Source organism: Pseudoruegeria aquimaris (assembly GCF_900172235.1).
In the GTDB taxonomy this organism is placed as follows: Bacteria; Pseudomonadota; Alphaproteobacteria; order Rhodobacterales; family Rhodobacteraceae; genus Pseudoruegeria; species Pseudoruegeria aquimaris.
In genome coordinates this window covers 1-56,496 of record NZ_FWFQ01000005.1, presented here as the reverse complement: position 1 = coordinate 56,496, position 56,496 = coordinate 1, and the positions used below count along the sequence as shown (strand labels likewise).

Genomic DNA, 56,496 nt, shown 5'->3' with positions numbered 1-56,496 from the left:
CGCCCCGGCCGCCCGGATTTCGCGCAGGAACTGCTCGAAGGCGCTGCGGCTGGCGAGGATCGAATCCCGATCCCGCGCATAGCCGAAAGGGGATGCTGCGGAGGCCCATGAAAAATGCACGAGCGGCTCGGAGAAGCCGTAGTCGGCCTTCATCTGGGCAGCGCGATACAGGCCTTCGGCGAAATTGGTGTTGAACCCATGCACGAAGACGATCACGCGGCCGTTGGCCGAGGGGGTGTTCCTGATTTCCTGCGCCAGCCGGGTCCGGAAATCGCTGGCGCTGCCGTAGTTCACGAAGCTGGACGCAAGGAAATCCTCTTCCGCATCCGGCCTGCGCCCCGGCCATGTGACGCTGCCGGGCCGCCTGTCCGGGGGGACGGAAATATCCAGCCGCGCGAAGGAGAGTTCCCGGCTGCGGCGGTTGCCGTAGGTTCCGTCCGCTTCCCGCGCACGGGTCGTGGCCACGAACACCCGCTCCTGCGTGCCGATCTCGGCGGCTTCGGGCGCAACGTAGATCGCGCCGCGCGGAATGCAGGCCACCAGCACCAGCAGGCAGGCCATCAAGGCGGAAAGGTTCAGGAAAACACGCACGAAAAAGGCTCCGGAAGGATCGACCCTCCGAAGCCTTACAGAAGCCGGGCGCGGGATGCTACAGCATGTAACGGCTGACATCCGTGGCGCTGGCCAGTTCGCCGAGGTTCTTCTCGACGAAGGCCTTGTCCACCACGACGGTGGTGCCGCCCATGTCCGGCGCGGTGAAGGACAATTCTTCGAAGACGCGCTCAAGGATGGTGTAGAGCCTGCGCGCGCCGATGTTTTCGACCGAACGGTTCACCTCAGCGGCGATCGCCGCGAGGGCCGCGATGCCGTCGTCGGTGAACTCCACGACGACCTCTTCCGTCTGCATCAGCGCCTTGTACTGGCGCGTGAGGGCGTTGTCGGTTTCCGTCAGGATGCGGACGAAATCCTCTTCGGTCAGGGCGCGCAATTCCACCCGGATGGGCAGCCGCCCCTGCAGTTCGGGCAGCAGATCGCTGGGCTTGGCGATGTGGAAGGCGCCCGAGGCGATGAAGAGGATGTGATCGGTCTTCACCGGCCCGTGCTTCGTGGAGACGGTGGTGCCCTCGATCAGCGGCAGCAGATCGCGCTGCACCCCTTCCCGGCTCACGTCGGCGCCACGGGCGTCCGAGCGGGCACAGACCTTGTCGATCTCGTCAATGAAAACGATGCCGTTCTGCTCCACGGCGTCCAGAGCGGCGCGAGTCACGGTTTCGTCGTCCAGAAGCTTGTCGGCCTCTTCGCCGATCAGAACCTCGTAGCTCTGCGCAACCGTCATCTTGCGGCGCACCGTGCGGCCACCGAAGGCTTTGCCGAAGAGATCGCCGAGGTTCATCATGCCCATCTGCCCGGCGCCGGGCTGGCCCGGCACGTCGAACATCTGCATCGGGTTCGAGGTGTCGGCGATTTCAAGCTCGATCTCGGTGTCGTCCAATTCCCCGGCCTTGAGCTTGCGCCGGAACATCTCCTTCGTGGCTTCGCGCGCGTCCGTGCCGGCGATGGCGGCGATCACGCGCTCCTCGGCCGCCGCGTGCGCCTTGGCCTTCACCTCTTCGCGCATCATCTCGCGCGTCATCACGATGGCGCTGTCCACCAGGTCGCGCACGATCTGCTCCACGTCGCGGCCCACGTAGCCCACTTCAGTGAACTTCGTGGCCTCGACCTTCAGGAACGGGGCCTTGGCGAGCTTCGCGAGACGGCGGCTGATCTCCGTCTTGCCGACGCCGGTGGGCCCGATCATCAGGATGTTCTTCGGGTAGACCTCATCTCGCAGGTCGTCGTCCAGCTGCTTGCGCCGCCAGCGGTTGCGCAGAGCAACGGCAACCGCGCGCTTGGCGTCCTTCTGGCCGATGATGAACCGGTCCAGTTCGCTCACGATTTCGCGGGGGGTAAGATCGGTCATGCTTGGATCTTCTCCACTGTCAGGTTGCCGTTGGTGTAGACGCAGATGTCGGCGGCGATGGCCATCGCCCTGCGCGCGATTTCTTCCGCGCCAAGATCGGTTTCCATCAGCCCCCGCGCCGCGGCCAGGGCGAAGTTGCCACCGGAGCCGATGGCGGCCACGTCATGCTCGGGCTCCAGCACGTCGCCCGCGCCGGTGATCACCAACAGATCCCTGCCGTCACTCACGATCAGCATGGCCTCAAGCTTCTGAAGGTATTTGTCGGTGCGCCAGTCCTTCGCCAACTCCACCGAGGCCCGGGCGAGCTGCCCTGGCGTGGCCTCCAGCTTGGCCTCCAGCCGCTCCAGCAGCGTGAAGGCATCGGCCGTGGACCCGGCGAACCCCGCGACCACGTCGTATCCGCCCGGCGAAAGCCTGCGCACCTTGCGCGCCGTGCCCTTGATCACCGTCTGCCCGAGGCTCACCTGCCCGTCCCCGGCGATCACCACCTCGCCGCCCCTGCGGACGCCGATGATCGTGGTGCCGTGCCAGCCGGAAAATTGATCGTCTGCCATGGATTTCTCCTTTTCGTCCTGCCCTATATGGCGAGGCGAGGCACGAGCGGCAACCCGGTGCGCGGGCGATGGCCGCTTGAGGCGGCGTTTGCGGCAGGATAGCGTGGCCTCCATGGCAGTGGCAAAGCGTCTTCGCGTCTACCTCGAACCCGGCATGCGCGCGGCGGCAAAGGCCGGCACGCACAACTTCCTGCGTCTCGTGCAGGAGGCGGTGGAAGACCGGGGATTCCAGGTTGAGTTCCGCCCCGCCACGGAGCGCGAGCGCCTGAAGTCCGCGGCCCGCAAGGGCTATGCGCTCTTCCACATGGAGCCGCCCTTCCACGGCCGCGCCCTCACCTTCCGCCGGGTTTATCACTACCCGTTCTGGCAGATCGAACGCTCGGAGAAACGCTGGGAATGGACCGTTGCGCAGACGCCGTTCAATCCCGCCGAAATCGACCCTGTTCAGGCCAAATCTTTCGCAGATCGCTGGCGCAAGACGCTGTTCGCAACCCAGGCGGCCCCCCTTTCGGGCGGCTTCGTCTACGTGCCGCTGCAAGGGCGGCTGCTTGATCACCGCAGTTTCCAGAGCTTCCGGCCGATCGACATGATCGAGATGGTGCTTCAGCAGGATCCGGCCCGCCCGGTTGTCGCCGCTCTCCACCCGCGCGAGATCTACACCTCGGAGGAGATCGCGGCGCTGGAGCGGCTGGCGGCCGCTCACCCCCGTCTCACCATCACCACGGGCGAAATGGACAGGCTGCTGCCGGCCTGCGACTACATCGTCACGGAGAATTCCTCCGTCGCCTTTCTTGGCTACTACCTGCACAAGCCCGCGATCCTATGCGCCCGGATCGATTTCCACCACATCGCGCTGGATGCGGCGCGCGATCCCCGGGGCGCCTTCGCCCGCGTGCTCTCGCATTCACCGGATTACGACCGCTACCTGTTCTGGTTCCTGCAGGACATGTCGATCAACGCGGGCCGCCCCGAGGCAAGAGAGAAGATCCTAGCCACCCTGCGCGCCCGCGGCTGGGACATCTGACCCCACCGATTGGCCGGAAACACCCCGCCGGAGGCATGAAAAAAGGCGCCCCGAAGGGCGCCTTTCGATCACGTCGGGCAGGAAAGCCTCAGATCGCTTCTTCGATCCAGCTTTGCAGAGCCGCTTTCGGCGCAGCGCCCACCTTGTTGGACACCACCTGGCCGTCCTTGAACATGAACAGGGCCGGAATGCCGCGCACGCCCATCTGGGCCGGCGAGTTCGGGTTTTCGTCCACGTTCACTTTCACGATCTTGACCTTGCCGTCATACTCGGCCGACAGCTCTTCGAGCGCCGGGCCGATCTGTTTGCAAGGGCCGCACCACTCCGCCCAGAAATCCACCACGACGGGGATGCTGGAATTGCGGACTTCGGCGTCGAACGTCTCGTCGGTGACTGCTACGGTCGCCATGGGCGTACCTCCTGGAAAAATCTGGCGTTGGCTAGGGAACGTAGGAAGGTGGCCCGAGGAGGTCAAGATGTAGCGGTGCGCCCGAGGGCCGCCATCACGGCCTCGTGTGAGAGGGGCATCAGCTGCGCCGTCTTCGTCCAGAGGATCGCCGCGCTGATTTCGCGGCTTGGGAAGATCTCCTGCAGGGCGGCCACGTAGGCCCCCATCTGACGCAGCAGCCCCTCCGGAACTTCGGATTCTTCCTTTGGCACCAGTTGGTTCGTCTTGAAGTCCACCACGGTCACGCGCTCGGGCGTCACGATCAGCCGGTCCGCCGTGCCGCTGATCCTCTGCCCGCCAAGGGCGGCGACGGGGGCCACGAGGTCCACCTCGGCCAATGTTTCAGCCTCGAAGAGATGTGCCAGATGTGGTGCGGAAATCACGGCTGCGGCTTCCGAAAGCATGTCGGCCATGCCCTCGGTGGGCAGCTCCGCCGCGGCGAACAGCCGCCCGGCGATCTCGGGCCAGGCGGATTCGGGGTATCCCGGCAGATGCTCCAACAGCAGGTGAATCGCCGTGCCGCGCATCAGGGCGGCGTCCTCGTCCCAGTCCTGGAGACTGCCGGCAAGCGCCTTGGCCCCGCCGAGATCGGAAGGCGACAGCGTTGCGGCTTTCGCTTCCGGGCGCGGGGTTGCCGTCTGGCGCGCCCATGCGGGCAGCTCCGGCAGCGCCGGTGCCGGCTCCCCTGCCCCGCCATCGGATGTTGCCGGCCAAGCACCGGTTTCAAGCCGCAGCCCCGGCCCCGGCGGAAACATGGTGTCCACCGCGCCGGCCCGGGCCATTCCGGCGGCGATCAGATCGTACCAGCTGTCCGCGTTGGCCCCCAGTTCGCCGGCGGCGCAGACGATCAGCCATTTCTCGGCCCGCGTCAGCGCCACGTAGAGAAGCCGCATCCGCTCGGCGCGCTGCACCGCCTTCTCCGCTTCCATCGCGGCTTCGACGGGCGCGGGCTGGGCAATGCCGCCCACCTTCCACATCGGCACGCCGGAGTCCGACAGGTAGATGTCGTCCCGGAGCCGCACATCGCGTTTCGCGGTGTCGGGCAGGATCACGATAGGCGCTTCAAGCCCCTTCGAGCCGTGCACCGTCATTACCCGGATCTTGTTACCGCCGCTGTCGAGCTGGCGCTTGATCTCGACCTCCTCGCCCTGCAGCCACGCGAGGAAGCCGGTGAGGCTGGGCACCTCGGTGTTTTCATAGGCAAGTGCCTGATCCAGCAGCGCGTCGATCCCGTCTTCCGCCTCCTCGCCGAGGCGCGAGAGCAGCTTGTAGCGCCCGCCGTGGCGCGTCAGGCAACGTTCGATCAGCTCGTAGGGTCGCAGGAAATCCGCCTCGCGCCGCAGGTCGTCCAGAACCGCCATCGTTTCGGGGTGTCGATCCCGCGCTTCGCGCAGGGCCTGCCAGAGCGTGCGTGCGCCCCGGCCCTGTGCGAGCGTGTAGAGATCCTGCTCGCTCCAGCCGAAAAGCGGCGATCGCAGGGCCGCTGCGAGCGAAAGGTTGTCTTCCGGCAGCGCGATGAAGGACAAGAGCGCCACCAGATCCCGAACGGCCAGCTCTCCGCCGATTTTCAGGCGATCGGCCCCGGCGATCTCCAGCCCCTCGGCCTTGCAGGCGCGGATGATCTCGTGGAACAGCTGAGAGCGCCGCTGCACGAGGATCAGGAAATCGCCGGGCCGGACCGGGCGGCTTTCCCGCGCGCTCTCGGGGAGCGGCTCCTTGCCGTCGATCATCCGCCGGATTTCCGCGGCGATCATGCGCGCGAGCCGGACGGAGTGGTGATCTTCGCTGGGCTTGTCCACCGGATCGAACCAGTTGCCCGGTTCGGGCTTCCCGGTCTTCTCGACCAGAGGCCAGAGATCCGCCCGCCCCGGAAGATCGCGCTTGAAGGCGACATGGCGGGAGATGTCACCCAGACCCTCGGCCGCGTCGCCGTCGAAAACCCTGTCCACGAGCTGCAGCACCGCGGGGCTGGAGCGGAAGGAATGCAGAAGCTGCAGGGATTGCAGCCCGCGCCCCGTGGGCGCCATCCGGCTGGCGAAATGATCGCGCATCCTGTCGAAAGCGCCCGGATCGGCACCCTGGAAGGAATAGATGGATTGCTTCTTGTCGCCCACGACGAAGATCGTGCGCTCCACGTCCTCTCGCGCGCCGGTGCCGGCCGTGAACTCCTGCGCGAGGCTTTCGATCACCTTCCATTGCGCGGGCGAGGTATCCTGCGCCTCGTCCACGAGGATGTGATCGATGCCGCCATCAAGCCGGAACAGGACCCATTGCGCCACGAGCGGATCGGTCAGAAGTTGGCGCGCCTTCTGGATGAGATCGTCGAAGTCGAGCCACCCCCGCGCCTGTTTCCGGGCGTGGTATTCGGGCAGGAAGACGGCGGCGAACTGGTGGAGCGCAAAGGTTTTCCGGGCGGTATAGAGACTGAATTGCGCATGTCGCGCGGCCTCGACGCGCTCCATGAAGGCGTCGAGTTCGGGCAGAACGGGCGCAAGCACTTCCCGCGCGGCCTTGTGGTTGGATTGCGGCAGGCTGCCGATCTTGGCGCGATCCTTTCGATCCCCGCTCTTGTAGAGGAATTCGGCGCAGAGCGCGTCGAGATCGGCCTGTCCTGGCGTGGCCAGATCGATCTTTGCGAGGCGATCGGCCAGTTTCTGGTAGGTCGCGGACTGCCCTTTCAGAAGCGGCAGAAGGCGCGTGAAGAGATCGGCCTCGCTGCCATCGAAGGCCATGGCGACAGCTGCGTTTTCATCGAATCCGGCCGGCAGGCCGAAGCTTTCGAGAATCCCGTCCAGCGCCGGCACCGTGCCGAACCCTTCGGCAAGCTGGCAGATTTCCTGGGTAAGTGCCGCGAGGTCTTCGCCTGTGTGGTGGGCTGCAAGCGCATCCACGACGGCGGCCATCGGGCCGTCGGCCATTTCCTCCACGATCTGCTCACGCAGATGTTGGGCGGTGCGGTCGTCCATCTCGGTGAACTGCGGCGAGACCCCGGCTTCCAGCGGGAAGCGGCGCAAAAGGGATGCGCAGAAGGAGTGGATCGTCTGGATCTTCAGGCCGCCCGGCGTTTCGATGGCGCGCGCGAAGAGCCGGCGCGCGCGCTTCAGATGCTCCGCATCGATCGCCCCCTCCTCGCCCAGCTCGCGCAATTCCGTGCGCAGATCGTCGTCGGGCTTCATCGCCCATCCACCGAGCCGGCGGAACAGGCGGTTCTGCATCTCGCTCGCGGCGGCCTTGGTGTAGGTCAGGCAGAGAATGCGCTGGGGCTCCACCCCGGTCAGAAGCAGGCGCGCGACGCGATCGGTGAGCACGCGCGTCTTGCCCGAGCCGGCGTTGGCAGAAAGCCAGGTGGAGGCGAAGGGGTCGGCGGCCTGGACCTGGCGTTCGGTGGCCTCGTCGCGCGGTGTCATGCCAGATCCTCCGGTTTGGCGGCATCTGAATCCTCCCACTCGCCGTAGCGGGAGAGGTGGTCGTAATCCCCCGCGTAGTCGAGAAGCTCCGGGGCAAGCCGCGCGGTAAATCCGCGTGTTTGGCTGGAATAGGCCCGGATCAGCGCTTCGAGATCCGCCCAGACCTTGCCGCTCGCGACGTCTTCCAGTGGGGCCGGCACCTCTTTCGGGCTGGCGCCCAGCCCGATGTAGGCGGCTTGCTCCACCTCGGCGGCCGGCACGTCGGGGAAGGCGCCTTGTTCGATCATCGCGGCTTCCAGCAGAAGCTGTTTGTCGAAGGCGGCCTGGGCTTTCTTCGAGGGAGGATTGCCCGTCTTGTAGTCATAGAGCCGCAGGGCGCCGGATTGCGCCGTGTCCACCCTGTCGAGCCGCGCCGTCAGTCTGACGCCCGTCTTTCCGATCGCCGCTTCGCCCGTGACCTCGGCCTTGAGGAAGGCAGAATCGGCCCGGCGGCTCCGCTCCTGCGCAACGAACCAATCCGCCACACGGGCGATCTTTGCCAGCCAGAGCCGGCGCGCCGTGGGCCAGGGGACGCTCTCCGCCAGAACCGTACGGGCCGTATCCACCAGCCGCGCTTCGGCGCCCTCCGAAAGATCGTCGGCTTTGACGAAGGCTTCCAGAATCGCGTGCAGCACCGTGCCGCGCAACGGGGCGTCCGGCGAGGGGCGCAGCGGGTCCACCGGGGAGAGATTGAGCACCTTCTTCGCATAGATCGCGTAGGGGTCGCGGATCAGCGTCTTGATCTGGGTGACGGAATACCGATCGGGCCGTGCCGCCACGGGCGGGCGGGGAGAGGGCCTGTGCGCCGGAGGAGCCTTGCCCGGCTGTTCCAGCGCTTCGACCATCCTGAGCCACGCGGCGCCTCGGGCCTCCATCTCGGCAAGCGCCACGTCTCCGCCTTTCTCGCGCAGGCCGGAAAGCAGGTTCACGAGGCGGTTGAGCCAGCGCGACGGCACGGTTTCGGCTTCGGCGTCGCGTGCCGCGCGCGTGAGCCAGATCTCCTTCGCCCCTGCGGCCATCTGGAAATCATGCGCCGACAGGCCGATCCGCCGCTCGGGCAGCAAAAGGCCGGAATCGTGACGCATCTTGCGGTTCAGCCAGGGATCCGGCGCCGGCGTGGGCGGCCAGATCCCGTCGTTCAGCCCGGCGAGGATGACAAATTCGGCGGCCTGCACCCGCGCTTCCTGCGTGCCGAGAATCATGAGGTTGGGAAAATCCTCGTCCGGCGCCCGCACGTCGCTGCCCGCGAGCAGGGCGCGGAACAGCTCGGCATATTCGTGGGGCGGCATCGCGCCGCCATATGCAGCGTCCTGCACGAGGGAGTCCACCACCGCGCGGGCCTTGCGCCCAGCGGCCTCGCGCCACAGCTCGCTTTCCGCCGCTTCGGGCCCGGTAGCCAGCGCCTCGGCACAGGCGATGTGCCGCGCGACCCATTCCGAAAGCGGCCGCGTCACGGGCGTCTCTTCGAAGGGCAGGGCCGAGGCGAGCCACTGTGCCCATGCCAGCGCGCCGGGATCCTTTTCTTCGCGTGTTCGGCCCCAGTTCAGGAGGGCTTCGGCATCCGGGAACGCGGGTCCCCGCCGCCGCAGGGAAAGCTCAAGCTCCCTTGTGCGCAGCAGATGCGCCCCGCGGTTGCTGGCGGAATGGGCGATCGGGTGCTTGAGCAGCGTCAGCAGCGCTTCGATGGTGAGCCGCTGGCCGTAGAGGCGCGACACAAGCCGCAGGAACCGGCCCGGGGCGGAGAGATGCAACGGAAAGCCGGCGCTGTCGTCCACCTTGATCCGCCATCGGTCCAGCGCCGCCGTCACGCGGCGGGTGAGCATCCGGTCGGGGGTGATCAGCGCGAGGCTCTGCCCGGTCTCGGCGGCCACGCGCATGCGCAGGGCGATCGCCAGCGCCTCCGCGCGGGCAGATGGCGCGTTCACGTAGGTGATTTCTGCCGTTGCCGCGCCGATGCCCTCAAGATGCCGGCCTTCGCTCATCCATTGATCCGTCACCGGCGCGGGCCGTAGGGCGAGCGACAGGAGCGCGTTGCGGGGCGGGCAGGGTGCGCGGTCCGGCGTCCAGGGGTGGATCGTGCCCGGCGCCACCCCGAGTGTCCGCATCAGTTTGCCATAGCGGAACTGGGGGTGATCCTCGCCGGTCAGAGGATCCGCGAGGCTCTCCCACACCGGGGCCGGCAGATCGAAATCGAAGCCCGGCAGGATGACGGCACCGCGGGGCAGGCGGGCGACTGCGGCCATGAGCAGGTGGGTCGCCCCGCGCGAGCCGGTGGAGCCGGCGATCAGGATGGGATCTTGCGGCGGCTCCTGCGCCCATTGCGCGATCAGGCGCTCCACCACCATACGCTGGCGGGCCTCGGCATCCGGCGCGCCTTCCTCGGCGACGAAAGCCTGCACGATCTTGATGAATTCCAACGCGCGGGCCCAGTGCCCGGATTGGTCCGAGACATCAAGCGCGGCGATATCTTCCGGCGTCACGCCCTCGCCGTGCATTTCATCCAGGAGCGCGGCGAGGCTGTCGGCGAGATCATAGGCGCTCGTCTTCGGGGCGAGATCGGGTTCGGCGTCGATCAGGCGCGTGATGAGCTGGGCCAGTTCCAGCCGCCGCCGCAGCGGCGAGATCGCGGGCGGGAGCGGAGCGTCCGTCAGGCCACGCCCCAGATCCTGGATCAGGCGGATGCGCGGCAGCAGAAGCGCGCCACCTTCGGCGAAGAGCGCCCGCAGCCGCCTTTGCATCCGCGCCGTGTTCACGAAGATCTGCACGCGGGCCAGCGCCTCCGGCCCATCCGCCGCGAAACGGGCCAGCACGCCGTCCCGCAGCGCTTTCGGAAAGTCCACGCCGGGCGGGACACCGTAGAGGGCAGGGTCAGACATCGGCCGCCTCCGCCAGCATCGCTTCCGCTAGGGGGATGCTTTCTGGCCGCCCCACGTCGCACCAGCCGCCTGCATGCATCACCCCGTGCAGGCGCCCCTGCCGCAGCATCGCATCCCACAGGAGATTGAGGCTGAAGGCGGGCTCGGGGATCGAGTCGAGCAGATCCGTCTTCAGGATCTGCACCCCGCTGTAGATCGCGCCGGGCCCACGCTTGAGCGAGCCATCAGGTGCCATCAGGAAATCTCCGCCGCCGGCGTGGCCGCGTGCCCGTTCGGGCGCGATCAGCAGCAACAGGGCATCCATGCGCGCTGGGTCCCAGGCTTCGGCGAGCTGGATCAGGGGGTTGGTGCCCGTCCAGGCCGCGTCGGTGTTCATGGTGAATACGGGGTTGGACGCAAGCAGCGGCAGGGCTTTGCGGAGGCCGCCGCCGGTTTCGAGGATCTCCGGCGTTTCTTCGGAAAACAGTACGTCGCGGCCTTGCAGATGCCGGCGCAGTTGGTCGCCCCGGTAGTGCAGATTGGCGACGGTGCGCAGTGGCCCGAAATCATCGCGCAGGGCCAGAGCGTGATCGATCAACGGGCGGCCGGCGACCTCCACGAGCGGCTTGGGCCGATCGGCGGTGAGCGCGCCCATCCGGGTGCCGAAGCCGGCGGCAAAGAGCATAAGGGCGCTTGGATTCAAGGCGCTGGGCATTGCTGGCGCAGCCTTTCCATCACGTCGGCTTCGGGGGCAGGGATCGCGGCCAGCACGGCCGTGCGCAGATCCGCCAAGGCCGGATGGTCGAGATCGCGCTGCAGATGGCCCCAGACCCGTGGCATCAGATCGAGGTAGCCCGGCTTGCCACGTGCCCGTGCAAGCCGCGCGAAGACCCCGAGAATCCGCAGGTTTCGCTGCGCGCCCTGAACCGCGAGCGCGGCTTCGAAGGCCTCCGGATCCAGTGCGTTTTCGTGGACATACCAGGAAATGCAGGCAAGGCGCGTGCTCTCGCTGATGTCGCGGCGTGCATCCTCCAGCAGCGAGACGAGATCGTAGGCACGGTGGCCCGACAGCGCATCCTGGAAATCGAGAAGCCCGAGCGCGCGCACGCCGCTGCGCTCGGGCAGCACCATGAGGTTCTCGGCATGGTAGTCGCGCAGGATCATCACGTCGGTGTCGGGTGCAAGGGTTTGCAAGGCCGATCGCAGCAGGGCCTCGATCGCGGGAAGCGCGCCCGGATCGCCCTTGCCGGTGGCAGCGGCGTAATCGGTGAAGGCCAGATCGACGAGCGGCGCCATCTGGGCTGGGCCGTATGGGTGCAGCCCCTCCATCGGCGGCACGGCGTGCAGGTAGTGAACAATTTTCGTCGCGCTGAGGTATATGGCTTGTTCCGCTTCCGGCGCGTTGTCCACGAATGCGGCCATGGAGGCGTCGCCGAAATCCTCCAGCAGCATCAGCCCGTCGGACATTGCCTCCGCGAGTATGTCGGGTGCGGAGAGGCCGACGGCGCGCAGATGGGCGCCCACCTGGGCAAAACGCGCCATTTCCGATGCTGATCCCGGCGGGCAGACCATGAGAATCGCTGTGTCTCCGCTGTCCGGGCGCGTCAGGCGCAGGTAGCGGCGTGCCGAGGCATCGCCGCGCAGCAGCTCGTGCAGCGCGCCGCCCCATCCGGCGCCGTCGAGGAAATGGCGCGCAGTTTCGGTGAGCGTTTCAGCCATTCAGCGCCTCCAGAACGCCGGACCAGCGTTTGCGCGCGCCCCGGATCTCAAGATGGCGGCCCCGGCCGTCGGCGGTGTGGGAAAACCGAAGCTCCAGCGCGTTTCTCGGGATGTAGGCGCCCAGCCTGTCCGGCCATTCGACAAGGCAGAGGGCGGTGTCGAAAGCGTCGTCCAGCCCCAGTTCGAAGGCATCCTCCGGCCCGGAGAGGCGGTAGAGATCGCAGTGCCAGATGTCGAAGGCCGGTGTTTCGTAGGTCTGGACCAGCGTGAAGGTGGGCGAAGGGACGTCTTCCGGCTCCGGCAGGAGCGCGAGAATCACGTGGCGCGCGAAGTGGCTCTTTCCGGCGCCGACGGGCCCGGAAAGCAGCAGGCAGTCGCCGCCGCCCAGCGAAGGCGCGAGGCGCTCGGCCAAGGCTGCGGCGGCTTCGGCATCGGGAAGATCAAGGGCAAGTCGCGCATCGCTCATGGGCGGATATTACCCGGCGCCCGCCCGCCCGCAAGCGGCTTCAGGCGCTGCGGCTTCGCCGGGCGTTCAAACGCGCGCTGACGAAGGGGATGGCCGCATCCACGGCCCGGAAGCGGACGAGCGTCGCATTGCCGGGCAGGGGCGAGACGACGATCCGCAGCGCGCGCCCGTCGACCATGCGGATGTCGGCCTCCCATTCCGAGCGGTTCGTCGGCGCCGCGGCGAACTCCCGCAGGTCCCCCCAGACGGGCGTCGGATGGCATTGCTCGCGCCAGATCCGGCTGGCCTCGAAGATTGTGAATTCCGAGAGCGCGCATTCGTCGGCCCCGAACCAGAGCTGCGCGAAGGCGCGGTTGGTGAAGGCAAGCCGCCCACCCTCGGAAAAGACGGCGATGGCATCCTCCACGGTATCCAGCACGGATTGCGAGATTTCGAGCTCCGCGCGGAAGTGGCGCGTGAGAGAGACTTCCGTGCTGATGTCTTCCAACAGGAAGGCAATGGCGTTGTCCGGGTGCGGGCGGCCGGTGAGCCGGAAAGTCCGCCCCGAGGGAAGCGACCAGGTTTCTTCGTAGATGCCGTTCGCGGACTCCGTTTCCGCCTGCGTGATGCGGCGGCGCCACTCCGCGTAGTTGCGGGGTTCCGGCAACATGCGGCTTTCGCGCAGGCGGTCGAAAACGGCGTCCAGCGTCGGCCGCTGGCTGAGAAAGTCCGCAGGCAGCCCCGTCAGATCGCCCATCGCCGGGTTGAACAGCGCCAGCCTGCGGCCGCGGTCGAAAATGGCGAGGCCGATGGGCAGATGCGCGAACGTCTTGGTGAGGGTCTGGACGAAGTGTTCGAGGTTGCGCTGGGCCGTCACCGTAGCGGAGGCGTCGGCGGCGTAATGCAGGGATTCCCTCCCGGCGGCGAAGCTTCGGCACTCGAACCACGCTTCCTCCTTCCGCCCGACGAGGCGCAGCGATACACGGCAGGCCTTGCCTTCCGGCGTGCCGTCGTCCAGCGAGATGTCGGAGAAGAGCCTCACCGGGGGCCAACCACGCGCGTCCTCCGGGTGGATGTCGGCCTGCTGCGCGGCGAGATCGAGGTATGCCGCGTTGGCCCAGGTGATTTCGCCGCCCGAGGTCTGCCGCCAGATGGGGTAGGGCGACTTGTTGAGCAACTGCCGCAAGGCGCGGTTCTCCTGCCGCAGGAAGCCGCACTCCCAGTCTTCCGGCTGCTCCGCGACCGGCTGGGACAGCGTGATCCGGATGAATTCTTCCCACCGGCACAGCTCGATCCGGGCGGGATCCTCAGGGGCGTGGGCGGGGAACACGTGGCGCGACTCGCCGCCGTCTTCCGCATCCGCTGCGGCCACTTCGGCCGGGCTCTGCGGAGAGAACACCGTATCAAGGCCGGGGAAGCGGGGCTTGAGGGCGCAGACAAGCGTCAGCAGATCGGTTTCCCGTTTCTCGGCGGTTTCCAGCAGGCCGGAGGCAGGCCCGGACGCATCCACCAGCCGCGCACCCTCGAACAGGAAGCTTGTTTCGCTTTCTTCCGTGGCGGGATCGGCGGCGGGCCCCGGCCGCCGGGGCCAGTGGCCGAGCGCAAGCGTCGTCAGCGCGGCGGCGGCAACGGAGAGCAGGACGGTGGCAAGGGCAAGCGAGGGATCCATGGCGGCGTTTCGGTTGAACTATCCGCCAACGCTATCGACCCATAGTTAACGGATGTTTAACCCCTGATCGGCCCGAAAACCCGACCGAAATGCCACTCAGGTGAAGCGCTGGTTTTCCCCCAGTGGCCCGGACCATTGCGCCGGATCACCTTCGAGCGCGCTTCTCGGCCAACTCACCTGGACGATGGCGCCTGATTTCTCGGGCCGTTCCGACGCCTCCAGAAACGGATCCGATCCGTTGGCGAAGCTCAGGCTGGCGCCGGTGCGCTCCAGCAGGGTCTTGGCGATGAAGAGCCCGAGGCCCATCCCTTCGTACTCGGGCCGTTTCGCCTTCTCCCTTTCGCCACTGCGCCGGCGGACGAAGGGATCCCCGATGCGGCCGATCAGCTGCTCCGGGAAGCCTGGGCCGTTGTCCACGATGCGCACGGAGATCTTCTCGTTCGTCCAGCCGATCTCGACCCAGACGCGGCTGTCGGCGAAATCCACGGCGTTCTGCACGAGGTTTCGGATGCCATGCACGAACTCCGGATACCGCATGACCATGGGCTGGGCATCGGCCGGCTCGTCGGACACCAGCGTGAAGGAGATCTCCTTGCCGCGATCCAGGTGCGGCTCCGCGGCCTCGTGGATCACCGTCTCCAGCGGCGCGCGCTTGAGATGCTTGTCGTCCTTGCCGGCCCGGCCCATGGAGCGCAGGATCTCGCGGCAGCGATCGGCCTGATCCCGGATCAGCTCCGCGTCTTCCATGAGATGGGTGCCGGGTTCGAGTTCATCCATCATCTCGCTGCTGACGAGTTTGATCGTCGCAAGCGGCGTTCCCAGTTCGTGGGCGGCGGCGGCCACGACCCCCCCGAGATCGGTGAGTTTCTGCTCGCGGGCCAGCGCCATCTGCGTGGCGAGCAGCGCCTGGGACATGCTGTGGATCTCGCCGGTCACGCGGCGGGCATAGACGCCGAGAAAGACGGTGCCGATCACGATGGCGAGCCAGAAGCCGAAGATGAAGAGATCGGGCAGTTCGTAGATCTCGCCCAGCGTGGTGCGCAGCGGGAGGTGAAACACCGCCACGAAGGTGATTGCCGAGAGGGCGACGATGCCCAGAAGCAGCGTCGAGCGCATCGTCAGCACCGTGGCCGATACGGTGACCGGTGCCATGATGAGCAGTGCGAAGGGGTTGTTCAGCCCGCCTGTCAGGTAGATCAGCGCGGAAAGCTGGCAGATGTCGAACAGCAGCAGCGCGAAACTCTGCCTGTCGGTGAGGCGCTTGGTTTCGGGATAGACGAAGGTGGCCACGAGGTTGGCGATGATGGCCGCGCCGATCACCACGTAGCAGAGCCCCAGTTCCAATTGAACGTCGTACACGCGGCGGGCCACGTAGATGGCGCCGACCTGCCCGGCGATGGCGACCCAGCGCAGCACGATCAACGTGCGCAGCCGGATCCATCCGCTGCGCTGGGAGGCGCTGAACAGGGCAGAGGTGCTGTCGGACATGTGCTGCTCGCGCCTTCGTGAATGCGTCAACCTGCACAATTGTTAATCCCTGCCCGGAGCGCGATCAATGCGCCCGAAACTCAGGAAGGAAAAAGCCATGACGCGCCTTTACGCCATTGTTGCGGCCGCAATCGTGATCGCCATGCTCGGCGTTCTCTGGTTCGTCACCTCAGGCCAGCGCAGCGACGATGTGTTCGCGGCCTGCCGGACCACCAAGATTGCGGGCGGCGCGGGGGCGATCGGCGGCCCCTTCACGCTGGTGAACGGCGAGGGTGAAACCGTGACGGAGGCGGATGTCATCACCGAGCCGACGCTGGTGTACTTCGGCTACACCTTCTGCCCCGATGTCTGCCCGCTGGACAACGTCCGCAACGCCGAGGTGGTGGACCTGCTGGCCGAGAAAGGCATCTCGGCCACTCCCGTCTTCATCTCCATCGATCCCGAGCGGGACACGCCGGAGGTGATGAAGGAATACGGCGAGATCATCCACGAGAAACTGGTGGCGCTCACCGGCACGCCCGAACAGGTGAAAGCCGCCTCCCAAGCCTACAAGACGTATTACCGCAAGCAGGAGAGCGAGGACGACTACTACCTCGTGGATCACTCCACCTTCACCTACCTGATGCTTCCCGAACATGGCTTCGTGGAATTCTTCAACCGTGACATGGGCGCAGCGGAAATGGCTGAAAGCGTGGCCTGTTTCGTCAATGCGGGCTAGCGTGGTTTGACGCCATGGGGCCTTCGCCCTAAACAAAGGCATAGCGAAGGTTTAGCGAAGGGATGACCATGGCCGACCGCGAGCTGGAGGAGATCGGCGAGGACAACACGCTGCTCCTTGTCGACGATGAGGAACCGTTTCTGAAGCGGCTTGCGAGAGCGATGGAGAAGCGCGGCTTCGCCGTGGAGACGGCAGGCTCCGTGGCCGCCGGCCGGGCCTACGCCACCGCCCGCCCTCCGGCCTATGCGGTGGTGGATCTTCGCCTCGAAGACGGTTCCGGGCTCGAAGTGGTGGAGACCCTTCGTGAAACCCGGCCCGACTGCCGCGTCGTGGTGCTCACCGGATACGGCGCCATCGCTACGGCCGTGGCCGCGGTGAAGATCGGCGCGATGGATTACCTTTCCAAGCCCGCCGACGCCAATGACGTGACGGCCGCGCTGCTTGCCCCCGCCGGCGATCTGCCGCCGCCGCCGGAGAACCCGATGTCGGCCGACCGCGTGCGTTGGGAGCACATCCAGCGCGTCTACGAGCTGTGCGACAGGAACGTCAGCGAAACGGCGCGCCGCCTGAACATGCACCGCCGGACGCTTCAGCGCATTCTTGCCAAGCGCAGCCCGCGCTAGGGCTGAGGGCCTCTTGCTGCCTCGTTTTCAGATGGTTGCAGGCGTGGCCCTCTTGCTGGCCGCCTGCAACACCGGCCCAGCGCCGCAGGCGCCGGCCTCTGTGGCCAATGCAGCGGCGGGCCTTGCATTGGCCCCGGACCACCTGCAACCCATCGGCTCCGCCCTGCGGATCGATTTCGGCCGCGCGGAAGCCGGCACCGTGGCGGCCGTGAGCCGCCTCGTCGGCGCACAGCCCCGGGCCCGTATCCCTTGCAGCAATGGCGCAGGCGCGGCACAGCGCTGGGCCAACGGGCTGACGCTGTATTTCCTGCGCGAAGGGCTGCATGGCTGGCGGCTGGAGCCGGGGCGCGGAACGTCCTTGGCCACCGTCGATGGGTATGCGCCGGGTCAGCCCGTCCCGGCGGCCACCGGGCCTTACGTGTTCGAAGCCGACGCATCCGGTCTGACCGCGATCAACGCCGGGGAAAGCTGTCCCTTGGAGTAGATGTTTTGCCCCACGGGGCGGCGCTTTGCGCCACCCCGCGGGACAGCACAGCCCTCACCGCCTTCATTACCCGCTCGGCGCCTCAATCCAGATCGTAGCGTTTGAGGATCTTGTCCACGATTTGCCCGTTGGCCATCCTGTAGCCTTCCCAGCGATCGTAGGTGCGAAAGCCCCGGCTCTGGTAATAGGCGAGCCCACCCTCATTGTCGGCCCGGATGTTGGCGTTGATCCAGGTGGCGCCAAGCGAGATGGCGGCGCTGCGCGTAGCCGTGAACAGGGCGGAACCGATGCCGAGGCCGGACTGCCCGCGTTTCACGAAGGTGGCAATGTCGATCGCTTCGGGCGGCAGGTAATCCATGTCGCCCAGCCACTGGAAGCCGGTAATCTCGCCAGCGTCGTTCACGGCCACGTGCCACGCGGACCGGCCCGGCGCCTGCATCCAGTCGCGCAACGCCCGGGCTGAAACCGGCTCCGTCAGCGCGGTTGTGCCCCCGGCGTCGATGATCTCGTTCAGGATTTCAGCCATGCCCGAGCAATCCGCCGGCCCGGCCCGACGCACCTCAATCATGGCAGGCCGCCATCAATTCGGCATGGCGGGCGGTGAAGGCTTCGCGGACTTCGACGGGCGGCCGGGGGACGATCTTCAGTGATTGCTGCATCGCCTCGGGTGGGCGGCCAAAGAACTTGGTGGCCTCGGCCTCGGAGAAGCCTGCGATCTGCGTGGCTTCGAACCAGGCGCTGATCCTGTCCGCCCGCTTGATCTGCTTCTTCACGGTGGCCGGAATGGCCGCCGGAAGCCCGAAGCGGATGTGGATGGCCGCCGTGAGGCGGGAGTCGAGCTCCCCGTATGCGGCCCCGACGGCGGCTTTCACGGGCGAGATCATGTCTCCGATCACGTATTCGGGTGCATCGTGCAGAAGGGCGGCGAGTTGCCAGCGGGCGGGGGCTTTCGGGTAGAGCTCGCGGAAGAGCGCCTCCACCAGCAGCGAGTGCTCGGCCACGGAATAGGGGAAATCGCCGTGGGTCTGGCCGTTCCAGCGGGCCACGAAGGCCAGCCCGTGGGCGATGTCGGCGATCTCGATGTCCACCGGGGTCGGGTCCAGAAGATCGAGGCGGCGGCCCGAGAGCATGCGCTGCCAGGCACGGGGTTGTTGCGGCATGGCTGTTCGTTCTCACTCACGCTTCATCGTTGCGGGACTCTGCCGTCATGAGACCCCGAGAGGCCACGGGGTGCAAGCCTCGGGCCGTGCGAATGCTGCGGTCCGGTTGCCGCAGGCGGGCGTCGGTGCTATCTGCGCCCCAACATGATCGCGTGAAGGAGCAGCCCGATGGCCGCGGATTACATTGTGAAAGACATCTCCCTTGCCGGCTACGGTCGCAAGGAACTCGATATTGCCGAAACCGAAATGCCGGGCCTGATGGCCCTGCGCGAGGAATACGGCGAGAGCAAACCTCTGAAAGGTGCGCGCATCGTCGGCTCGCTGCACATGACGATCCAGACGGCCGTTCTGATCGAAACGCTCGTCGCGCTGGGCGCGGATGTGCGCTGGGCGTCGTGCAACATCTTCTCCACCCAGGACCACGCCGCCGCTGCCATCGCCGCCGCGGGCATCCCGGTCTTTGCCGTGAAGGGCCAATCGCTGGAGGAGCATTGGGACTACCTCGACAAATCCTTCCTCTTCGAAGACGGCCCGAACCTGATCCTCGACGACGGCGGCGACGCCACGCTCTACGTGCTGCTCGGCGCCCGCGCCGAGGCCGGCGAGGACATCATCCCCGTGCCGACGAGCGAGGAAGAGGCTGTCATCAAGGCGCAGATCGCCAAGCGCATGGCGGCGAGCCCCGGCTGGTTCACCAAGACCCGTGACCAGATCCTCGGCGTTTCGGAAGAAACGACCACCGGCGTGCACCGTCTCTACGAGCTGCAGCGCAACGGCCAGCTGCCCTTCCCGGCGATCAACGTGAACGATTCCGTGACCAAGTCGAAGTTCGACAACAAGTATGGCTGCAAGGAATCGCTCGTGGACGGCATCCGCCGCGCGACCGACACGATGATGGCCGGCAAGGTGGCCGTGGTCTGCGGCTACGGCGACGTGGGCAAGGGCTCCGCCGCTTCCCTGCGTGGTGCCGGTGCGCGCGTGAAGGTGACGGAGGTCGATCCGATCTGCGCGCTCCAGGCGGCGATGGACGGCTACGAGGTTGTTCTGCTGGAAGACGAGGTGAAGACGGCCGACATCTTCATCACCACCACCGGCAACAAGGACATCATCCGCATCGAGCACATGCGCGAGATGAAGGACATGGCCATCGTCGGCAACATCGGCCACTTCGACAACGAGATCCAGGTCGCGGCGCTGAAGAACCACAAGTGGACCAACATCAAGGACCAGGTGGACATGATCGAGATGCCCTCGGGCAACCGCATCATCCTGCTGTCCGAAGGCCGTCTGCTGAACCTCGGCAACGCCACGGGCCACCCCTCCTTCGTGATGTCGGCCTCCTTCACCAACCAGGTGCTGGCGCAGATCGAACTGTTCACCAAGGGCGACGCCTACAAGAACGAAGTCTACGTGCTGCCCAAGCACCTCGACGAAAAGGTGGCCGCCCTGCACCTTGCGAAGGTCGGCGCCAAGCTCACGAAGCTCGATCCCGAGCAGGCCGCCTACATCGGCGTGAAGCCGGAAGGCCCGTTCAAGCCCGAGCATTACCGCTACTGACGGTCGGGCGGGGGGCTCTGCCCCCCGTCCCTGCCGGGACTCCCCCCGAGGTATTTGATGCGAGAGGAAGCGCCGCTCCGCAGGGGGAAAACGGGCGCGATGTTTTCCTTTTGCGCATGCGCCCTTTGGGCTTAGGCTCCTGTCACGAATTCAATGGTGACACCTGGGAGGATGCCTATGGGCAAACGGGATGAACTGATCGCGCAATATGCCGATGATCTGAAGAACAAATGCGGCATGACGCCGGACATGGATCTGCTTGAGAAAGTGACGATCGGCTGCGGCCCGGCGATCTATGATGCCGATGCCTCCACCGTCGCGGCGACGCAGGAAAGCGAGCTGGAAACGGTGAAGAACAACTTCCTGATCAAGAAGCTCGGGCTGGCCGACGGCCCCGAACTGATGGACGCGATCAACGCCGTCATCGAAACCTACGGCAAATCCGAGCGCAACAAGTATCGCGCTGTGGTCTACTACATGCTGGTGAAGCATTTCGGCAAGGAATCCGTCTACGGCTGACGCGCTGCGACGGTGTATTTCGAATGAGCCCCGAGGAGCACTCCCGGGGCTCTTTTTCTTGCTTGTTCCAGCCCGGATCAGCCGTCCACGCGCGTGTAGGTATAGGCGCTGGCGTCGGCGGGAACCGGGATCGGTGCGGGCGTGCGGAGCACGGTGATCGTCGCGGGCCGGCCTTCCACGTGGGTGTAGCCGGCGATGGGATCGTAGAAATATTCACCGTTGACGATGAGGCAGCGCATCGGGGCGACGCCCGTGCAGGGCTGGGTTTCCGCCGCGATGTCGAACGTCAGAAACTCGCCTTCCTCGGGGGCCGTCGATACGCAGCCCGCAATGGGCAGAAGGGCGAGACAGAGCGCGGCGGCGCGCATGTCAGAAAAGCCCGAGGACGGTGCCGATCACCGTGCAGCCGATGGTGGCGTAGCCGCCGTCGATCAGGATCAACCGGCGCGGGCGCCCTGCGAAGGTGTAGTTCGTCGCGATCCACGGTGTGGCGATGAAGAGGCCGAGCCCGAGGCCGGCGACGAGCCCTTTGCCGAGACCGTCGATGCCGCCGAGAGCGAAGACGTGGCGCATCATGCCGGCGACGATGACCAGGCAGAGGAGGCTGGTGATGTAGGGGATCGGATCCTTCGCGTTCTTCGGCCGACCGTCTTCGCCGCGCTCCACGCCCGCGGCCTCCATCCAAGGTTCGGCCAGGCGCATGTACCAGACGGCGCCGAAGGCGTAGGCGGCCAGTGCCGCCACGATCACGCTCACAAAATCCATCGCGTTTCTCCCTGATGAAAACGATGGGGTAACTATGCCCGCGCCCGTCAGGCGCGCCTAGGGTTTTTCACTCCTGCCGGGGTGGCCATCTGCCGAAACAGGGGCTGACTCAGCCGGAATAGCCGCCCATTTCGCAGATCAGCGCCCATTCGGCTTCGGTGACGGGTTGCACCGAAAGCCGGGTGTTGTTGACGAGCACCATGTCGGCGAGGCGGGGTTCGGCCTTGCACATCTCCAGCGTCACCGGCCGCGGCAGGGGCGCGACGGCCTTGATGTCCACGCACTCCCAGCGGGGATCATCCGTGGTGCTGTCGGGGTGGGCCTCGGCGCAGACCTTGACGATGCCGACGATTTTCTTGTCTTTCTGGGAGAGGTAGAAGAAGCCGAGATCACCAAGCTTCATCTGGCGCATCATGTTGCGCGCCTGGTAGTTGCGCACCCCGTCCCATTCCTCGCCGGCCTCGCCCTTCGCCACCTGCTGCTCCCAGCTCCAGGTGGAGGCTTCGGATTTGAACAGCCAGTATGCCATCAGCCGATCACCCGGTTCCACGGGATCAGTTCGACGGAGGCAAACAGCCCGGCCTTGCCGTAGGGATCGCCGGCCACGAAAGCCTCGGCCTCGGCCATGTCGGCCACTTCGAGGATGATGAGCGAGCCGCACATGGCGCCTTCGGCGTCCAGCAGGGGGCCAGCCTGTTCCACCGCAGGGGTGGATTTCAGATAGGCGACGTGATCGGGGCGGTTCGCCACGCGGATATCGAGGGCGCCGGGTTTGTCCTTGGCGATGAGGGCTACTTTCATCGGGTCATTCCTCCTTGAGGGGGCGGGAGAGCAGCGCTTCCACTGCTTCCCTGATCGTTATCCTGTTTTCCAGAACCGAAGCCACCACCGAGGTGATCGGCATCTCGGCGACGTTCTGCCGTGCGAGCCGCGCAACGGCCCGCGCCGTGGCGGCGCCTTCCACCGTCTTGCCGGCATCGAAGGTTTCGGCGCGGCCCAGGGCCAGCCCGAAGGAGAAGTTGCGGCTCTTCTCCGAGGTGCAGGTCAGGGCCAGATCGCCGAAGCCGGAGAGGCCGGACAGCGTTTCCGGTTGGGCGCCGAGCTGACGGGCGAGGCGCTGCATTTCGGCGAAGCCCCGGGTCATCACCGCGGCGCGGGCGCTTTCGCCGAGCCCGGCGCCGATCGTGACGCCGCAGGCGATCGCGATCACGTTCTTCAACGCGCCGCCCAGTTCAGCGCCGGTGGTGTCGGTGGTGCGGTAGAGGCGCAGGGTCTCGGTGGAGAGCGTGGACTGCAGGCGCCGGGCGGCGGCTTCATCGCGGCAGGCCAGCGTCAACGCCGTGGGGAGGCCGCGCGCGATGTCGATGGCGAAGCTGGGGCCTGTCAGGATGGCCGAAACCGCGCCGGGGCAGGCGGCGGAGATGGTGGCCGTGGGCCCGAGCCCGGTTTCCAGATCGACGCCCTTGCAGCAGGCAACGATTGCGCCGGAGGCGAAGCGGTGGCCGTTCTTTGCGAGGAAGCCCGCGATCTGCTGCATCGGGATGGCCAGCAACAGGGTGTTGGCGGACATCGCGCCGATTTCAGCCGTAACAGTGACGTTTTCGGGGAGTTCAACGCCGGGAAGGCGCCGGGAGTTCTGGCGTGTGTTCGCCATTTCCTCGGCGTGGGTGGCGCTGCGTGCCCAGAGCGTCACGGGGGTGCCGCCGCGAGCGATCGTGATGGCGAGAGCCGTGCCGAAGGCGCCGGCGCCCAGAACGGCCACGCTCATGCCTTGGCTCCTTTCTTGCCGGACCCGAGCAGGGCGGGGCTTCGCCTGTCGAGCGGCCAGCGCGGGCGTGCGGCGAGGTCCATCCCGTCGCTTGCGCCCCCGACGAAGCGTTCGAGCCCTGCCCAGGCGATCATCGCGGCGTTGTCCGTGCACAGAGTCAGCGGCGGCGCGAGGAAGCGCACGCCCATTCCGCGGCAGAGGTTCTCGAGCCCGGACCGGATGGCGCGGTTTGCCGATACGCCCCCGGCCACGGCGAAGACGGGCGTTTCGGGCGCGCTTTCGAGGTACTGCTCCAGCGCGCGGCGGGATTTCTCGGCCAGCACATCGCAGACCGCGGCCTGGAAGCTGGCGCAGAGATCGGCACGGTCCTGCCGCGTGAGCCCACCCTTTTCGGCTACGATGCCGTCACGGGCGCGCAGCACGGCGGTTTTCAGGCCGGAAAAGCTCATGTCGCAGCCGGGGCGGTCCAGCAGCGGACGGGGCAGGGAAAAGGCTCTGATATTGCCCGATTGGGCGTCTCTCTCGACTTCGGGCCCGCCGGGTTGGGGCAGGCCGAGCAGGCGGGCCACCTTGTCGAAAGCTTCGCCGGGAGCATCGTCGATGGTGCCGCCGAGACGGGTGTAGGTTTCCGGCCCCGAAGCGATCAGGAACTGGCAGTGCCCGCCTGAAACGAGAAGCATGAGGTAGGGGAAAGCCACGCCATCGGTGAGCCGGGGCGTGAGCGCATGGCCGGCAAGGTGGTTCACACCGACGAGCGGCAGCCCGGCCCCGGCGGCCAGACCCTTGGCGCACATCACGCCGGAGAGCACGCCCCCGATCAGCCCGGGCCCGGCCGTCACCGCGATCCCGTCAAGATCGGCGAGGGCGAAGCCGGCTTCCGAAAGCGCCTCATCCACGCAGACATCCAGTTTCTCGGCATGGGCGCGCGCCGCGATCTCGGGCACGACGCCGCCATAGGCCGCGTGCAGGGCGGCCTGCCCGGCCACCACGCTGGACAGGATCTCGCCACGCCCGTCGGGCAGGCGGCGCACCACGGCGGCGGCCGTATCGTCGCAGCTGCTTTCGAGCCCGAGGAAAGTGAGCGGTTGGATCATCCGGTTCGTGCCAGTTGCCGGTAGGGTCCATGGCAGGTAACACTTGGCAGGCCCCCAGACAATGCCGCAGGCGATACCGTGCCAGAGCCAACGCCCCGAAACCATCCGAACATACCGGACAACCCCGCCGGCAGGCCGGTGATTCTGCTGACGCGCCCCCGGGTGGCGTCGGAGCGCTTTGCCGGCCAGCTCGAGGCCAGGATCGGTGGCTCCGCACGCATCGTCGTGGCGCCGCTGGCGGAGATCGTGCCGACCCATGCACCGGTGCCTGATCCGGATGCCTTCGATTTCGTGGTTTTCACCTCCGAGAACGGCGCCGCGATGCTGGGGGGGGCACCCCGGCGGCTGCCGTGCTACTGCGTCGGCGCCCGAACGGCCGAGGCCGCGCAGGGGTTGGGCTACGAGCCCGCCCATGTGGCCCGCGACGTTTCGGCTCTGATCCGGCATCTTTTGGCGCATCCGCCGACCGGGCAGGGGCTGTATGCCCGCGGCGTTCAGGTGAGCCACCCGCTGGCGGAGGCCCTGGCGGAGGAGGGCATCCGGATCACCGAAACGATGCTCTACCGGCAGGCGCCGCAGAACTGGAGCGGCGCCCTGGTGGCCGAGATCACGGGCGCGGACGTGATCGCGCCCCTCTTCTCGCCGCATATCGCCCGGCGGTTCCGGGCTTCCCTGGAGGTGTCGGGCCTGCGGGCCGCGGCGGTGGCCCTCAGCCCGTCCGTCGCGGCGGCGCTGGGCCCTGATTTCAGGGGGGAAATCCACACCTGCGCCGCACCGGACGCGGAATCCATGTGCACGGCCGTCGAGGGGCTATTGGACGCATGGGGCAAACTTGAGCAGGCAGGGTCGCCAAGCTAGTGTGGGCCTGCTGCCGCACTGCGGCGTGATTCATTTAAGGGGTCGGAGGGGGTTTTGTTCCGTGGCCAACAATAAGAACAAGCAAGACAAGGACGAAGGTGCCAAACCGGAGGATCTGCCGGAAGAGCCTCGGCAACCCGACCAGCCCGAAGCCTCGGCCGACCTGCCACCGAAGGACGAACCTGAACTGGAACCCGAAGACCCCGCGGATCTGGACGACAGCTTCGATGATGGCGTCCAGCTTGGGGTCTCGGAGGAAGACCTTGCCGACATGCAGGCCCTCGACGGAGTGAGCGACGAGGAACTGGACTCCATCGTCGCCGATATCGAGGCGCCCGAGGCACCGGTTGATCCGGTGGCCCCCGCGACCCCGGCCCAGCCTGCGGGCGAAGGAAAAGGCGGCAGCGTCCTCCCGGCTCTGCTGGGTGGCGTCGTCGCGGCCGGTATCGGATTCGCGGCAGCGTGGTTCCTGATGCCGGCGCAGCAGCAGAATACCGAAACGCTGGAAGCTGCCCTTGCGTCCCAGAACGAGACGATCGCGGCGCTGCGCGAGGAGATTGCACGCATGGCCGAGGCCTCGGCGCAAGGCCCGCAGGCCAGCGCGGAGCTTGCGGAGGTCATGGCCTCGGTTCAGGCCGGGCTGTCGCAGGAGATCTCCGGCCAGATTTCCCAGGTGGCCGCGCAGGTGGCTGCCATCAATGCCGGGCTCGAAGCCGTGGATTCGCGCCTCACCGAAGCCGAGAAGCGCCCGGTGACGGAAGCTGCCGGCGCCGCGGCGGCCGTCTCGGCCTACGAGCAGGAGCTCGAAACCCTCCGCGCCGCTCTGGAAGAGCAGAAAACGGCGATGCAATCCCTTTCGGCCGAAGCGCAGGCCGAAGCCGAAGCGCGCGCGCAGCAGGCCGCCGAACTGGCGGAGATCGCCAAGGCCGAAGCCGCCGCCGCCATCACCCGCGCCTCGCTGATCGAGATCAAGCACGCGCTGGACAGCGGCGCACCCTTTGCAGAGGCCGTCGCTCGCCTGTCTGAAAGCGCGCCGCAGCCCGTGCCCGAGGCGCTCGCCGCCGCCGCGGAGAGCGGCGTGCGCCCCCTGTCTCGGTTGCAGGAAGAGTTTCCCGAAGCGGCAAGGGCGGTTCTCGACGTGACGATCCGTGCCGAGAATGCCCAGACGATGAGTGAAAGGGTCATGGCCTTCCTGCGCAACCAGACCGGGGCCAGAAGCCTCGCACCGCGCGAAGGCGATGATCCGGATGCCATTCTCTCGCGGGCGGAAGCAGCCCTGCGTCAGGGCGATCTCGAGGCCGCCCTCGCCGAACTGGAGCAGTTGCCCGAGACGGGCAAGGCCGCCATCGCGGACTGGCTCGATGCAGCCAGAACCCGCGCCAATACCGTGAAGGCCGCGCAGGAGTTTGCGCTGGGCCTGGACGCAAGCCAAGGATAACGCCCCATGCTCTGGTCCCTTCTGAAAATTCTTGTCTTCGTCGCCCTTGTCGCCGCGCTCGCCTATGGTGCCGGCTTCCTGATGGAAAGCGATGAAGGCCTGCGGCTGGTGGTTGCCGGCACGGAATTCACCCTTGGCCCGCTTCAGGCCGTCATCGCGATGATCATTCTTTTCGGGCTGGTCTGGCTGGCGATGAAACTGGCCGGTCTGCTGGTTGCGGTGCTGCGTTTCCTGACCGGGGACGAAACCGCCCTGTCCCGCTATTTCGACCGCAGCCGCGAGCGCCGGGGCTATCAGGCGCTGTCGGACGCGATGCTGGCGCTGGCTTCCGGCGAGGCACGGCTTGCCTCCGTGCGCGCGGCCAAGGCCGAGAAATACCTCGGCAAGCCCGAGCTCACCAACCTCATCAGCGCGCAGGCCGCCGAGATGAACGGCGATACCCGCAAGGCGCAGGAGATCTACAAGAAGCTCCTGCAACATGATGCGTCGCGCTTCGTCGGTGTCCGCGGGTTGATGAAACAGCGCCTCGAAGCCGGTGATACGGAAACCGCGCTCAAGCTTGCGGAGAAGGCGCTGGCGATCAAGCCGAAGCACGTGGAGACGCAGGATACCGTGCTGAAGCTCCAAGCCGATGCCGGCGACTGGGAGGGCGCGCGCAAGACCCTCAGCACCAAGCTGCGCTACGGCGCGATTCCGCGCGATCTGCACAAACGCCGCGATGCGGTGCTGGCGCTGTCCGAGGCCATGGACGCCGAGCGCGACGGGCGCGAGGACGCCGCCCATGCCAAGGCGCTCGAAGCCAACCGCATGTCGCCGGAACTCGTGCCGGCCGCCGTGAGGGCGGCCAAGGCCGAGATCGCCCGGGGCAAGCATCGTCAGGCGACGAAACTTCTGAAAAAGGCTTGGCAGGCGCAGCCGCACCCGGATCTGGCAGCCGCCTTCGCGGCCATCGCCCCGGAGGAGGCCCCGGAGGCCCGCATCAAGCGGTTCACGGCGCTCACGTCGCTCAAGCCCGATCACCCTGAAACCAAGATGCTGCTGGCTGAACTCTACATCGCGGCCGAGGATTTCCCCGCCGCGCGCAAGGCGTTGGGCGATCTGGCCGAGGCCGATCCCACGGTGCGCAGCCTCACCCTGATGGCGGCCATAGAACGCGGCGAGGGCGGCGATGATTCGGCCGTGCGCGGCTGGCTGACCAAGGCGCTCACCGCCTCCCGCGGCCCGCAGTGGGTGTGCGATTCCTGCGCCAATCCGCATACGGAATGGACGCCGGTCTGTCTGCACTGCGGAAGTTTCGATACCCTGAGCTGGAAGGTTCCGCCGGCGAAATCCGCCGCGATGCCTGCCTCCACGGAAATGCTGCCGCTGATCGTGGGCGCGCTGGAAGCCCCGCAAGCCGAGGCCCCGGAACCCGAATCAGAGCCGGTGGAAGAAGCCAACGGAGAGGTTAAAGCGGATGCCGGCACGGCAGAGGAGCCGGGGCCTGTGGTCGTCAATGGCGAGGCTCCCGCAAGCGAAGCCGCCGCGCCGCCGGCCCCGGCAGCGGACTACGTGGTGGAGGCGGAAGTCGTGGAGAACGGCAAAGACGAAAAAGCATGATTTTGGGGCTACACCTTCCCGAAAAAGGTTGGTAATAGCCCCGTCATCGCCGCTGTAGCTCAGCTGGTAGAGCACGTCATTCGTAATGATGGGGTCGGGGGTTCGAGTCCCTTCAGCGGCACCACGGTTCAAGGAAACGGCCAACGCCATGCCCGGCGCTGGCCGTTTTCCTTTTCCGGCCCTGCACGATGATGCGGCCAGATTTTGACGGATGTGAAAAACCGGCTAACCTCAAGGCATTGCAGAAAAGGGGAATCTCCCCGCGTTCTTGAGGAAGGAATTGACATGAAGTTCGGAAAACTCGGCGTTCTGGCGCTTGTGCCTGCCGTGGCGGCCCTCTCGGCCTGCGTGGAAGATACCGGCAGCGGAACATCCGCCAGCGCCGGCCCCACCGCGGCGGAGCAGGCCTGCCTTCGGGACGTGACGGCAACCACCAACAACCCCGACGTTGTGCTGCTGGGCTCGGAGTTCTCGCAGGCCGGAACGCTGGTGCGCGTGGGTGTGGGCCCCGATCGCGCGCCGTGGCAGTGCGTCGCCTATTCCGACGGCACGACGGATGCCATCGAGTTCCTGGGCAACGAAGGCACGCTCTAGGTGGGCCGGCATCTGGGTTGAGCGGCCATGGCGTGCCGCGTCCTGACGATCGGTTTTGCGCTCTTCTACGCAGCGGCGCTGTTTCTTTTCATCGTCGGCACCTACGGGCTGTTCGGCCAGGAGAAAGATCCATTGTCCGGGGTCTTCCTGCTGCCGATCGGCCTGCCCTGGATCTACCTCGGCCACCTCATGCCCGATGCGGTGCGGCCGGTTTTAGGTGCCGCGGCGCCGGCGGTGAACCTTGCCCTGCTGATGCTGATCTGCCGGGCGCGCCGCAACCGGCGTTAGGCCGGAAACACGGAAGCCCGGCTGGTGCCGGGCTTCCTCCTTGCTGTCTTTTGTAGAGTCAGGCCAGGTCAAACCTGTCTGCGTTCATCACCTTCACCCAGGCATTCACGAAATCCGCGACGAACTTCGCTTCGTTGTCGTCCTGGGCGTAGACTTCCGCATAGGCCCGCAGGATGGAGTTGGAGCCGAACACCAAGTCCACGCGGGTCGCGGTGTAGGCCACCGAGTCGTCGGCGCGGTTGCGCAGTTCATAGGTGCCGCCCTCCACCGGGACCCAGCGGTAGGCCATATCGGTGAGCGTGGCGAAGAAATCGGGCGTCAGCGCGCCTTCGCGCTGGGTGAACACGCCATGCTTGCTGCCACCGTGGTTGGCGCCGATGCCGCGCAGGCCGCCCAGCAGGACGGTCATCTCCGCTGCCGTCAGCCCCATGAGCTGCGCCCGGTCGAGCAGCATCTCTTCGGGAGCGACGACGTATTCGGCCTTCTGCCAGTTCCGGAAGCCATCAGCCAGCGGCTCCAGCGGCGCGAAGGAGTCCACGTCCGTCTGCTCCTGCGTGGCATCGCCCCGGCCCGGCGCGAAGGGCACCGAAATATCGTGGCCGGCAGCTTTCGCGGCCTGCTCGATTCCGAGGTTGCCTGCGAGAACGATCACGTCGGCGATGGACGCGCCGGTTTCCGCCGCGATCGGCTCAAGCACGCCGAGCACGCGGGCAAGGCGGGCGGGCTCGTTGCCTTCCCAATCCTTCTGCGGGGCCAGGCGGATCCGCGCGCCATTGGCGCCGCCGCGCATGTCGGAGCCGCGGAAGGTGCGGGCGCTGTCCCATGCGGTGGCCACCATGTCGGCGACGGAAAGCCCGGCCGCCGCGATCCTCGCCTTCACCGAAGCCACGTCATAGGAGGTGTTTCCGGCCGGAACAGGGTCTTGCCAGATCAGATCTTCCTGCGGCACGTCCGGGCCGATCCAGCGTGCCTTCGGGCCCATGTCCCGGTGGGTGAGCTTGAACCACGCCTTGGCGAAGGTTTCGGAGAAGTAGTCCGGATCGGCCATGAACTTCTCGCAGATGGCGCGGTAGGTCGGGTCCACCTTCATCGCCATGTCCGCATCGGTCATGATCGGCACCGTGCGGATCGACGGATCTTCCACGTCGGCGGGCATATCTTTCTCGTCGATGCTGACGGGCTGCCATTGCCAGGCGCCGGCGGGGGATTTCTTGAGTTCCCATTCGTGGCCGAAGAGCATCTCAAAGTAGCCCATGTCCCACTTGGTGGGATTTGCCGTCCAGGCGCCCTCGATGCCCGACACCACCTGGTCGCGCCCGATGCCGCGGCCCTTCCTGGGCATCCAGCCGAGCCCCTGATCGGTGATCTCCGCGCCTTCGGGCTCGGGGCCGAGATCTTCGGCGGAGCCGTTGCCATGGGCCTTGCCGATGGTGTGGCCGCCGGCGGTGAGTGCAACGGTTTCCTCATCGTTCATCGCCATGCGGGCGAAGGTTTCGCGGATCTGTTCGGCGGTCCGGGCCGGGTCTGGCTTGCCGTTCACGCCCTCCGGGTTCACGTAGATCAGGCCCATCTGCACGGCCGCGAGCGGGTTCTCCATCGTGTCGGGCTTGGCGACATCCTCGTAGCGGCTGTCCGACGGCGCGAGCCACTCCTTCTCGCTGCCCCAGTAGACGTCTTTCTCCGGGTGCCAGATGTCTTCGCGGCCGAAGGCGAAGCCGTAGGTCTTCAGCCCGGCTTCCTCGTAGGCGATCGTGCCCGCGAGGATCATCAGGTCCGCCCAGCTGATCTTGTTGCCGTATTTCTTCTTGATCGGCCAGAGCAGGCGGCGGCCCTTGTCGGTGTTGGCGTTGTCGGGCCAGGAGTTCAGCGGGGCAAAGCGCTGGTTGCCGGTGCCTGCGCCGCCGCGCCCGTCGGCCAGCCGGTAGGAGCCGGCGGCGTGCCATGCCACACGGGCGAACATGCCCACGTAGCTGCCCCAATCCGCCGGCCACCACTCCTGGCTGTCGGACATGAGCGCGCGCAGGTCAGCTTTCAGGGCGTCGACGTCAAGCGATTTGAGCGCTTCGCGGTAGCTGTAGCCGGGGCCCATCGGATTCGTCTTGGTGTCGTGCTGATGCAGGATGTCGAGGTTCAGGGATTTGGGCCACCATTCCACGACGGAAGTGCCGTTCTCGGTCAGGGCGCCGTGATTGATGGGGCATTTGCCGCCGGTGTTCACGTTGTTGCCGTCCATGTTGTCTCTCCTGGCTTTGGTCGCACCCGGGGCGCGGCTGGAAAACTTGAAGGCGGTGCAGGAAGCTGCCCGCCACGAGTGAAGCCTAGCAGTATTTGGAATTAATAGAATTTGTATTTTCTAATCCCGGTGATAAGAAAAACTAATGATTGGTCTGACGATGAAACACCTGCGATACTTCGAGGCTTTGGCGCGCCACGGGCACTTCGGGCGCGCGGCGGAGGCATGCGCCATCACGCAGCCGGCGCTCTCGGTGCAGATGAAGGAGCTCGAAGCGCTGTTGGGGGCGCCGTTGATCGAGCGCAACGCGCGGCAGATTCGGCTGACGAGCCTTGGCGAGGAACTGGCCGTTCGCGCCCGCAAGATCCTCGGCGACGTGGACGAGATCGGCGATCTGGCACGCACCGTTCATGTGCCGCTGGCGGGCCGGTTGCGGCTGGGGGTGATTCCCACAATCGCGCCCTATCTCCTGCCGCGCCTGCTGAACGGCCTGTCGGCGCGCTACCCCGATCTCGATCTGCAACCGCGTGAATCGGTGACCCGCACCCTTCTGGCCGATCTGGTCGACGGGCGGCTCGACCTTGCCATCGTCGCGCTTCCCGTCGGAGAGTCGGCCTTGCATGAAGAGCCGTTGTTTGAGGAGGAATTCGTCCTCGTGCGGCCGAAGTGCGATGCGGGCAAACCGGTTCCGCGCCCCGAACACCTGCGTGAAATGCGGCTTCTTCTGCTGGAAGAGGGTCACTGTTTCCGCGATCAGGCGCTCGCGTTCTGCAATCTGCCCGAGGCGCCGGCCCGGGATCTGATGCAGGGCAGTTCGCTTTCGACGCTGGTGCAGATGGTGAGCGCCGGGATCGGCGTGACCCTCATTCCCGAAATGGCCGTCGCGGTCGAGGCCGGGAACGCGCAGGTGGATGTCGTCCGTCTGCCGGTGCCGCGCCCCACCCGCCGGATCGGCATGGTCTGGCGGCGCTCATCGCCTCTGGGCGAATCTTTCCGGCTGATCGCCGATCAACTGCGCCAGCACGCGCCGGATCTCGGCTGGCGCGGCACTTAGGGCACAGCGACCCGCTTGGCGCGCAGTTTCCATTGACCTCGGCGCCCGCGTTTTCGATGCTCGTGGCAATTGAAAGCGATGATTTCATCAGCGGAGGTCTTGAGTGCGGCAGGGCAAACCATATCACGTCTTGCTGGCGACGATCGGCTCCGCCGGGGATGTGTTTCCCTACATGGAGATCGGCCGGGTCCTGAAAGCGCAGGGCCACCGCGTGACCCTGATGACGACCCCGCTGTTGGCCGAGATGGTTGCCGACCATGGGCTGGATTTCGCGCCCTTCGGGGATCTCGATCAACTCAAGAGCGCGGCGAAGGATCCGAAGATCCACGGAGAGGCCAGCGGCCCCGGCGCCTTCTGGGACAGGCTGGTCGCACCGAACCTGCTCGCGATCCGCCGCTTCGTCGAGGCCCTGCCGAAGGAAGAACACCCGGTCGTTCTGTGCCATACGTTCCTCGTGCCCGCGGCGGCGCTTGCCCGCAGCGCCGGAAGGCCGATCACCATCATCAATCCGATCCTGCAACCGGCCTTCATTCGGTCCGCCCTGACCCGGCAAACCTTCGGCGTGCCGAAACTGGGGCCGGTAACCTTTGGCCGCTGGATGCCCGCCGCCCTGCGGCGCTTGATCACCCGCAAGGGGGAGGATCGGATGATCAACGCGCCGATGCTGCCGGCGCTCAACGCGCTTCGGCATGAAACCGGGTTGCCCCCGGTGGAATCCTTCTTCGGGCATATCCAGGAAGCGGCTGATCTCTACGTGCCGCTGTTCCCGACGTGGTTCGCGGCGCCGCAGGCCGATTGGCCCGCGCCACGCGTGCAGGGCGATTTCATATTCTACCAGGCCTTGAAGAGCCAGGCGGTGAGCCCGGAACTGCAGGGGTTTCTCGACAGTGGCCCGGCCCCCGTCGTCTTTACAGCGGGCACCGGGAACTTTCAGGCAAACAGGCTCTATTCAATCGCGATTCCGGTTCTGAAACGCCTCGGGTTGCGTGCCGTCTTCCTGACGCATGTGCGGGATCAGCTCCCGGACCCGCTGCCGGAGGGCATGCTGTGGCAGCCCTACGCGCCGTTTGACAAGATCCTTCCCTCGGCCTGTGCGCTGGTGCAGCACGGCGGCATCGGCACCACGGCGGAGGCCCTGCGGGCCGGCGTGCCGCAGCTCGTCACGCCCTTCGGCTACGATCAATACGACAACGCCCGCCGAATCCGCGAGATGGGGGCCGGCACCTCGGTGCCCTTTCAGCACCTGACGGAGGAGAAGTTTGAAAAGGCCCTCTCGGGCCTGCTCGCCACGAACCGCCGCCGCCCGACTTTCGCCGGCAGCATGGCCACGGAAGAGATCGTCGCCGCGATCTTCGAGGCGATCGGGCCGGCCTCCAGGTCGTGAGGCCGGCCGGAATCGCCGAGATGGGCTGGCACCGGATGCGCAGGCTGGTGTAGCAGGGCGCCATGACACAGGCAGAATTCGATACCGTGATCCTTGGTGCCGGCGCCGCCGGCATGATGTGTGCCGCCCACGCGGCGGCGCGCGGCGGCCGCGTTCTGGTGCTGGACCACGCCAAGGCACCGGGCGAAAAGATCCGGATCTCCGGTGGCGGGCGCTGCAATTTCACCAACATGCACTGCGGCCCGCACGCCTTTCTTTCCGGCAACCCCCATTTCGCGAAATCGGCACTCAAGCGATACACGCAGTGGGATTTCATCGATCTCGTCGCCCGTCACGGCATCGCCTACCACGAGAAAACCCTTGGGCAACTCTTCTGCGACGAGTCGGCGAAACTGATCATCGCCATGCTGGTGGAGGAGATGGCAAAGGTGGGCGCCGAGCTTGCCTTGCAGACGGAGATCACGTCCATCGCCAAGGCCGAAAGCGGGTTTCGCCTGGAAGTGGCGGGTGCGCGGCGGGGCGTGATCTCGGCGCGCAATCTCGTGGTGGCGACGGGTGGAAAGTCCATCCCCAAGATGGGGGCGACGGGCTTCGGCTACCGCGTTGCGGCGCAGTTCGGCGTGCCCGTCACGGAGACCCGCGCCGGGCTCGTGCCGCTGACCTTCGATCAGGATATGAAGGCGGAATTTGCCGAGATCTCCGGTGTGGCCTGCGAGGCCGAAGTTTCCTGTGCAGGCGCGGCCTTCCGGGAGGGGCTGCTGTTCACCCATCGCGGGTTGTCCGGCCCGTCGATCCTCCAGATCTCCTCCTATTGGCGGGAGGGTGAGGAAATCACGGTCAACCTGCTTCCGGAGCAGGATGCCTTCACCGCGCTGCGCGCCAAACGGCAGGAGAACGGGCGCCGGGATGCCGCCCTTGTTCTGGGGGATCTCCTGCCGAAGCGGCTGGCGGCAAAAAAGGCTCTATCATTGGGGATTTCTGGCAAAATTGCCGATCAGTCCGACAAGCGCCTGCGCGCCGTCGCAGAGGATCTCCACCGCTGGCGGATCAAGCCCATCGGCACCGAGGGCTATCGCACGGCGGAGGTGACGCTCGGCGGGGTGGACACCGATGCACTCAGTGCCCGCACGATGGAAGCGCGGGATGTGCCCGGGCTCTTCTTCATCGGCGAGGTCGTTGACGTGACGGGCTGGCTGGGCGGCTACAATTTCCAATGGGCCTGGTCCTCCGGCTGGGCCGCGGGCACGGAGATCGCCACCCGCAACCAATAGGCCTTGGCGTTGCCGGCGGACCCTCCTAGGCTCGGGCCGGGAGGCTGGCATGGAATTCGATTACATCATCGTGGGGGCGGGCAGCGCGGGCTGCGTGCTGGCAAACCGCCTGAGCGCGAGCGGACGGCACAGGGTGCTGCTTCTGGAGGCCGGGGGCAGGGACACCTACCACTGGATCCACATCCCGATCGGCTACCTCTACTGCATCGGCAATCCGCGGACGGATTGGGGCTTTCGCACCGCGCCGGAGGCCGGCCTGAACGGCCGCAGCCTGATCTACCCGCGCGGGCGGGTGCTGGGTGGCTGCTCCTCGATCAACGGCATGTTGTATTTGCGCGGGCAGGTCGCCGACTACGACGGCTGGCGCCAGATGGGCAATGCCGGATGGGGGTGGGAAGATGTGCTGCCCTATTTCAAGCGCAGCGAAGATTACGTCGAGGGCGCCAGCGATCTGCATGGCGCGGGTGGCGAATGGCGGGTCGAGAACCAGCGGTTGCGCTGGGACATCCTCGACGACTTCATGGCCGCCTGCGAAGCCATCGGCCTGCCCCGCACCAAGGATTTCAACGGCGGTGACAACGAAGGCGTGGCCTACTTCAAGGTCAATCAGCGCAAGGGGTGGCGATGGAACACGTCCAAGGCGTTCCTGCGGCCCGCCAAGGACCGGCGGAACCTGCTGGTGGAAACCCATTCGCAGGCCGAGGGGCTGATCATCGAGAATGGCCGCGCGCTGGGCGTGCGCTACCGGCAGAACGGCGCGGTGAAGGAAGCCCGGGCGGCGGGCGAGATAATTCTTGCTGCCGGCGCGATCGGATCGCCCCAGATCCTGCAGCTTTCGGGTGTCGGGCCGGGGCCGCTCCTGCAGGGGCTCGGTATCGACGTGGTGATGGAGAACGCCGCAATAGGCTCGAATCTCCAGGATCACCTGCAAATCCGCTGCGCCTACAAGGTGCAGAATGCCAAAACGCTCAACACCATGGCCGCAAGCCTCTGGGGCCAGGCGAAGATCGGGCTGGAATATGCGCTCAAACGCAGCGGGCCGATGTCCATGGCACCCAGCCAGCTGGGGGCCTTCGCCAGGTCGCGGGATGGCCTCGCGACGCCGGATCTCGAATACCACGTCCAGCCGCTTTCGCTCGATGCCTTCGGCGAGCCGCTGCATTCTTTCGATGCCATCACCGCCAGCGTCTGCAACCTGCGCCCCGAAAGCCGGGGCCACGTCCGGATCACGTCGCGCGATCCGCAGGCGCATCCGGAGATCCAGCCGAACTACCTGAGTGCGGAGAGCGACAAGCGTGTGGCGGCGGATTCGATCCGGCTGACCAGGCGGATCATGGCGGCGGAACCGATGGCCAAATACGCGCCGGAGGAGTTCAAGCCGGCTGATCCCAGCGATGCGGACGCCGATCTGGTGCGCGCGGCCGGAGAGATCGGCACGACGATCTTCCACCCGGTCGGGACCGTGGCCATGGGGCCGGACGCCCCACTCGACGAACGCCTGCGTCTGCGCGGCCTCGAGGGGCTGCGCGTGGCCGATGCCTCGGTGATGCCGCGCATCACCTCTGGCAACACCAATGCGCCGACGATCATGATCGCCGAGAAGGCCAGCGATATGATCCTCGAAGACGCACGGTGACACGCGGGCCAGTCTTGGCACCGGCCATTGCGGCGAGTAGCGTGCCGCGAAACGAATGAGGGGCGGAGACCATGGAGGCAGCGGCCATCCTGCGCGAAGAGCTTGAGCGGGGCGGTCTGATTCCGCCGTCCACGCGCTGGGCTCCGCTTGCGGGGGGCCGCTCCAACGCCCTGTGGCGGCTGTGCGGCGAAGGCACCGATCTCGTCTGCAAGCTCTACCGTCCGGCACGCGGGAACGCGCTGTTCCCCAACGATGCCGAGGCCGAAGCCACGGCGCTCCGGGCGCTTGAGGGGACGGGCCTTGCCCCGCGGTTTCGCGGGCAGGCGGCCAGTGCTCTCGGCACGGTGATCCTTTACGAGTTTCTGCCGGGCACCCATGGTGCTGCCGCGCCCGAGATGGTGGCGGTGGCGCTTGGGCGGCTGCATCGTTTGCCGATCCGGCCCGGCTTGCGCAAATCAGTCACTAAACCGGCAGAAATCAGCCGGATGGGGGCGCAATTCCTGGCGGGGTCGAAGCAGGATTGCCTGTGGAAGTTGCGGCCGGAGGCTCCGGATGTGCCGCCCGTGGAGCGCTGCCTGATCCACGGAGACGCCGTGCCCGCCAATATCGTTCTCACGCCGGAGGGGCCTGTCTTCATCGATTGGCAGTGCCCGGCACTGGGCGATCCGGCAGAAGATCTGGCGAACTTCCTGTCGCCGGCGATGCAGCAGGTCTACGGGCGCGGCCCCCTGCCCGCAGCCGAGGTGGAAGCCTTTCTTGTGGCCTATCCGGCGCCGGCGATCGTTGCGCGCTATCGCCGGCTCGCGCCGCTTTTCCACTGGCGCATGGCCGCCTACTGCGATTGGAAGGCGCGGCGGGGCGAGGCGGAGTATGAAATGGCGCGTGATCTGGAGATCGCCGCGCTAGAAGGCTGAGACGAGCCACGCCCCGGCCAAGGCAAGCGCCCCGCCCGAGAGCATCCAGCCGGCGACGCGCCGCCGCGAGGGAGCAAGCCGTTTCGTGGCGGGGGTGTTGCCCTGTGCCACGATCGCATCTTCCACCAGCGCCGGCAGCCGCGGGCCGAAGCGGGCCAGCACGCGGGCCGTCTTGGCCAGATCGCGGGCCAGGGCCTTGGGGCCGATGGAGACGGTGATGTAATCCTCAACCACCGGCTGCGCGACCTCCCAGATGTTCACATGGGGCGAAAGCGAACGGCTCACGCCCTCGACAACCACCATCGTGCGCTGCAGCAGCAGAAGCTCGGTGCGGGTTTCCATTCCGAAGCGCTCCGTCACCTCGAAGAGATAGGCCAGCAGCCGCCCCATGGAGATATTGGAGGCATCCATGCCGAAAATAGGCTCTCCGACGGCCCGAAGCGCCAGCGCGAAGGCTTCGACATCCTGGTCGGCCGGTACGTATCCGGCTTCGAAATGCACTTCGGCCACGCGGCGGTAATCGCGCTTGATGAAGCCATAGAGGATTTCGGCATAGACGCGGCGTGTGTATTCGTCGATCTGCCCCATGATGCCGAAATCATAGGCCACGATGGCCCCGTCCGGGCCGACCTTGAGATTGCCCTGGTGCATGTCGCCGTGGAAGAAACCGTCGCGCAGGGCGTGGCTGAGGAACAGCTGCAGCACCCGCGCGCCCAGCGCGGCGCGATCGAAACCCTGCTTCTCGAGCAGGGCGTTGTCTCCGATCGGGGTGCCTTCCACCCAATCCATCGTGAGCACGGATTTCGCCGTCAGTTCCCAGCGCGGGATGGCCACGCGGAAGCCTTCGTCCTTCTCGGTGTTGCTCTGGAACTGGGAGGCCGACGCGGCTTCGAGCCGCAGATCCAGCTCGCCCAGAACGACGCTCTCGAAATGTTCGATCACGGCGAAGGGCTTCAGGCGGCGCGAAAAGGGCGCCAGCAGCTCGATGGCGCCGGCGGCGAAATAGAAGGCGTCGATATCTTTCTGGAAGGCCTTGCCGATCCCGGGGCGCAGCACCTTGACGGCCACGTATTCGCCCGTGCTCTTCAGCCGGGCCTTGTGCACCTGCGCGATGGAGGCCGCGGCGACGGCATCGGAGAAGTCTTCGAAGATCTCGTCAGGGTCCTGCTCCAGCGCTTCGGCGATCTGCTTCTTGGCGATCTCGGTGGGGAAGGGGGGCAGTTTGTCCTGCAGAACGCGCAGTTCCGTGGCCATCTCCTCGCCCACCACGTCGGGGCGGGTGGAGAGGATCTGGCCGAACTTGATGTAGGCCGGGCCCAGCGCGGTGAGGGCGCGGGTGATCGGCGGGCGGGAGGGATCGCCCTTGTCGCCAAGCCATTGCAGCGGCCAGGCGATGCCCCGGTAGAGCCCGCGCAGAAGCGGTGGGGCGTCCATCGCGTCGAGCATGACGCGCATGGCGCCGGTGCGTTCGAGCGTGGCGCCGGTGCGGATCAGGCGCCAGATGTTGTGGGGGCCGCGCATCGATCAGATCTTCCAGCCGGAGTGCAGCGCCGCGATGCCCATCGTCAGGTTGCGATACTTCACGTTCTCGAACCCGGCGGTGCGGATCATCGACGCGAAGGTCTCCTGATCGGGGAAGTTGCGGATCGACTCCACGAGGTATTGGTAGCTGTCGCGATCGTTTGCGATCACCTGCCCCATCACCGGGATCACGTTGAAGGAATAGAGATCGTACACCTTCTGCATCAGATCGTTGGGGATATGGCTGAACTCCAGCACCATCAACCGCCCTCCGGGCTTGAGCACGCGGTAGGCCTCGGAGAGCGCATCGGGGATGCGGGTGACGTTCCGGATGCCGAAGCTGATGGTGTAGACGTCGAATGTATTTGCCTCGAAGGGCAGTTGCATCGCGTCGCCCACGACCCAATCGAGGCTGTCGGCCATCGCTGCGGCCTCGGCCCGTTTGGCGCCTTCCACCAGCATGGATTCCGTCATGTCCAGCACCGTGGCATGGGCATGGCCGGCGCGCTTGAGGAAGCGGAAGGAGATATCCCCGGTGCCTCCGGCCACGTCCAGCAGCTTTTGCCCGGCGCGGGGGGCGAGCCAATCCATCATCGCATCCTTCCAGATGCGGTGGATGCCCATGCTCATGGCGTCGTTCATCACGTCGTATTTGCTGGCGACATTGGTGAACACGCCATGCACCATCCCGGCCTTCTCGGACTCGTTCACCGTCCTGAAGCCGAAGTGGGTGGTTTTTTCCTGACTCATGCTGATGGGGCCTTGCCGTTCCTTGAGGTCTTGCCCTTCTTATAGGGTTCATCCCGAGCGTTACAATGCGCCCCTTTTGCCGCGAGGAGCCCCGAATGCCCGAATTGCCAGAGGTCGAGACCGTCCGCCGGGGGCTTGCGCCGGTTATGGAAGGCCGGCGGATCCTGCGGGCGGAGGTGCGCCGCCCGGATCTGCGCTGGCCCTTTCCGCCGGGCATGGCGGAGCGGTTGACCGGCGCGCGGGTGGAGCGGCTGCGGCGTCGCAGCAAGTATATTCTTGCCGATCTGTCCACCGGGGAAACCCTTCTGATCCATCTCGGGATGTCCGGGCGCATGCAGGTTTCGGGCACGAAGATCGGCACCTTCGCCCATGAAGTCGCACCGTTGGAAAAACACGATCACGTCGTGCTCGACATGGAGAACGGCGCCCGCATCGCATTCAACGATGCCCGGCGGTTCGGCGCGATGGATCTGATGAAAACCGGCGAAGAAGGTGTCCACAAGCTGATCAGGGTGCTGGGGCCCGAGCCCTTGGGAAACGCCTTTCACGCCGACTACCTGGCCGAGCGCCTGCGCGGGAAGAACACCCCAATCAAGGCGGCTCTGCTGGATCAGGGAATCGTCGCGGGGCTCGGCAACATCTACGTCTGCGAGGTGCTGCACCGGGTTGGCGTATCGCCGAAAAGAAAGGCAGGGAGGCTTTCGCGCAGCAGGGTGGAGGCGCTGGTGCCGGCCGTGCGCGAGGTGCTTGCCGAGGCCATCGAATCCGGCGGCTCTTCGCTGCGCGATCATCGGCAAGCCAATGGCGAACTTGGATATTTTCAGCACAGCTTCCGGGTTTACGGCCGGGAGGGCGAACCCTGCGTCACCCCCGGTTGCGCCGGCTCCGTGGCCCGAATCGTGCAGTCCGGGCGCTCCAGCTTCTATTGCCCGCAATGCCAAAGATAGCTTGATCCGGGGGGTGAGACTGGTAAGGAATCGGTCCTGACGAAACCAATCTGGCAGGATTTCATGGCCTTCGAGACATTGAATGTCGACATCAGCGACCACGTGGCGCTGATCACCCTGAACCGACCCGAAGCCCTCAACGCCCTCAACTCCCAGCTTCTCGGAGAGCTCGCGACCGCGCTGAAGGAAGCCGATGGGAACGACAAGGTGCGCTGCATCGTTCTGACCGGTTCCGAGAAGGCCTTCGCCGCCGGGGCAGACATCAAGGAGATGGCGGAGAAATCCTTCGTCGAAATGTTCACTTCGGATTTCTTCGGCACCGAAACGGAACAGCTGCAGAAAACCCGCAAGCCGATCATCGCCGCCGTTGCCGGCTACGCGCTGGGCGGGGGCTGCGAGCTTGCCATGATGTGTGATTTCATCATCGCCGCCGATACCGCGAAATTCGGCCAGCCCGAGATCAATCTCGGCGTCGTGGCCGGCATCGGCGGCACCCAGCGGCTGACGCGTTTCGTGGGCAAGTCCAAGGCGATGGACATGCATCTGACGGGCCGTTTCATGGATGCGGAGGAAGCGGAGCGCGCCGGGCTCGTTTCGCGCGTGGTGCCTGCCAAGAAACTCATCGAGGAGGCGCTGGGCGCCGCCCAGAAGATCGCCGAGAAAAGCGCGCTGGCCACGGCCGTCGTGAAGGAGGCGGTGAACCGCTCCTATGAAACGACGCTCGCCGAGGGGCTTCTGTTCGAGCGCCGGATCTTCCACGCGCTCTTCGCGACCGAAGATCAGAAGGAGGGCATGAACGCCTTCCTCGAAAAGCGCGAACCGCAGTTCCGCGACAAGTAGGCCTTCGGGAGGCCGCCGCCTCGGGCGCATGCCCCGGGGCGGATTTTCCCGTTTGCATTTGCCCGGGAATCCCTTTAGAAGCCCCCGCCATACATGCGCGTGTAGCCCGCTCTGGCTGGATCAACCCCACTCGGGGAACCCGTTCGGGCGTCTGCATGCGTGAGAAAGCACCGAACCTACGAAGGGTAACAGATCCATGGCCAATTCGCCTCAAGCCAAGAAACGCGCTCGTCAGAACGAGCGTCGCTTTGCCATCAACAAGGCACGTCGCTCCCGCATCCGCACCTTCCTGCGCAAGGTCGAGGAAGCCATCGCTTCCGGCGACAAGGCCGCTTCCCAGGCCGCTCTCCGCGCTGCCGAGTCCGAGCTGATGCGCGGCGTTTCCCGCGGCGTCGTCCACAAGAACACCGCTGCGCGCAAAGTGTCCCGCCTGTCCGCCCGCGTGAAGGCGCTGGCCTGAGAAAGGCGCACTTCCACGGCCTGAGAGGCCGCGGAATCAGACGTTGAAGAGGGTGCCTTCGGGCGCCCTTTTTTCTTTTGCCTTTTGCGCCAACGAAGTTCGCATTTGCAGCAACGCGGCAGAAAAACCACACCTTCCGCAGGGGCACGGGATTCGCTTTCGCCAACTTCGGAGTCAAGGCTGAAGAGTCGTTGCGACTCGGCTTTGGCCCGCGCTAGCTTCGGTCCTGCGATTCACATCGTCTTGGGGGGACATGAGACGCACCTGGGCTGCCGCTCCGGATCATCGAAACCACCGCCGAAATTGGGTGGCTCGAGCCGGAAGTGCCAGATGCGGAAGTGTCGGAATAGGGTTCGGTCTGCGCCGTTCCACACCGATCTGAAGGGGATAAACGCGCGGGTATTGCGCGGTCATTACCCTTCACATGTCCATAATGAAAATGGCTCTTGCCGCCGGTTGCAACCAGTCCGTTCCGGATTGGGGGATGTGGCTGTTATCGCGGAAGAGGGCTCGATGGTCTGAGGCAGGCCAGGGCAGCCGAAACACCGTTTCGGCCCACGGATGGCTTTTGCTTTCCGCACCCGAGAGGCGTGGCGCAAGATATTTTCCCGCAAGGCTGCTGCGGGGGCGACGAGTGATACGGGTCAAAAAGAACCAAAAAACGCGGACGGACAAAATGACAGAAGAGACGTGGGGACAGGTCAAGAATGAACTTCAGAAATCAATCGGGCGGAGCAACTTTACCAACTGGATCGAGCCGCTTGTTTTCCGTGATCTGAACAGCGGCGTCGCCACGTTCAACGTCCCGACGAGCTTCATCGGCAACTGGGTGTCGCGCAACTTCGGCGATCAGATCCGGCACCATCTCAACAAGGCCGGTGCGCCGGTGAGCCGCATCGAATTCGTCGTGCCCACGTCTGCGGCACCCGCCGCACAGGCCGGCTCCAAGGCCAAGGGAGACTCCATGGTGGCGCAACAGAAGCCGACGTCCGAACGCTCCGTCGCGAAAGCGGCCAGCGCGGCCCTGCGCTCCGATGACTCCGGCCTGCCGGGCGCTCCTCTGGATTCCCGTTTCACCTTTGACAGCTTCGTCGTCGGCAAGCCCAACGAACTGGCCCATGCCGCCGCGCGCCGCGTTGCCGAAGGGGGCCCCGTCACCTTCAATCCGCTGTTCCTCTACGGGGGCGTCGGACTCGGCAAGACCCACCTCATGCACGCGATCGCACATGAGCTTCAGACCAGCCGTCCGGATCTGAACGTCGTGTATCTTTCCGCGGAGCAGTTCATGTATCGCTTCGTGCAGGCGCTGCGCGAGAAGAAGATGATGGACTTCAAGAGCCTGTTCCGCGCCGTGGACGTGCTGATGGTGGATGACGTCCAGTTCATCGCCGGCAAGGACAGCACGCAGGAGGAATTCTTCCACACGTTCAATGCTCTGGTGGACCAGAACAAGCAGATCATCATCTCCGCCGATCGCGCGCCGGGTGAGATCAAGGATCTTGAAGAGCGGATCAAATCCCGCCTGCAGAGCGGCCTCGTGGTGGATCTGCATCCAACGGACTACGAACTGCGCCTCGGCATCCTTCAGCAGAAGGTCGAGCAATACCGCAAGCAGTATCCGGACCTGGTGCTGGCGCCGGGCATCCTCGAATTTCTGGCCCACCGCATCTCGACGAACGTGCGGGTTCTGGAAGGCGCGCTGACGCGGCTCTTCGCCTTCGCCTCGCTCGTGGGCCGGGAGATCACGCTCGATCTCGCGCAGGACTGCCTCGCCGACATCCTGCGGGCCTCGGATCGCAAGATCACCATCGAGGAAATCCAGCGCAAGGTGAGCGAACACTACAACATCCGCCTGTCCGAGATGATCGGGCCCAAGCGCGCGCGCACCATCGCCCGGCCCCGCCAGGTGGCCATGTATCTTTCCAAGCAGCTTACCAGCCGCTCCTTGCCCGAGATCGGCCGCCGCTTCGGCGGGCGCGATCACACCACCGTCATGCACGGGGTGAAGCGCATCGAGGAGTTGAAGGGCCACGATCACCAGATCGCGGAAGACCTCGAACTGTTGCGCCGAAGCCTTGAGGCCTAGGTGAAACAGGGGAGACGGGCGTCTGCGCTTGACGCCCGACTCAATCCGACGGACAGTCCGAAAAAACACTTGAGCCGGGGCACGAATGGGATACCTTCGTCGCCCCGATAGCTGTCAGGAGCGAGGGTTATGAAGATCAGCATTGAACGCGGCACGCTGTTGAAGGCGGTCGCACAGGCGCAATCGGTCGTGGAACGCCGCAATACGATCCCGATCCTTGCCAATGTGCTGATCGAAGCCGAAGGCGAACACGTGAGCTTCCGCGCCACGGACCTGGACATCGAGGTGGTGGACAGGACGCTGGCACAGGTGGAGCGTGCAGGTGCGACGACCGTTTCCGCCGTGACCCTGCATGAAATCGTGCGTAAGCTGCCCGACGGTGCGCTCGTGCAACTGACGGAAGAAGCCGCGTCTGGCCGCCTCACGGTGGAAGCGGGCCGTTCCAACTTCTCGCTGGCGACGCTGCCCAAGGAAGACTTCCCGGTCATGGCGTCGTCCGAATACACGGCGAATTTCTCTGCGCCGGCTCCGGCGCTGCGGCGCCTGTTCGACAAGTCGAAATTCGCCATTTCCACCGAGGAAACGCGCTACTACCTGAACGGCGTCTACCTGCACGTGGCGCAGGGGGCGGACGGCAAGGTGCTGCGCGCCGTGGCGACGGATGGCCACCGCCTTGCCCGGATCGACACGGATCTGCCGCCGGGCGCCGAGGAGATGCCCGGCGTGATCGTGCCCCGCAAGACGGTGGGCGAGCTGCGCAAGCTGCTGGAGGACGACGAGGCGGAGATCGTGGTGTCGGTGTCCGAAACCAAGGTGCGCTTCGCCACTCCCGAAATCACGCTCACCTCGAAGGTCATCGACGGCACCTTCCCGGATTACACGCGCGTCATCCCGGCCGGCAACACCCGCCGCCTCGAAGTGGATGCGGGCGAGTTCGCCCAGGCCGTGGACCGCGTGGCGACGGTCTCTTCCGAGCGCTCCCGCGCGGTGAAGCTGGCGCTGGACGAAGATCGCCTCGTGCTTTCGGTGAACGCGCCCGACAGCGGCGCCGCCGAGGAAGAGCTGGCCGTCGCCTACAGCGACGAGCGCCTCGAGATCGGCTTCAACGCCAAATATCTTCTGGAGATCGCGAGCCAGGTGGACCGCGAGAATGCCGTGTTCCTGTTCAACTCCGCCGGCGATCCGACGTTGATGCGCGAGGGCAATGACGAGAGCGCGGTATACGTCGTGATGCCGATGCGCGTCTGAGCGCGGGCAAGGCGGACTTCATGCCTCCGGCGGGGATATTTCCGGAACAAAGTGTCCGGGGCGACAACACGAGGGGCGGCTCATGAGCCGCCTCTTTTTGCGTGAACTGAAGCTTTCCCATTTCCGGTCGCACAAGGCGGCCCGCTTCGTGCTGGACGGGCGCCCGGTGGCCATTCACGGCCCCAACGGGGCCGGCAAGACCAACATCTTGGAGGCGGTGAGCCTGCTTTCGCCGGGCCGCGGGATGCGGCGGGTCGCGGCGGCCGAGATGACCCGGCGCCCCGAGGCGCTGGGCTGGAAGGTTTCGGCGGTGGTGGACAGCGGGGGCAGGGTCAACGAGGTGGAGACCTGGTCCGAACAGGGGGCGGCGCGCAGCGTCCAGGTGGATGGCAAGGCCGCGACGCAGGTTCAGCTCGGGCGGATTGCCCGGGTGCTCTGGTTGCTGCCGTCGATGGACAGGCTCTGGATCGAAGGCGCGGAAGGGCGGCGCAGGTTCCTCGACCGGATGACGTTGAGTTTCGAACCTGCCCACGCCGAGGCGACGATCACCTACGAGAAGGCCATGCGGGAGCGCAACCGGCTGCTGAAGGAGCAGATCGGCGATCCGCATTGGTATCGGGCGCTGGAGGCGCAGATGGCCGTGGCCGGCTCCGAGATCATCGCCAACCGCAAACGCACCGTCGCGGCCCTGACGACGGCCCAGCGGGCGGCCGGGACGGCTTTCCCGGTGGCTGACCTGACTCTGCTGTTTGCGGAAGGGGCGGCGCATGGCCCGGAGAGCGAGGACGATCTGCTGGATGCTTTGCGCGAAGGGCGCCCGTTGGATCTGCGGGCTGGCCGCACGCTGGCAGGGCCGCATCGCGCCGATCTCGGTGCCGTCTACGCCGCGAAGGGGATTCCGGCGAAGGATTGTTCCACGGGTGAGCAGAAGGCGCTTCTCGTGTCGCTCATCCTCGCCAACGGGCGCGCGCTGGCCGAAGAGGTGGGTGCGCCGCCGATCCTGTTGCTGGACGAGATCGCAGCGCATCTGGACGCAAGCCGCCGCGCCGCGCTCTACGATGAGATCTGTGCGCTCGGCGCCCAGGCCTTCATGACGGGCACCGGGCCGGAGCTGTTCGAGGAACTGGGCAGCCGGGCGGCGGCGATCGAGGTGACGGAGCGGGGCGGGGTCTCCGAGGCCCGCCTGCTCGAAGGCTGACCCTCACCATGACGATCACGCTTTCGGATCTCCTGCTCTATGCCGGCGCAGTTGCGATCCTGTTCCTGACGCCGGGGCCTGTCTGGGTGGCGCTGCTGGCGCGGGCGATGGCGGGCGGGTTCCATGCGGCCTGGCCGCTGGCGCTGGGTGTCGTCGTCGGGGATCTGCTGTGGCCGCTCCTGGCCATCTGGGGCGTGAGTTGGATCGTGGCGCAATATGCCGGCTTCCTGTTGCTGCTGCGCATCGTGGCCAGCGCCATGTTCCTGGCCATGGGCGTGGCGCTGATCCTCAAGGCGGACCGGGCGATCACCACCGACAGCCGGTTGACGCGCCCGGGCACGTGGGCCGGGTTCCTTGCGGGGCTGGCGGTGATCCTCGGCAACCCGAAGGCGATCCTGTTCTACATGGGGGTCTTGCCCGGGTTCTTCGATCTGAGCAACATCACCGGCTGGGACATCGCAGCCATGGTGGGGGTGTCCATGGCCGTGCCGCTGGCCGGAAACCTCCTGCTGGCGATCTTCGTGGACAGGGTGCGCGCGGTACTTTCTTCGCCGGATGCGCTGCGCCGGATGAATCTTTCGGCAGGGGCGCTTCTGATCCTCGTGGGGCTGGTGATTCCATTCACCTGAGGGGTGCGGGGCGGCGTCGGCTTGGGGGCCTTTCGGGCTGGCGTGGCGACGCAAAAAATGGGTCAATCCGCGTGACATTCCTCTGCCGTTTCCGTATAAAATCACCCAAATAAGAAGGAAGGCGCGCATGTCCGAAAACGAGCAGACCCCGGCCGAGTATGGTGCCGATTCCATCAAGGTTCTCAAAGGGTTGGAAGCTGTTCGGAAGCGGCCCGGCATGTATATCGGTGATACCGATGACGGCTCGGGGCTGCACCACATGGTTTACGAGGTCGTGGACAACGGGATCGACGAGGCTCTCGCGGGCCACGCCGACGCCGTGTCCGTGAAGATCCACGCGGATTCCAGCGTGTCCGTGGCCGACAACGGGCGCGGGATCCCGGTGGACATCCACCCCGAGGAAGGGGTCTCGGCGGCGGAGGTCATCATGACCCAGCTGCACGCGGGCGGGAAGTTCGACAGCAACTCCTACAAGGTGTCCGGTGGCCTCCACGGCGTGGGTGTTTCGGTCGTGAACGCCCTGTCGGACTGGCTTGAGCTGCGGATCTGGCGGGACGGGAAGGAGCATTTCGCCCGGTTCGAGCGCGGCGAGACGGTGAAGCACCTCGAGGTCGTCGGCGAATGCGGCGACCGGACCGGCACGGAAGTGCGGTTCATGGCGTCCACCGATACGTTCTCCAACCTCGACTATTCCTTCAAGACGCTGGAAAACCGCCTGCGCGAACTGGCATTCCTGAACTCCGGCGTGCGGATCATCCTGGAAGACGAACGCCCGGCGGAGCCGCTGCGCAGCGAACTCTACTACGAGGGCGGCGTGCAGGAGTTCGTGCGCTACCTCGATCGGCACAAGACCTCAACGATGGAGGATCCCATCTTCGTCACCGGCGAGCGGGATGGCATCGGCATCGAGGTCGCCATGTGGTGGAACGACAGCTACCATGAGACGGTTCTGCCCTTCACCAACAACATCCCGCAGCGCGACGGCGGCACGCACCTGGCGGGTTTCCGGGGGGCGCTGACCCGCACGATCAACAACTACGCCCAATCCTCCGGCATCGCGAAGCGCGAGAAGGTGAACTTCACCGGCGATGACGCCCGCGAGGGCCTGACCTGCGTGCTTTCGGTGAAGGTGCCCGATCCCAAGTTCTCCTCCCAGACCAAAGACAAGCTGGTCTCCTCCGAGGTGCGCCCCGCCGTCGAGGGGCTGATGAACGAGAAGCTTTCGGAGTGGTTCGAGGAGCACCCCAACGAAGCCAAGCAGATCGTCGGCAAGATCATCGAAGCCGCCCTGGCCCGCGAGGCGGCCCGCAAGGCGCGCGAGCTGACCCGCCGCAAGACGGCGATGGACGTGGCAAGCCTGCCCGGCAAACTGGCCGACTGCCAGGAGAAGGATCCCGGCAAGTCCGAGCTGTTCCTCGTGGAGGGTGACTCCGCCGGCGGTTCCGCCAAGCAGGGTCGTTCGCGCCACAACCAGGCGGTTCTGCCCCTGCGCGGCAAGATCCTGAACGTGGAGCGCGCCCGCTTCGACAGGATGCTCTCCAGCCAGGAGATCGGCACGCTGATCACCGCGCTGGGCACCGGCATCGGGCGCGACGAGTTCAACATCGAGAAACTGCGCTACCACAAGGTCATCATCATGACCGATGCCGACGTGGACGGCGCCCACATCCGGACGCTTCTGCTGACGTTCTTCTTCCGCCAGATGCCCGAGCTGATCGAAGGTGGCTACCTCTACATCGCGCAGCCGCCGCTCTACAAGGTGAGCCGGGGCCGCTCCGAGGTGTATCTGAAGGATCAGGCCGCGCTGGAGGATTACCTGATCGAACAGGGCATCGACGGCGCGATCCTGCGCCTGCCCAGCGGCGAGGAGATCGCCGGTGCCGATCTGGGGCGCGTGGTGGAAGGGGCGCGGAACTTCAAGCGCATCCTGGATGCCTTCCCCACCCATTACCCGCGCCACATCCTTGAACAGGCCGCGCTGGCGGGCGCCTTCGACCCCGGCCGGGCGGATGCCGATCTGCAGGCGGTGGCGGAAGCCGTTGCGCGCCGGCTCGACATGGTGGCCGTGGAATACGAGCGCGGATGGCAGGGGCGGATCACGCAGGATCACGGCATCCGCCTGACCCGTGTTCTGCGCGGCGTTGAAGAGATCCGCACGCTGGATGGTGCCGTGCTGCGCTCCGGCGAGGCGCGCCGGCTGTCCGAGGTCTCCCAGCCGATCCGCAGCACCTTCTCCGATCCGGCAAACCTGGTGCGCAAGGAGCGCAGCCAGATGATCCACGGCCCGACGGAGCTGCTGCGCGCGGTGCTCGCCGAAGGCGAGAAGGGGCTGACGCTCCAGCGCTACAAGGGGCTCGGGGAGATGAACCCGGATCAGCTGTGGGAAACCACGCTGGACCCGGAGGCCCGCACCCTGCTGCAGGTGAAGGTGGACGATCTCGCCGAGGCGGACGACATCTTCACCAAGCTGATGGGGGACGTGGTGGAACCGCGCCGCGAGTTCATCCAAAATAACGCGCTGAGCGTGGAGAACCTCGATTTCTAGGCGATTGTATGACCGCCCATAAGCTTGCGCTCGCCGCATAGACTTGCGCGAATTACCCATTAGTTTTCGCACTGCTGGTATCGCGTGTCGCGGGTCGGTGCAGGCATCGTCGCCATGGGTGTGAGGCCTGGTCGAGATGTCGAAAACGATGGCTTGGGCAGTCGCCGAAGGTGGTCAAGGCGAACTGGCAGACGATCCTATCCCGGGCGGACGGGCTCGTCTTGCTGGTCGCCGATTCGGTCCGTGTTACTTACCCAGACAAGCCATGGTAAATTGCTTCCGTGTCGCATCGTTGCGGAGGCAAAAAGGCCGGAAAGGCTACGAGGGTCTGGAGAACTCGTGAAACTGCCGTGGAATTTCGAAGCTCTGAAGATCTTGCGCGTCAATTCAAGCGATGCGATCACTGCCAGGATTTCTGAAAGCGCACCTTCAGGCGCAGGCCTAGGATGGTCTCGATTTCGCCCGATGCCGTCCGCACCACCTGAACGTCCGGCGTGATCACTGTCCAGGGGTTGGGCTCAATCGACCAGTAGGCCTCGATCCCGGTCTGCGTGTTCAGCCCGCCCGCACGCGCCAGCGGCGTCGGCTCGCCATGCATCAGGGCCACGGCGATGCGGTCATCCTCGCGGTCAAACGGCGCGTTCCAGGCGAACCCCAGGAACCCGCCGCGCTGCACAGCCAGTTCTTCAGCCTCGTCGGCCGGTGTCAGGGCGGTGCCGCCGTCGCGCCAAGTATAACGGCCAAATACCGCGAAATCGTCCCATTCATGGGTGAAGGCGGCCACGAAACCGCGCTCGCGGCTCAGATGATCAGTGCGGTCGATCATGTAGGGGCTGAGCGCGATCTGTGTGAAGTCACCGCCCCAATCCGGGGTCAGGCCCAGTTCGGCCTGCCACAGGAACCTTCCCTTCTTCAGGCTGTCGAAGTCGAAATAAGGATCCTCGGCCTGAGCATCGACGACACCAGCGCGGAGATGCCATCCATCCCCGAACCACGCCGCGTTTGCGCCCAAGCCGATAGTGCTGAACCAGCGGCCTGCCACGTCGCCGGACATCATCGTGGACATGAACGTGCCTCGGTCATCACCCCAGTATTCGCTCTCTGCGAAGTCATTTCCGGGATAGAGCTTGCCGATCTGGAGAAGGCCCTTGTCGTCGGCAAAGCTTTGCTGGAGGGCGAAGACGCCCAGGAAATTGCCCGGCTCCGGCGCATCGCCGTCGTTGAAGTCCCACAAGAGCCCCGCTCGGCTGGCCAGTGCGTTGGTGCTGAGCCCCGAGACGGTTTCGTTGCGCAGCCACCACCAGCCAAGACGTGTTGCACCCAGACCTTCGCCGCCCTGCCGCAGCGTCTTGAGCCCCATGAAGTCGAGCTCATAATTCCCGTTGTGCCCGCCGTCCCGTGACAGCGATTGGTATTGGGGCGTGAGCGACAACTCCAAGTAGTCCGGTATGTCCGTCTGCTCTGCGGTTGCCAAAACGGGGCAGGAGCTCAGGGCAGCGACGAAAAACAACTGTCGGATCATGGCTTGTGGTTCGATCTGGCGTTGTGGATGGGGGCCGAACAAACGGCCCCCGAGAGACTTATTGTGCCAACCGGTTCAGCACGTTGCGCGTAACCTGTTCGACCTTGGCGTCGCCGCCGACCAGCCCGTGCACCCAGTCGGTCGATCCGGCGTTGAACACGGTGCCCTCGCCGCGGTCGAAGATCACCATTGCCGCCATCCCGCGCTTGAAGCGCGGCCACTTGGTGCGATCGCCGTAGAGCGCAATGGCGGCCACCTCGGCGTCCGAGGTATGCGCCATGAAGCTTTCGGGCGTCTCCTCGGGGTTCCAGAGCGAGGCCGGCGCCATGCCGAGGATGATCGCATCCTTGGGCGTGCCACCTTCGCCGGTGGGCACGGGGAAGCCTTCCTCGTCGATGGTGTAGCGCAGCCCGTCCACCTCGTAACCGACGATGGTGTCTTTCACGCCCAGATTGTCACCCCAGCGCAGACCGGTGCCCTCGAACACCCAATGGTCGGGGCGATAGACCTGATAGCCGCCCGAGCTGTGCGGGGTGGCGCCGCCGATCCGCGTATAGCCGGCATAGTTGAAGGACAGCCCCAGCAGCGAGGCCTCGGGCCGGTTCAGCGACCGGTCCGACCAGATCGTGGTCAGCAGATGCGCCTGGTCGGTGCCCTTGACCGGATCCTTCTCATGCGCGTCGTTCTTGTAGCTGATCATCGCCGTGCCGTCCTCGGAATAGCGGGTCTGCCAGTAGACCGAGTTGCCCACGAACCAAGCCACGTTCAGCCCCTTCTCGATCCGGCTTTCCACCGCGTCGCGCATGTTCCACGACCAGTATTCGTCATGGCCGACCGAGATCATCAGCTTGTAGTTGTCCAACAGCTCGGGCCGGAACTCCAGATCCTCGCTGGTGGCGTAGTCAAAGCTGTAGCCCTCGGCCTCGGCCCAGCGGACGAAATGCTGTTCGTAGCTGGCCCAGCCGGCAGCGCCCACCCACATCGGGAAATCATGTTCCTGCATCCAGTTCAGGTAATCCGGCACGAAACCTTCGGCCGGCTCGCCGGTATCGGCGATGCGCGAGCGTTCGATATCGGGCTTCGAGATCAGCCCGCGCATGATCGGGCGGTGCAGGCTCACCTCGTAGCAGCCTTCATACAGGTTGCAGCCGCCCCAGTTGTTGTAGGCGTTGTAGGTCGAGGTGGCGATGACCAGAAGCGCGTCGTTTTCCTGCCCGGGATTGGCCGAACGCAGCACGAAGAAATGCTCCCACTCCGCGATCCGACCGTCTTCCGAGGTGGCGCGGAAGGTGACGATGTAGAAGCCGCTGCGCCAGTCGGCGGGAATTTCCAGGCTTTCCGACACCGGCCAGCCAGGCCCCTTTGCATAGGCATCCTCGGGTGTGGGGTGGTCGCCGCCCTTGATGCCCTCCTTGCGCCACACGACCTCCTCGGTCACGCCGCTGCGGGCGATCGTGATGTCGTAGCTCGGTGCCGGGGTCGAGACGTGGAACTCCAGCGTCTCGCCGGGGGCGAAACTCAGGCCGTTGGTATAGCCCTCGACCTTGAACTCATCGGCAAACGATGCCCCAGCCAGAGCCAGTAGGCCCGCAAACATGCCAAACAGCGTCAAAAGATGTTTTCGCATTGTCGTCACTCCTTCAGCGCCGCCGCGATGGCGCGGACGGCGTTCATCTTGTTCCAGAACGGGATGTTGCCCGCGGCCGAGGCCTGCGGCTGGCTTGAGAACATGGCAATCACCACGCCGGCGTCGCGGTTGATGTAGATGACCTGGCCGTGGATGCCGATCCCGGCATATTCGCCCTTGGTCTCATCAAAGACCCACCACATGTTCTTGTAGGCGATATAGGGCGTGCCCTTGTATTTCTCGTTCGCGGCCATCTTGGCCTTGTCCTTGTCGGCCAGTTGCAGCGAGGCATCGACCCACTCGGCGGGCACGATCTGGCGGCCGTTCCACTGGCCGCGGTTGAGGATCATGGCGCCGAAGCGCGCCGCGTCCCGCAGGGTAGAGTTGAACCCGCCCGTCGCGACGCCCTGCAGCGCCCGGTCCACCGCGATGTAGGCGTCATGTTCGGCGCCCAGCTTCGACCAGAGGTGCTGCCAGATGAAATCGGTATAGGGCATGCCCGACACCCGCGCGATCACCCAGCCCAGAACGTCGGAATTGGCCGAGTTGTAGTCGAACACGTCGCCCGGCGTTTCGCCCTCCACCGGGCGGATGAACTTGCCCAGGAAGTCATGCACGCCATAGATCTCGGTCTCGCCCGGTTTGGCGTCGCGGGCGCCCGGAACGTAGGCCATGTTCAGCGCCGGGCCGTAGTATCTCAGGAAGTCCGAGTCCGGGTCGGTGTAGTTTTCCTTGAAGTCGATCGAGCTGGAATGGTCCAGAACGTTCTGGATCGTCACCCGCTCGAACCCGCTGCCCTTGAGTTCGGGGATGTAGTCGGCGGGCGAAGCATCGAGATCCAGCTTGCCTTCCGCTACAAGGATCCCTGCGGCGGTGCTGGTCAGCGACTTGGTGACCGAGAACCAGCTGTGCTGGTGGTGGCGGTCATTGCCGTTGTAGTAGCGCTCGAACAGGACACGGTTATCCTTCAGCACCAGGAAGCCGTCGGTGTAGCTTTCGGCAAGGATGTCATCCACGGTCCTTTCCTTGCCCTCGGCATCGGTGACCATCATCCGGCCGATGGCATCGTCGGGCGCATCGACGAAATCCGCGACATCGCCGCCGCGCGGAACCATCTGCACGTTCAGCACGGCGCCGGCGTTTCGGAAGGCCCAGGTGTTGAAAGGATGCACGCGATAGTTGCCGAAGGTCACCATCGTCTCAGGCGCGGGCGGCACGCCCTCCATGACTGGCTCTTCGGCAAGTGCGGCACTGGCCGTCACAAGGCTGACAAGCAGAACGCCATGGAAAATCCGGATCATGGATGGATCCTCGCGTCAGAAGTAGGTGGTTATCGTCAGGAAGGCATTCCAGTCGTTTGCAAGCCCTGCCCCGGGGCCGAACCGTTTGAAGTCTTTGTCAAGGTTGATCTGGGTCAGCAGACTCCAGCTGACGTTGTCGGTAATCAGTCCGCCAATGGTCAGATCCAGGTTCGCGCCACCTGTCCCGTCCAGGTCGCCCGAGAAGAACCGCGTATAGCCCGGCCAGAACTGGACGAACGCGCCATTCCACCAGTTGTCCGGCGAGTAGACCAGCAGCGGCGAGACGTTGATGCCTGCCCCCAGATGCGTATCGAAGTTCTTGTCGAACCCGTTGACGAGGTTGACCGGCAGATAGAAGCTCCACTGCTCATTGATGCCAAATGCGGGAAGGGCGCCGATAGACAGGGTGTTCTGCGCGTCGGTGCCCTTGATCTGGCCCGCGAACTGCAGGTCGACCTGCGTCGCCCAGCCGCGATAGCCGCTGGTGACCGAGTAGTCCATCTGCGGCAGGTGGAACCAGCGCACGCGCCCATTGGTCAGCCCGTTGTTCTTTCCCGGCGTGGCGGTGCCATCATGCGCGCCATAGCCGAGGTCGAAGAAGATCATGTCCTTCTCCAAGCCGACATTGCCCGAAACGCGCATCTCCCACATGCTCTCACCATTGGCGTAGCGCGTGTATTTTGGCCCCGCGCCAACAAATGTGTAAATCCGCGTCGGGTCTGACGGATCGATCTCTTCGGCACTTGAAAGTGTTGCGGAACTCACGGAAGCCAGGACTGAAATCGCGGCAACGAAACCTTGGAAAATGCGCATGGCGGCAGTCTCCTTCGAAGAGGTGGGGTTTGTGGAACCGCATGACTATTTGCACATTCGCAGCCGGCTTAACTATCCGAATCCTGCCAAAGTTTCGCGTGGTTGAGTTCGCGCCGAGAGTGTCCGCCGGAGATTTCTGTTTACCGTCAGTTGCCAGGGCCCTAACGTTTCTTGCGGTTTCGAGGATACATTTCAATGGCGGCCTTCATCGAACAGAGTTTTCGTGACATCGAGGCACTCTATGCCTCGGGGACCGGTGAGGGCTGGGAGGGCGAGCGCCTGCAACTCAGCCGTGGGCCTCTTGGGTTGCGCATCCAGGTTGCCGTGCTGCCGAATATGCGAATTCACTGGTATTGGACGCAGGCCTCCATGCACGCGCGCGAAAGCCTCTGCGAGCCGGGCCTGTTCCTGACCTTCGTACTGAAGGCCAGCGACGACCTTTCCCTGTTCGGCCGACCGTTCGGACCGGACCAGCTGCTGGTCTACACGCCGGGTGGAGAAGTGGACGGCGTTCTGCCCGTCGGGGTGGAGTCCGTTGGCTTTTTCCTGTCACCCGTTTTGCAGCGCAGGCTGGGTTTGCCCGATCGCCTGCCGATCTGCTCGCATCTTGACCAGGCCGTCGCACACCGCGTGGTGATGCGCGCACGCAGGATTCTGGACATTTGCGCAACCACACCTTTTCCAGATTCCACGCAGGTGTATGTGGCCGAAGAACGCCTGTCTCTCGACCTGGCGAGGTTGGTCCGCCCGGAAGCCAAGCCCTTTGCGACAGTGAACCGGAATCCTGCCGCTCTCAAACAGGTGTTGGATCTCTTGCGTGAGACCGCAGCTGAAGACCTGCCCACCGTGGCCGAAATGGCCGCAGTCGCCGGCGTGTCTGAGCGCACGCTCTACCGGCTCTTTCACGAGGTCTTTGGCATCGGCCCCTACGAATACGCCCTGCGCCTGCGCATGGGATTGTTTCGCAAGATGCTGGCGCGTTTCGAGGACATGGGTTTGGAACGCGGAACGGTGACGCGCGCCGCCTCCGAGGCGGGTTTCTCTCATTTCGGACGATTTTCGCAGCAATACAGGGACTTGTTCGGGGAAACCCCGCGCCAGACGTTGTTGCGGTGGCGTCGGGATGGGCTGGAACCGGAAACGGTGCGCTATTCCTCTATGCCGCTATCGGCGCCCACTTGGTCAGACGTCCCGGTGCTTGCGCACGGTTAGGGCTGAAGCAACTTTTCCCCAGAAAACAGAATAGGGCCGCCTAGGTCGTGGACTCATAATGTCTGATCCAGAGCCTTGAGCAAGCGAGGTGAAGTGCGGCGAGGAAGTTTGCTGCGGTTTTGAAGTATCGCGTTGCGATGCCGCGGAAGTGTTTGAGACGATTGAAGAACCGTTCGACCTTGTTGCGTTCGCGGTAGAGGTCTCGGTCGACGGTCCTGACCACGCGGACGTT

At 65.6% G+C, this 56,496-nt stretch carries 52 protein-coding genes and 1 tRNA gene (1 of these 53 only partly in view); 26 read left to right on the top strand and 27 right to left on the bottom strand.

Features of this window, described 5'->3' with window-relative positions:
- The 3 genes in view from PSA7680_RS05040 to hslV are tightly spaced (at most 58 nt apart) and all read right to left on the bottom strand, a layout consistent with a single transcriptional unit that may run on beyond the window.
- Positions 1-591: the 5' portion of an alpha/beta hydrolase gene (locus PSA7680_RS05040; protein ID WP_176244080.1), read on the bottom strand. 525 nt of this gene lie to the left of the window's left edge; the window shows 591 of its 1,116 coding nt (coding positions 1-591); the start codon lies at positions 589-591; the stop codon falls past the left edge of the window.
- A gap of 58 nt (positions 592-649) precedes the next feature.
- A complete protein-coding gene (gene hslU / locus PSA7680_RS05035; protein WP_085867576.1) occupies positions 650-1,960 on the bottom strand; it encodes an ATP-dependent protease ATPase subunit HslU in 1,311 nt (436 codons plus the stop codon).
- On the bottom strand, positions 1,957-2,514 hold the full coding sequence (gene hslV / locus PSA7680_RS05030; protein WP_085867575.1) for an ATP-dependent protease subunit HslV: 558 nt from the start codon (positions 2,512-2,514) through the stop codon (positions 1,957-1,959). The genes hslU and hslV overlap by 4 nt, the downstream gene beginning before the upstream one ends.
- A 112-nt stretch (positions 2,515-2,626) precedes the next feature.
- On the opposite strand from hslV, the gene PSA7680_RS05025 reads away from it, so the two are divergent.
- Entirely contained in the window at positions 2,627-3,538 is a 912-nt protein-coding gene (locus tag PSA7680_RS05025) for a hypothetical protein (RefSeq protein ID WP_139838558.1), read from the top strand.
- An 88-nt stretch (positions 3,539-3,626) separates the two neighbouring features.
- Here the strand turns inward: PSA7680_RS05025 and trxA are convergent, their stop codons facing one another.
- From trxA to regB, 8 genes are all read right to left on the bottom strand, one after another.
- Positions 3,627-3,947, bottom strand: a complete 321-nt coding sequence (gene trxA / locus PSA7680_RS05020; RefSeq protein WP_085867574.1) for a thioredoxin — start codon at positions 3,945-3,947, stop codon at positions 3,627-3,629.
- A 62-nt stretch (positions 3,948-4,009) separates the two neighbouring features.
- Complete coding sequence (gene addA, locus PSA7680_RS05015) at positions 4,010-7,393, bottom strand: double-strand break repair helicase AddA (protein WP_085867573.1); 3,384 nt, start codon at positions 7,391-7,393, stop codon at positions 4,010-4,012.
- Complete coding sequence (addB, locus tag PSA7680_RS05010; protein WP_085867572.1) at positions 7,390-10,308, bottom strand: double-strand break repair protein AddB; 2,919 nt, start codon at positions 10,306-10,308, stop codon at positions 7,390-7,392. Before addB ends, addA begins: the two co-directional genes overlap by 4 nt.
- The gene (locus PSA7680_RS05005; protein ID WP_245824442.1) at positions 10,301-10,972 is read right to left on the bottom strand and encodes a nucleotidyltransferase family protein; all 672 of its coding nucleotides are present in this window, start codon (positions 10,970-10,972) and stop codon (positions 10,301-10,303) included. Before PSA7680_RS05005 ends, addB begins: the two co-directional genes overlap by 8 nt.
- Positions 10,973-10,986: 14 nt before the next feature.
- Positions 10,987-12,006, bottom strand: coding sequence for an aminoglycoside phosphotransferase family protein (locus PSA7680_RS05000; RefSeq protein WP_085867570.1), 1,020 nt, complete (start codon positions 12,004-12,006; stop codon positions 10,987-10,989).
- Positions 11,999-12,472 (bottom strand): tRNA (adenosine(37)-N6)-threonylcarbamoyltransferase complex ATPase subunit type 1 TsaE, encoded by a 474-nt coding sequence (tsaE, locus tag PSA7680_RS04995; protein ID WP_085867569.1) that lies wholly within the window; start codon positions 12,470-12,472, stop codon positions 11,999-12,001. The genes PSA7680_RS05000 and tsaE overlap by 8 nt, the downstream gene beginning before the upstream one ends.
- 40 nt (positions 12,473-12,512) lie before the next feature.
- A complete protein-coding gene (locus PSA7680_RS04990) occupies positions 12,513-14,120 on the bottom strand; it encodes a PAS-domain containing protein (RefSeq protein ID WP_085867568.1) in 1,608 nt (535 codons plus the stop codon).
- 96 nt (positions 14,121-14,216) lie between these two features.
- Positions 14,217-15,608, bottom strand: coding sequence for a sensor histidine kinase RegB (regB, locus tag PSA7680_RS04985; protein ID WP_085867567.1), 1,392 nt, complete (start codon positions 15,606-15,608; stop codon positions 14,217-14,219).
- A gap of 97 nt (positions 15,609-15,705) precedes the next feature.
- Here regB and PSA7680_RS04980 point away from each other — a divergent pair, with 97 nt between their 5' ends.
- The 3 genes from PSA7680_RS04980 (at position 15,706) to PSA7680_RS04970 (ending at position 17,433) form a co-directional block, all read left to right on the top strand.
- Positions 15,706-16,326, top strand: coding sequence for an SCO family protein (locus PSA7680_RS04980; protein WP_085867566.1), 621 nt, complete (start codon positions 15,706-15,708; stop codon positions 16,324-16,326).
- 68 nt (positions 16,327-16,394) lie between these two features.
- Positions 16,395-16,949, top strand: a complete 555-nt coding sequence (locus tag PSA7680_RS04975) for an ActR/PrrA/RegA family redox response regulator transcription factor (RefSeq protein WP_085867662.1) — start codon at positions 16,395-16,397, stop codon at positions 16,947-16,949.
- A 43-nt stretch (positions 16,950-16,992) separates the two neighbouring features.
- Positions 16,993-17,433: a hypothetical protein gene (locus PSA7680_RS04970; protein ID WP_139838557.1), complete on the top strand. Its 441-nt coding sequence runs from the start codon at positions 16,993-16,995 to the stop codon at positions 17,431-17,433.
- Between the two features lie 82 nt (positions 17,434-17,515).
- Here the strand turns inward: PSA7680_RS04970 and PSA7680_RS04965 are convergent, their stop codons facing one another.
- Positions 17,516-18,001: a GNAT family N-acetyltransferase gene (locus PSA7680_RS04965; protein ID WP_085867564.1), complete on the bottom strand. Its 486-nt coding sequence runs from the start codon at positions 17,999-18,001 to the stop codon at positions 17,516-17,518.
- Entirely contained in the window at positions 17,994-18,593 is a 600-nt protein-coding gene (locus tag PSA7680_RS04960) for an HD domain-containing protein (protein ID WP_085867563.1), read from the bottom strand. Before PSA7680_RS04960 ends, PSA7680_RS04965 begins: the two co-directional genes overlap by 8 nt.
- Positions 18,594-18,761: 168 nt before the next feature.
- Here PSA7680_RS04960 and ahcY point away from each other — a divergent pair, with 168 nt between their 5' ends.
- Positions 18,762-20,150, top strand: a complete 1,389-nt coding sequence (gene ahcY, locus PSA7680_RS04955) for an adenosylhomocysteinase (protein ID WP_085867562.1) — start codon at positions 18,762-18,764, stop codon at positions 20,148-20,150.
- A gap of 177 nt (positions 20,151-20,327) precedes the next feature.
- The gene (locus tag PSA7680_RS04950; protein WP_085867561.1) at positions 20,328-20,669 is read left to right on the top strand and encodes a DUF2853 family protein; all 342 of its coding nucleotides are present in this window, start codon (positions 20,328-20,330) and stop codon (positions 20,667-20,669) included.
- A gap of 77 nt (positions 20,670-20,746) precedes the next feature.
- Here PSA7680_RS04950 and PSA7680_RS04945 read toward each other — a convergent pair whose 3' ends face one another.
- The 6 genes from PSA7680_RS04945 to tsaD form a co-directional block, all read right to left on the bottom strand.
- Complete coding sequence (locus PSA7680_RS04945; protein WP_085867560.1) at positions 20,747-21,037, bottom strand: DUF4377 domain-containing protein; 291 nt, start codon at positions 21,035-21,037, stop codon at positions 20,747-20,749.
- Between the two features lies 1 nt (position 21,038).
- Positions 21,039-21,434, bottom strand: coding sequence for a DUF1761 domain-containing protein (locus PSA7680_RS04940; RefSeq protein ID WP_085867559.1), 396 nt, complete (start codon positions 21,432-21,434; stop codon positions 21,039-21,041).
- A gap of 109 nt (positions 21,435-21,543) precedes the next feature.
- Positions 21,544-21,963 (bottom strand): EVE domain-containing protein, encoded by a 420-nt coding sequence (locus PSA7680_RS04935; RefSeq protein ID WP_085867558.1) that lies wholly within the window; start codon positions 21,961-21,963, stop codon positions 21,544-21,546.
- Positions 21,963-22,235, bottom strand: coding sequence for a YciI family protein (locus PSA7680_RS04930; RefSeq protein WP_085867557.1), 273 nt, complete (start codon positions 22,233-22,235; stop codon positions 21,963-21,965). Before PSA7680_RS04930 ends, PSA7680_RS04935 begins: the two co-directional genes overlap by 1 nt.
- Positions 22,236-22,239: 4 nt before the next feature.
- Positions 22,240-23,202 (bottom strand): NAD(P)H-dependent glycerol-3-phosphate dehydrogenase, encoded by a 963-nt coding sequence (locus PSA7680_RS04925; protein ID WP_085867556.1) that lies wholly within the window; start codon positions 23,200-23,202, stop codon positions 22,240-22,242.
- Positions 23,199-24,296 (bottom strand): tRNA (adenosine(37)-N6)-threonylcarbamoyltransferase complex transferase subunit TsaD, encoded by a 1,098-nt coding sequence (gene tsaD, locus PSA7680_RS04920; RefSeq protein ID WP_085867555.1) that lies wholly within the window; start codon positions 24,294-24,296, stop codon positions 23,199-23,201. Before tsaD ends, PSA7680_RS04925 begins: the two co-directional genes overlap by 4 nt.
- Before the next feature lie 138 nt (positions 24,297-24,434).
- Here tsaD and PSA7680_RS04915 point away from each other — a divergent pair, with 138 nt between their 5' ends.
- From PSA7680_RS04915 to PSA7680_RS04890, 6 genes are all read left to right on the top strand, one after another.
- Entirely contained in the window at positions 24,435-25,154 is a 720-nt protein-coding gene (locus PSA7680_RS04915) for a uroporphyrinogen-III synthase (protein WP_176244079.1), read from the top strand.
- Between the two features lie 61 nt (positions 25,155-25,215).
- Positions 25,216-26,592, top strand: coding sequence for a mitofilin family membrane protein (locus PSA7680_RS04910; RefSeq protein ID WP_085867553.1), 1,377 nt, complete (start codon positions 25,216-25,218; stop codon positions 26,590-26,592).
- 6 nt (positions 26,593-26,598) lie between these two features.
- Complete coding sequence (locus tag PSA7680_RS04905) at positions 26,599-28,191, top strand: heme biosynthesis protein HemY (RefSeq protein WP_085867552.1); 1,593 nt, start codon at positions 26,599-26,601, stop codon at positions 28,189-28,191.
- Between the two features lie 48 nt (positions 28,192-28,239).
- Positions 28,240-28,315 (top strand) — tRNA-Thr (locus PSA7680_RS04900).
- A gap of 161 nt (positions 28,316-28,476) precedes the next feature.
- Complete coding sequence (locus PSA7680_RS04895) at positions 28,477-28,785, top strand: hypothetical protein (protein WP_085867551.1); 309 nt, start codon at positions 28,477-28,479, stop codon at positions 28,783-28,785.
- Between the two features lie 27 nt (positions 28,786-28,812).
- Positions 28,813-29,073 carry a hypothetical protein gene (locus tag PSA7680_RS04890; RefSeq protein ID WP_085867550.1) on the top strand — a complete coding sequence of 87 codons (261 nt, stop codon included), beginning with the start codon at positions 28,813-28,815 and terminating at the stop codon, positions 29,071-29,073.
- A gap of 58 nt (positions 29,074-29,131) precedes the next feature.
- Here the strand turns inward: PSA7680_RS04890 and katG are convergent, their stop codons facing one another.
- Positions 29,132-31,306, bottom strand: a complete 2,175-nt coding sequence (gene katG, locus PSA7680_RS04885) for a catalase/peroxidase HPI (protein WP_085867549.1) — start codon at positions 31,304-31,306, stop codon at positions 29,132-29,134.
- 145 nt (positions 31,307-31,451) lie between these two features.
- Between katG and PSA7680_RS04880 the strand changes: the two genes are divergently transcribed.
- The 5 genes from PSA7680_RS04880 (at position 31,452) to PSA7680_RS04860 (ending at position 37,565) form a co-directional block, all read left to right on the top strand.
- Complete coding sequence (locus tag PSA7680_RS04880; protein ID WP_085867548.1) at positions 31,452-32,360, top strand: hydrogen peroxide-inducible genes activator; 909 nt, start codon at positions 31,452-31,454, stop codon at positions 32,358-32,360.
- Positions 32,361-32,463: 103 nt separating this feature from the next.
- On the top strand, positions 32,464-33,744 hold the full coding sequence (locus PSA7680_RS04875; protein ID WP_139838556.1) for a glycosyltransferase: 1,281 nt from the start codon (positions 32,464-32,466) through the stop codon (positions 33,742-33,744).
- A gap of 62 nt (positions 33,745-33,806) precedes the next feature.
- Entirely contained in the window at positions 33,807-35,015 is a 1,209-nt protein-coding gene (locus tag PSA7680_RS04870; protein WP_085867546.1) for a BaiN/RdsA family NAD(P)/FAD-dependent oxidoreductase, read from the top strand.
- A gap of 49 nt (positions 35,016-35,064) precedes the next feature.
- On the top strand, positions 35,065-36,651 hold the full coding sequence (locus PSA7680_RS04865; protein ID WP_085867545.1) for a GMC family oxidoreductase: 1,587 nt from the start codon (positions 35,065-35,067) through the stop codon (positions 36,649-36,651).
- A gap of 71 nt (positions 36,652-36,722) precedes the next feature.
- Positions 36,723-37,565, top strand: a complete 843-nt coding sequence (locus PSA7680_RS04860) for a phosphotransferase (protein WP_085867544.1) — start codon at positions 36,723-36,725, stop codon at positions 37,563-37,565.
- On the opposite strand, the gene ubiB is transcribed toward PSA7680_RS04860, so the two are convergent.
- The gene (gene ubiB / locus PSA7680_RS04855) at positions 37,554-39,086 is read right to left on the bottom strand and encodes a 2-polyprenylphenol 6-hydroxylase (protein WP_085867543.1); all 1,533 of its coding nucleotides are present in this window, start codon (positions 39,084-39,086) and stop codon (positions 37,554-37,556) included. The genes PSA7680_RS04860 and ubiB overlap by 12 nt on opposite strands.
- 3 nt (positions 39,087-39,089) lie before the next feature.
- A complete protein-coding gene (ubiE, locus tag PSA7680_RS04850) occupies positions 39,090-39,836 on the bottom strand; it encodes a bifunctional demethylmenaquinone methyltransferase/2-methoxy-6-polyprenyl-1,4-benzoquinol methylase UbiE (protein WP_085867542.1) in 747 nt (248 codons plus the stop codon).
- A gap of 95 nt (positions 39,837-39,931) precedes the next feature.
- Between ubiE and mutM the strand changes: the two genes are divergently transcribed.
- The 8 genes from mutM (at position 39,932) to gyrB (ending at position 49,789) form a co-directional block, all read left to right on the top strand.
- Positions 39,932-40,783 (top strand): bifunctional DNA-formamidopyrimidine glycosylase/DNA-(apurinic or apyrimidinic site) lyase, encoded by an 852-nt coding sequence (gene mutM, locus PSA7680_RS04845; RefSeq protein WP_085867541.1) that lies wholly within the window; start codon positions 39,932-39,934, stop codon positions 40,781-40,783.
- A gap of 63 nt (positions 40,784-40,846) precedes the next feature.
- Positions 40,847-41,623, top strand: coding sequence for an enoyl-CoA hydratase (locus PSA7680_RS04840; protein WP_085867540.1), 777 nt, complete (start codon positions 40,847-40,849; stop codon positions 41,621-41,623).
- Positions 41,624-41,819: 196 nt separating this feature from the next.
- Positions 41,820-42,083 carry a 30S ribosomal protein S20 gene (gene rpsT / locus PSA7680_RS04835; protein WP_085867539.1) on the top strand — a complete coding sequence of 88 codons (264 nt, stop codon included), beginning with the start codon at positions 41,820-41,822 and terminating at the stop codon, positions 42,081-42,083.
- A gap of 676 nt (positions 42,084-42,759) precedes the next feature.
- Positions 42,760-44,169 (top strand): chromosomal replication initiator protein DnaA, encoded by a 1,410-nt coding sequence (dnaA, locus tag PSA7680_RS04830; protein ID WP_217808322.1) that lies wholly within the window; start codon positions 42,760-42,762, stop codon positions 44,167-44,169.
- Between the two features lie 129 nt (positions 44,170-44,298).
- Positions 44,299-45,417, top strand: coding sequence for a DNA polymerase III subunit beta (gene dnaN / locus PSA7680_RS04825; RefSeq protein WP_085867538.1), 1,119 nt, complete (start codon positions 44,299-44,301; stop codon positions 45,415-45,417).
- Positions 45,418-45,499: 82 nt separating this feature from the next.
- Positions 45,500-46,615 carry a DNA replication/repair protein RecF gene (gene recF / locus PSA7680_RS04820; protein ID WP_085867537.1) on the top strand — a complete coding sequence of 372 codons (1,116 nt, stop codon included), beginning with the start codon at positions 45,500-45,502 and terminating at the stop codon, positions 46,613-46,615.
- Positions 46,616-46,623: 8 nt separating this feature from the next.
- Positions 46,624-47,244 (top strand): LysE family translocator, encoded by a 621-nt coding sequence (locus PSA7680_RS04815; RefSeq protein WP_085867536.1) that lies wholly within the window; start codon positions 46,624-46,626, stop codon positions 47,242-47,244.
- 127 nt (positions 47,245-47,371) lie between these two features.
- On the top strand, positions 47,372-49,789 hold the full coding sequence (gene gyrB / locus PSA7680_RS04810; protein ID WP_085867535.1) for a DNA topoisomerase (ATP-hydrolyzing) subunit B: 2,418 nt from the start codon (positions 47,372-47,374) through the stop codon (positions 49,787-49,789).
- Between the two features lie 400 nt (positions 49,790-50,189).
- Here the strand turns inward: gyrB and PSA7680_RS04805 are convergent, their stop codons facing one another.
- Genes PSA7680_RS04805 through PSA7680_RS04790 form a run of 4 tightly spaced genes read right to left on the bottom strand, consistent with a single transcriptional unit; the run spans position 50,190 to position 55,052 of the window.
- Complete coding sequence (locus tag PSA7680_RS04805; protein ID WP_085867534.1) at positions 50,190-51,311, bottom strand: carbohydrate porin; 1,122 nt, start codon at positions 51,309-51,311, stop codon at positions 50,190-50,192.
- Between the two features lie 58 nt (positions 51,312-51,369).
- Complete coding sequence (locus PSA7680_RS04800; protein WP_139838555.1) at positions 51,370-52,938, bottom strand: N,N-dimethylformamidase beta subunit family domain-containing protein; 1,569 nt, start codon at positions 52,936-52,938, stop codon at positions 51,370-51,372.
- 5 nt (positions 52,939-52,943) lie between these two features.
- Positions 52,944-54,239, bottom strand: coding sequence for a serine hydrolase domain-containing protein (locus PSA7680_RS04795; protein WP_085867532.1), 1,296 nt, complete (start codon positions 54,237-54,239; stop codon positions 52,944-52,946).
- A 15-nt stretch (positions 54,240-54,254) separates the two neighbouring features.
- Positions 54,255-55,052 (bottom strand): hypothetical protein, encoded by a 798-nt coding sequence (locus tag PSA7680_RS04790; protein ID WP_139838554.1) that lies wholly within the window; start codon positions 55,050-55,052, stop codon positions 54,255-54,257.
- A 195-nt stretch (positions 55,053-55,247) separates the two neighbouring features.
- On the opposite strand from PSA7680_RS04790, the gene PSA7680_RS04785 reads away from it, so the two are divergent.
- A complete protein-coding gene (locus PSA7680_RS04785; protein WP_085867530.1) occupies positions 55,248-56,264 on the top strand; it encodes an AraC family transcriptional regulator in 1,017 nt (338 codons plus the stop codon).
- A 40-nt stretch (positions 56,265-56,304) separates the two neighbouring features.
- On the opposite strand, the gene PSA7680_RS04780 is transcribed toward PSA7680_RS04785, so the two are convergent.
- On the bottom strand, positions 56,305-56,496 hold a 192-nt coding region (locus PSA7680_RS04780), incomplete at its 5' end, for a transposase (protein WP_217808310.1).

Bases quoted from the DNA above. Each gene is read 5' to 3' on its own strand.
- hslU (WP_085867576.1), bottom strand. From the start codon at position 1,960: ATGACCGATCTTACCCCCCGCGAAATCGTGAGCGAACTGGACCGGTTC.
- hslV (WP_085867575.1), bottom strand. From the start codon at position 2,514: ATGGCAGACGATCAATTTTCCGGCTGGCACGGCACCACGATCATCGGC.
- PSA7680_RS05025 (WP_139838558.1), top strand. From the start codon at position 2,627: ATGGCAGTGGCAAAGCGTCTTCGCGTCTACCTCGAACCCGGCATGCGC.
- trxA (WP_085867574.1), bottom strand. From the start codon at position 3,947: ATGGCGACCGTAGCAGTCACCGACGAGACGTTCGACGCCGAAGTCCGC.
- addA (WP_085867573.1), bottom strand. From the start codon at position 7,393: ATGACACCGCGCGACGAGGCCACCGAACGCCAGGTCCAGGCCGCCGAC.
- addB (WP_085867572.1), bottom strand. From the start codon at position 10,308: ATGTCTGACCCTGCCCTCTACGGTGTCCCGCCCGGCGTGGACTTTCCG.
- PSA7680_RS05005 (WP_245824442.1), bottom strand. From the start codon at position 10,972: ATGCTCTTTGCCGCCGGCTTCGGCACCCGGATGGGCGCGCTCACCGCC.
- PSA7680_RS05000 (WP_085867570.1), bottom strand. From the start codon at position 12,006: ATGGCTGAAACGCTCACCGAAACTGCGCGCCATTTCCTCGACGGCGCC.
- tsaE (WP_085867569.1), bottom strand. From the start codon at position 12,472: ATGAGCGATGCGCGACTTGCCCTTGATCTTCCCGATGCCGAAGCCGCC.
- PSA7680_RS04990 (WP_085867568.1), bottom strand. From the start codon at position 14,120: ATGGATCCCTCGCTTGCCCTTGCCACCGTCCTGCTCTCCGTTGCCGCC.
- regB (WP_085867567.1), bottom strand. From the start codon at position 15,608: ATGTCCGACAGCACCTCTGCCCTGTTCAGCGCCTCCCAGCGCAGCGGA.
- PSA7680_RS04980 (WP_085867566.1), top strand. From the start codon at position 15,706: ATGACGCGCCTTTACGCCATTGTTGCGGCCGCAATCGTGATCGCCATG.
- PSA7680_RS04975 (WP_085867662.1), top strand. From the start codon at position 16,395: ATGGCCGACCGCGAGCTGGAGGAGATCGGCGAGGACAACACGCTGCTC.
- PSA7680_RS04965 (WP_085867564.1), bottom strand. From the start codon at position 18,001: ATGATTGAGGTGCGTCGGGCCGGGCCGGCGGATTGCTCGGGCATGGCT.
- PSA7680_RS04960 (WP_085867563.1), bottom strand. From the start codon at position 18,593: ATGCCGCAACAACCCCGTGCCTGGCAGCGCATGCTCTCGGGCCGCCGC.
- ahcY (WP_085867562.1), top strand. From the start codon at position 18,762: ATGGCCGCGGATTACATTGTGAAAGACATCTCCCTTGCCGGCTACGGT.
- PSA7680_RS04950 (WP_085867561.1), top strand. From the start codon at position 20,328: ATGGGCAAACGGGATGAACTGATCGCGCAATATGCCGATGATCTGAAG.
- PSA7680_RS04945 (WP_085867560.1), bottom strand. From the start codon at position 21,037: ATGCGCGCCGCCGCGCTCTGTCTCGCCCTTCTGCCCATTGCGGGCTGC.
- PSA7680_RS04940 (WP_085867559.1), bottom strand. From the start codon at position 21,434: ATGGATTTTGTGAGCGTGATCGTGGCGGCACTGGCCGCCTACGCCTTC.
- PSA7680_RS04935 (WP_085867558.1), bottom strand. From the start codon at position 21,963: ATGGCATACTGGCTGTTCAAATCCGAAGCCTCCACCTGGAGCTGGGAG.
- PSA7680_RS04930 (WP_085867557.1), bottom strand. From the start codon at position 22,235: ATGAAAGTAGCCCTCATCGCCAAGGACAAACCCGGCGCCCTCGATATC.
- PSA7680_RS04925 (WP_085867556.1), bottom strand. From the start codon at position 23,202: ATGAGCGTGGCCGTTCTGGGCGCCGGCGCCTTCGGCACGGCTCTCGCC.
- tsaD (WP_085867555.1), bottom strand. From the start codon at position 24,296: ATGATCCAACCGCTCACTTTCCTCGGGCTCGAAAGCAGCTGCGACGAT.
- PSA7680_RS04905 (WP_085867552.1), top strand. From the start codon at position 26,599: ATGCTCTGGTCCCTTCTGAAAATTCTTGTCTTCGTCGCCCTTGTCGCC.
- PSA7680_RS04895 (WP_085867551.1), top strand. From the start codon at position 28,477: ATGAAGTTCGGAAAACTCGGCGTTCTGGCGCTTGTGCCTGCCGTGGCG.
- PSA7680_RS04890 (WP_085867550.1), top strand. From the start codon at position 28,813: ATGGCGTGCCGCGTCCTGACGATCGGTTTTGCGCTCTTCTACGCAGCG.
- katG (WP_085867549.1), bottom strand. From the start codon at position 31,306: ATGGACGGCAACAACGTGAACACCGGCGGCAAATGCCCCATCAATCAC.
- PSA7680_RS04880 (WP_085867548.1), top strand. From the start codon at position 31,452: ATGATTGGTCTGACGATGAAACACCTGCGATACTTCGAGGCTTTGGCG.
- PSA7680_RS04870 (WP_085867546.1), top strand. From the start codon at position 33,807: ATGACACAGGCAGAATTCGATACCGTGATCCTTGGTGCCGGCGCCGCC.
- PSA7680_RS04865 (WP_085867545.1), top strand. From the start codon at position 35,065: ATGGAATTCGATTACATCATCGTGGGGGCGGGCAGCGCGGGCTGCGTG.
- PSA7680_RS04860 (WP_085867544.1), top strand. From the start codon at position 36,723: ATGGAGGCAGCGGCCATCCTGCGCGAAGAGCTTGAGCGGGGCGGTCTG.
- ubiB (WP_085867543.1), bottom strand. From the start codon at position 39,086: ATGCGCGGCCCCCACAACATCTGGCGCCTGATCCGCACCGGCGCCACG.
- ubiE (WP_085867542.1), bottom strand. From the start codon at position 39,836: ATGAGTCAGGAAAAAACCACCCACTTCGGCTTCAGGACGGTGAACGAG.
- mutM (WP_085867541.1), top strand. From the start codon at position 39,932: ATGCCCGAATTGCCAGAGGTCGAGACCGTCCGCCGGGGGCTTGCGCCG.
- PSA7680_RS04840 (WP_085867540.1), top strand. From the start codon at position 40,847: ATGGCCTTCGAGACATTGAATGTCGACATCAGCGACCACGTGGCGCTG.
- rpsT (WP_085867539.1), top strand. From the start codon at position 41,820: ATGGCCAATTCGCCTCAAGCCAAGAAACGCGCTCGTCAGAACGAGCGT.
- dnaA (WP_217808322.1), top strand. From the start codon at position 42,760: ATGACAGAAGAGACGTGGGGACAGGTCAAGAATGAACTTCAGAAATCA.
- dnaN (WP_085867538.1), top strand. From the start codon at position 44,299: ATGAAGATCAGCATTGAACGCGGCACGCTGTTGAAGGCGGTCGCACAG.
- recF (WP_085867537.1), top strand. From the start codon at position 45,500: ATGAGCCGCCTCTTTTTGCGTGAACTGAAGCTTTCCCATTTCCGGTCG.
- PSA7680_RS04815 (WP_085867536.1), top strand. From the start codon at position 46,624: ATGACGATCACGCTTTCGGATCTCCTGCTCTATGCCGGCGCAGTTGCG.
- gyrB (WP_085867535.1), top strand. From the start codon at position 47,372: ATGTCCGAAAACGAGCAGACCCCGGCCGAGTATGGTGCCGATTCCATC.
- PSA7680_RS04805 (WP_085867534.1), bottom strand. From the start codon at position 51,311: ATGATCCGACAGTTGTTTTTCGTCGCTGCCCTGAGCTCCTGCCCCGTT.
- PSA7680_RS04800 (WP_139838555.1), bottom strand. From the start codon at position 52,938: ATGCGAAAACATCTTTTGACGCTGTTTGGCATGTTTGCGGGCCTACTG.
- PSA7680_RS04795 (WP_085867532.1), bottom strand. From the start codon at position 54,239: ATGATCCGGATTTTCCATGGCGTTCTGCTTGTCAGCCTTGTGACGGCC.
- PSA7680_RS04790 (WP_139838554.1), bottom strand. From the start codon at position 55,052: ATGCGCATTTTCCAAGGTTTCGTTGCCGCGATTTCAGTCCTGGCTTCC.
- PSA7680_RS04785 (WP_085867530.1), top strand. From the start codon at position 55,248: ATGGCGGCCTTCATCGAACAGAGTTTTCGTGACATCGAGGCACTCTAT.